This is a genomic window from Bradyrhizobium sp. B124 (assembly GCF_038967635.1).
Classification (GTDB): Bacteria; Pseudomonadota; Alphaproteobacteria; order Rhizobiales; family Xanthobacteraceae; genus Bradyrhizobium.
In genome coordinates, this window is sequence record NZ_CP152413.1 from 6680871 (window position 1) to 6736022 (window position 55152).

General features: G+C 65.3%; 57 protein-coding genes and 1 pseudogene (2 of these 58 running past the window's edge). 35 read left to right on the forward strand and 23 right to left on the reverse strand.

Annotated features, from left to right (window positions below):
• Nucleotides 1-274, reverse strand: the start of a protein-coding gene (gene cobT / locus AAFG13_RS31820; RefSeq protein WP_212313953.1) for a nicotinate-nucleotide--dimethylbenzimidazole phosphoribosyltransferase. 740 nt of this gene lie to the left of the window's left edge; the window shows 274 of its 1014 coding nt (coding positions 1-274); its start codon is at nt 272-274; its stop codon lies beyond the left edge, outside the window.
• A gap of 153 nt (nt 275-427) precedes the next feature.
• Here cobT and cobS point away from each other — a divergent pair, with 153 nt between their 5' ends.
• Nucleotides 428-1180 carry an adenosylcobinamide-GDP ribazoletransferase gene (gene cobS / locus AAFG13_RS31825; RefSeq protein WP_342709248.1) on the forward strand — a complete coding sequence of 251 codons (753 nt, stop codon included), beginning with the start codon at nt 428-430 and terminating at the stop codon, nt 1178-1180.
• Nucleotides 1181-1332: 152 nt separating this feature from the next.
• Here cobS and AAFG13_RS31830 read toward each other — a convergent pair whose 3' ends face one another.
• Nucleotides 1333-2202, reverse strand: a complete 870-nt coding sequence (locus AAFG13_RS31830; protein WP_342709249.1) for a hypothetical protein — start codon at nt 2200-2202, stop codon at nt 1333-1335.
• A 215-nt stretch (nt 2203-2417) separates the two neighbouring features.
• On the opposite strand from AAFG13_RS31830, the gene AAFG13_RS31835 reads away from it, so the two are divergent.
• Nucleotides 2418-3008, forward strand: coding sequence for a histidine phosphatase family protein (locus tag AAFG13_RS31835; protein WP_342709250.1), 591 nt, complete (start codon nt 2418-2420; stop codon nt 3006-3008).
• 129 nt (nt 3009-3137) lie between these two features.
• Here the strand turns inward: AAFG13_RS31835 and AAFG13_RS31840 are convergent, their stop codons facing one another.
• Entirely contained in the window at nt 3138-3926 is a 789-nt protein-coding gene (locus AAFG13_RS31840; protein WP_212313944.1) for an SDR family oxidoreductase, read from the reverse strand.
• A 309-nt stretch (nt 3927-4235) separates the two neighbouring features.
• Here AAFG13_RS31840 and AAFG13_RS31845 point away from each other — a divergent pair.
• Nucleotides 4236-4519, forward strand: a pseudogene (locus AAFG13_RS31845) (GIY-YIG nuclease family protein); the annotation flags it as partial.
• Nucleotides 4520-4675: 156 nt separating this feature from the next.
• On the opposite strand, the gene AAFG13_RS31850 reads toward AAFG13_RS31845, so the two are convergent.
• Nucleotides 4676-6346, reverse strand: coding sequence for a PAS domain-containing methyl-accepting chemotaxis protein (locus AAFG13_RS31850; protein WP_342709251.1), 1671 nt, complete (start codon nt 6344-6346; stop codon nt 4676-4678).
• Between the two features lie 485 nt (nt 6347-6831).
• On the opposite strand from AAFG13_RS31850, the gene AAFG13_RS31855 reads away from it, so the two are divergent.
• The 10 genes from AAFG13_RS31855 (at nt 6832) to AAFG13_RS31900 (ending at nt 13970) form a co-directional block, all read left to right on the forward strand.
• Complete coding sequence (locus tag AAFG13_RS31855) at nt 6832-7485, forward strand: glutathione S-transferase family protein (protein ID WP_342709252.1); 654 nt, start codon at nt 6832-6834, stop codon at nt 7483-7485.
• 162 nt (nt 7486-7647) lie between these two features.
• Nucleotides 7648-8019 carry a nuclear transport factor 2 family protein gene (locus AAFG13_RS31860; RefSeq protein WP_212313939.1) on the forward strand — a complete coding sequence of 124 codons (372 nt, stop codon included), beginning with the start codon at nt 7648-7650 and terminating at the stop codon, nt 8017-8019.
• Between the two features lie 70 nt (nt 8020-8089).
• Nucleotides 8090-9295: a serine hydrolase domain-containing protein gene (locus AAFG13_RS31865; RefSeq protein ID WP_212313937.1), complete on the forward strand. Its 1206-nt coding sequence runs from the start codon at nt 8090-8092 to the stop codon at nt 9293-9295.
• A 123-nt stretch (nt 9296-9418) separates the two neighbouring features.
• Complete coding sequence (locus tag AAFG13_RS31870; protein ID WP_212313935.1) at nt 9419-9835, forward strand: YciI family protein; 417 nt, start codon at nt 9419-9421, stop codon at nt 9833-9835.
• Nucleotides 9836-9993: 158 nt separating this feature from the next.
• Nucleotides 9994-10419 carry a YciI family protein gene (locus AAFG13_RS31875; RefSeq protein ID WP_207833036.1) on the forward strand — a complete coding sequence of 142 codons (426 nt, stop codon included), beginning with the start codon at nt 9994-9996 and terminating at the stop codon, nt 10417-10419.
• Nucleotides 10420-10498: 79 nt separating this feature from the next.
• Entirely contained in the window at nt 10499-10864 is a 366-nt protein-coding gene (locus AAFG13_RS31880; RefSeq protein ID WP_212313933.1) for a YciI family protein, read from the forward strand.
• A 190-nt stretch (nt 10865-11054) separates the two neighbouring features.
• A complete protein-coding gene (locus AAFG13_RS31885; RefSeq protein WP_342709253.1) occupies nt 11055-11585 on the forward strand; it encodes a dihydrofolate reductase family protein in 531 nt (176 codons plus the stop codon).
• Nucleotides 11586-11716: 131 nt separating this feature from the next.
• Nucleotides 11717-12430, forward strand: a complete 714-nt coding sequence (locus AAFG13_RS31890; protein WP_342709254.1) for a TetR/AcrR family transcriptional regulator — start codon at nt 11717-11719, stop codon at nt 12428-12430.
• Nucleotides 12431-12561: 131 nt separating this feature from the next.
• On the forward strand, nt 12562-13053 hold the full coding sequence (locus AAFG13_RS31895; protein ID WP_207833029.1) for a DUF2852 domain-containing protein: 492 nt from the start codon (nt 12562-12564) through the stop codon (nt 13051-13053).
• 149 nt (nt 13054-13202) lie between these two features.
• Nucleotides 13203-13970 carry a serine acetyltransferase gene (locus AAFG13_RS31900; RefSeq protein WP_342709255.1) on the forward strand — a complete coding sequence of 256 codons (768 nt, stop codon included), beginning with the start codon at nt 13203-13205 and terminating at the stop codon, nt 13968-13970.
• A 25-nt stretch (nt 13971-13995) separates the two neighbouring features.
• Here AAFG13_RS31900 and AAFG13_RS31905 read toward each other — a convergent pair whose 3' ends face one another.
• The 3 genes from AAFG13_RS31905 to AAFG13_RS31915 form a co-directional block, all read right to left on the reverse strand.
• Nucleotides 13996-14754, reverse strand: a complete 759-nt coding sequence (locus AAFG13_RS31905) for a haloacid dehalogenase type II (RefSeq protein WP_342709256.1) — start codon at nt 14752-14754, stop codon at nt 13996-13998.
• A gap of 329 nt (nt 14755-15083) precedes the next feature.
• The gene (locus AAFG13_RS31910; protein WP_342709257.1) at nt 15084-16157 is read right to left on the reverse strand and encodes a tartrate dehydrogenase; all 1074 of its coding nucleotides are present in this window, start codon (nt 16155-16157) and stop codon (nt 15084-15086) included.
• A gap of 21 nt (nt 16158-16178) precedes the next feature.
• Nucleotides 16179-17492 (reverse strand): MFS transporter, encoded by a 1314-nt coding sequence (locus AAFG13_RS31915; RefSeq protein WP_342709258.1) that lies wholly within the window; start codon nt 17490-17492, stop codon nt 16179-16181.
• A gap of 244 nt (nt 17493-17736) precedes the next feature.
• Between AAFG13_RS31915 and AAFG13_RS31920 the strand changes: the two genes are divergently transcribed.
• Nucleotides 17737-18654 (forward strand): LysR family transcriptional regulator, encoded by a 918-nt coding sequence (locus AAFG13_RS31920; protein ID WP_212313926.1) that lies wholly within the window; start codon nt 17737-17739, stop codon nt 18652-18654.
• Between the two features lie 237 nt (nt 18655-18891).
• Nucleotides 18892-19200: a hypothetical protein gene (locus tag AAFG13_RS31925; protein ID WP_212313925.1), complete on the forward strand. Its 309-nt coding sequence runs from the start codon at nt 18892-18894 to the stop codon at nt 19198-19200.
• A gap of 321 nt (nt 19201-19521) precedes the next feature.
• Here AAFG13_RS31925 and AAFG13_RS31930 read toward each other — a convergent pair whose 3' ends face one another.
• On the reverse strand, nt 19522-19824 hold the full coding sequence (locus AAFG13_RS31930) for a hypothetical protein (RefSeq protein ID WP_342709259.1): 303 nt from the start codon (nt 19822-19824) through the stop codon (nt 19522-19524).
• A gap of 50 nt (nt 19825-19874) precedes the next feature.
• On the opposite strand from AAFG13_RS31930, the gene AAFG13_RS31935 reads away from it, so the two are divergent.
• The 9 genes from AAFG13_RS31935 (at nt 19875) to AAFG13_RS31975 (ending at nt 26730) form a co-directional block, all read left to right on the forward strand.
• Nucleotides 19875-20072 (forward strand): hypothetical protein, encoded by a 198-nt coding sequence (locus tag AAFG13_RS31935; RefSeq protein WP_212313921.1) that lies wholly within the window; start codon nt 19875-19877, stop codon nt 20070-20072.
• Nucleotides 20073-20075: 3 nt separating this feature from the next.
• Nucleotides 20076-20834 (forward strand): ABC transporter ATP-binding protein, encoded by a 759-nt coding sequence (locus AAFG13_RS31940; RefSeq protein ID WP_342709260.1) that lies wholly within the window; start codon nt 20076-20078, stop codon nt 20832-20834.
• A 5-nt stretch (nt 20835-20839) separates the two neighbouring features.
• Nucleotides 20840-21709 carry a metal ABC transporter permease gene (locus AAFG13_RS31945; RefSeq protein ID WP_092123731.1) on the forward strand — a complete coding sequence of 290 codons (870 nt, stop codon included), beginning with the start codon at nt 20840-20842 and terminating at the stop codon, nt 21707-21709.
• Nucleotides 21710-21714: 5 nt separating this feature from the next.
• On the forward strand, nt 21715-22587 hold the full coding sequence (locus AAFG13_RS31950; RefSeq protein ID WP_342709261.1) for a metal ABC transporter substrate-binding protein: 873 nt from the start codon (nt 21715-21717) through the stop codon (nt 22585-22587).
• A gap of 51 nt (nt 22588-22638) precedes the next feature.
• The gene (locus AAFG13_RS31955; RefSeq protein WP_342709262.1) at nt 22639-23691 is read left to right on the forward strand and encodes a GTP-binding protein; all 1053 of its coding nucleotides are present in this window, start codon (nt 22639-22641) and stop codon (nt 23689-23691) included.
• Entirely contained in the window at nt 23691-24710 is a 1020-nt protein-coding gene (locus AAFG13_RS31960; protein ID WP_342709263.1) for a WD40 repeat domain-containing protein, read from the forward strand. Before AAFG13_RS31955 ends, AAFG13_RS31960 begins: the two co-directional genes overlap by 1 nt.
• Before the next feature lie 44 nt (nt 24711-24754).
• Nucleotides 24755-25471 (forward strand): MgtC/SapB family protein, encoded by a 717-nt coding sequence (locus tag AAFG13_RS31965; RefSeq protein WP_342709264.1) that lies wholly within the window; start codon nt 24755-24757, stop codon nt 25469-25471.
• A gap of 80 nt (nt 25472-25551) precedes the next feature.
• Entirely contained in the window at nt 25552-25857 is a 306-nt protein-coding gene (locus tag AAFG13_RS31970) for a hypothetical protein (protein WP_342709265.1), read from the forward strand.
• 132 nt (nt 25858-25989) lie between these two features.
• Nucleotides 25990-26730, forward strand: coding sequence for an acetoacetate decarboxylase (locus AAFG13_RS31975; protein ID WP_212313913.1), 741 nt, complete (start codon nt 25990-25992; stop codon nt 26728-26730).
• A 134-nt stretch (nt 26731-26864) separates the two neighbouring features.
• Here the strand turns inward: AAFG13_RS31975 and AAFG13_RS31980 are convergent, their stop codons facing one another.
• The 5 genes from AAFG13_RS31980 to AAFG13_RS32000 form a co-directional block, all read right to left on the reverse strand.
• Nucleotides 26865-28307 carry a homospermidine synthase gene (locus AAFG13_RS31980; RefSeq protein ID WP_342709266.1) on the reverse strand — a complete coding sequence of 481 codons (1443 nt, stop codon included), beginning with the start codon at nt 28305-28307 and terminating at the stop codon, nt 26865-26867.
• Nucleotides 28308-28347: 40 nt separating this feature from the next.
• A complete protein-coding gene (locus AAFG13_RS31985) occupies nt 28348-28737 on the reverse strand; it encodes a RidA family protein (RefSeq protein WP_212313911.1) in 390 nt (129 codons plus the stop codon).
• A 92-nt stretch (nt 28738-28829) separates the two neighbouring features.
• On the reverse strand, nt 28830-28997 hold the full coding sequence (locus AAFG13_RS31990) for a hypothetical protein (RefSeq protein ID WP_212313910.1): 168 nt from the start codon (nt 28995-28997) through the stop codon (nt 28830-28832).
• Nucleotides 28998-29007: 10 nt separating this feature from the next.
• Entirely contained in the window at nt 29008-29613 is a 606-nt protein-coding gene (locus tag AAFG13_RS31995) for an N-acetyltransferase (protein WP_342709267.1), read from the reverse strand.
• A 129-nt stretch (nt 29614-29742) separates the two neighbouring features.
• Entirely contained in the window at nt 29743-30885 is a 1143-nt protein-coding gene (locus AAFG13_RS32000) for a type III PLP-dependent enzyme (RefSeq protein ID WP_212313906.1), read from the reverse strand.
• Here AAFG13_RS32000 and AAFG13_RS32005 point away from each other — a divergent pair.
• Entirely contained in the window at nt 30884-31150 is a 267-nt protein-coding gene (locus AAFG13_RS32005; RefSeq protein WP_342709268.1) for a hypothetical protein, read from the forward strand. The two genes, AAFG13_RS32000 and AAFG13_RS32005, sit on opposite strands and share 2 nt — an antisense overlap.
• Nucleotides 31151-31548: 398 nt before the next feature.
• On the opposite strand, the gene AAFG13_RS32010 is transcribed toward AAFG13_RS32005, so the two are convergent.
• Nucleotides 31549-31803: a hypothetical protein gene (locus AAFG13_RS32010; RefSeq protein WP_092126687.1), complete on the reverse strand. Its 255-nt coding sequence runs from the start codon at nt 31801-31803 to the stop codon at nt 31549-31551.
• Nucleotides 31804-31939: 136 nt separating this feature from the next.
• On the opposite strand from AAFG13_RS32010, the gene AAFG13_RS32015 reads away from it, so the two are divergent.
• The 3 genes from AAFG13_RS32015 to AAFG13_RS32025 are packed head-to-tail and all read left to right on the forward strand — an operon-like array spanning nt 31940 to nt 35780.
• On the forward strand, nt 31940-34015 hold the full coding sequence (locus AAFG13_RS32015) for a M3 family metallopeptidase (RefSeq protein ID WP_212313904.1): 2076 nt from the start codon (nt 31940-31942) through the stop codon (nt 34013-34015).
• Between the two features lie 11 nt (nt 34016-34026).
• Nucleotides 34027-34662, forward strand: coding sequence for a DUF1007 family protein (locus AAFG13_RS32020; RefSeq protein WP_342713435.1), 636 nt, complete (start codon nt 34027-34029; stop codon nt 34660-34662).
• Complete coding sequence (locus AAFG13_RS32025) at nt 34659-35780, forward strand: nickel/cobalt transporter (RefSeq protein WP_342709269.1); 1122 nt, start codon at nt 34659-34661, stop codon at nt 35778-35780. The genes AAFG13_RS32020 and AAFG13_RS32025 overlap by 4 nt, the downstream gene beginning before the upstream one ends.
• A 192-nt stretch (nt 35781-35972) precedes the next feature.
• Here the strand turns inward: AAFG13_RS32025 and AAFG13_RS32030 are convergent, their stop codons facing one another.
• Entirely contained in the window at nt 35973-36371 is a 399-nt protein-coding gene (locus tag AAFG13_RS32030) for an MAPEG family protein (RefSeq protein ID WP_342709270.1), read from the reverse strand.
• Between the two features lie 116 nt (nt 36372-36487).
• Here AAFG13_RS32030 and hemH point away from each other — a divergent pair, with 116 nt between their 5' ends.
• The 3 genes from hemH (at nt 36488) to AAFG13_RS32045 (ending at nt 39444) form a co-directional block, all read left to right on the forward strand.
• Entirely contained in the window at nt 36488-37525 is a 1038-nt protein-coding gene (gene hemH / locus AAFG13_RS32035) for a ferrochelatase (RefSeq protein WP_342709271.1), read from the forward strand.
• A gap of 239 nt (nt 37526-37764) precedes the next feature.
• Nucleotides 37765-38766, forward strand: coding sequence for an SPFH domain-containing protein (locus tag AAFG13_RS32040; protein ID WP_092123761.1), 1002 nt, complete (start codon nt 37765-37767; stop codon nt 38764-38766).
• A gap of 231 nt (nt 38767-38997) precedes the next feature.
• Nucleotides 38998-39444, forward strand: a complete 447-nt coding sequence (locus AAFG13_RS32045) for an NfeD family protein (protein WP_212313898.1) — start codon at nt 38998-39000, stop codon at nt 39442-39444.
• A 166-nt stretch (nt 39445-39610) separates the two neighbouring features.
• Here the strand turns inward: AAFG13_RS32045 and AAFG13_RS32050 are convergent, their stop codons facing one another.
• Complete coding sequence (locus tag AAFG13_RS32050) at nt 39611-39937, reverse strand: helix-turn-helix domain-containing protein (RefSeq protein WP_212313897.1); 327 nt, start codon at nt 39935-39937, stop codon at nt 39611-39613.
• Nucleotides 39938-40026: 89 nt separating this feature from the next.
• Between AAFG13_RS32050 and AAFG13_RS32055 the strand changes: the two genes are divergently transcribed.
• Complete coding sequence (locus AAFG13_RS32055; protein ID WP_342709272.1) at nt 40027-40566, forward strand: carboxymuconolactone decarboxylase family protein; 540 nt, start codon at nt 40027-40029, stop codon at nt 40564-40566.
• Between the two features lie 102 nt (nt 40567-40668).
• On the opposite strand, the gene AAFG13_RS32060 is transcribed toward AAFG13_RS32055, so the two are convergent.
• Entirely contained in the window at nt 40669-41679 is a 1011-nt protein-coding gene (locus AAFG13_RS32060) for a KpsF/GutQ family sugar-phosphate isomerase (RefSeq protein WP_342709273.1), read from the reverse strand.
• A gap of 147 nt (nt 41680-41826) precedes the next feature.
• Here AAFG13_RS32060 and AAFG13_RS32065 point away from each other — a divergent pair, with 147 nt between their 5' ends.
• Nucleotides 41827-43614: an outer membrane beta-barrel protein gene (locus AAFG13_RS32065; RefSeq protein ID WP_342709275.1), complete on the forward strand. Its 1788-nt coding sequence runs from the start codon at nt 41827-41829 to the stop codon at nt 43612-43614.
• Between the two features lie 23 nt (nt 43615-43637).
• On the opposite strand, the gene AAFG13_RS32070 is transcribed toward AAFG13_RS32065, so the two are convergent.
• The 3 genes from AAFG13_RS32070 to gltB form a co-directional block, all read right to left on the reverse strand.
• Nucleotides 43638-44336, reverse strand: a complete 699-nt coding sequence (locus tag AAFG13_RS32070) for a haloacid dehalogenase type II (RefSeq protein WP_342709276.1) — start codon at nt 44334-44336, stop codon at nt 43638-43640.
• A gap of 194 nt (nt 44337-44530) precedes the next feature.
• Nucleotides 44531-45988 (reverse strand): glutamate synthase subunit beta, encoded by a 1458-nt coding sequence (locus AAFG13_RS32075; RefSeq protein ID WP_342709277.1) that lies wholly within the window; start codon nt 45986-45988, stop codon nt 44531-44533.
• A gap of 138 nt (nt 45989-46126) precedes the next feature.
• A complete protein-coding gene (gene gltB, locus AAFG13_RS32080; protein ID WP_342709278.1) occupies nt 46127-50890 on the reverse strand; it encodes a glutamate synthase large subunit in 4764 nt (1587 codons plus the stop codon).
• Between the two features lie 470 nt (nt 50891-51360).
• Here gltB and AAFG13_RS32085 point away from each other — a divergent pair, with 470 nt between their 5' ends.
• Nucleotides 51361-52176 (forward strand): hypothetical protein, encoded by an 816-nt coding sequence (locus AAFG13_RS32085; protein WP_342709280.1) that lies wholly within the window; start codon nt 51361-51363, stop codon nt 52174-52176.
• A 184-nt stretch (nt 52177-52360) separates the two neighbouring features.
• On the opposite strand, the gene AAFG13_RS32090 is transcribed toward AAFG13_RS32085, so the two are convergent.
• Nucleotides 52361-52837: an Hsp20 family protein gene (locus AAFG13_RS32090; protein WP_212313887.1), complete on the reverse strand. Its 477-nt coding sequence runs from the start codon at nt 52835-52837 to the stop codon at nt 52361-52363.
• 218 nt (nt 52838-53055) lie between these two features.
• On the opposite strand from AAFG13_RS32090, the gene AAFG13_RS32095 reads away from it, so the two are divergent.
• Complete coding sequence (locus AAFG13_RS32095; protein WP_342709281.1) at nt 53056-54003, forward strand: alpha/beta hydrolase; 948 nt, start codon at nt 53056-53058, stop codon at nt 54001-54003.
• A 63-nt stretch (nt 54004-54066) separates the two neighbouring features.
• On the opposite strand, the gene AAFG13_RS32100 is transcribed toward AAFG13_RS32095, so the two are convergent.
• Both AAFG13_RS32100 and AAFG13_RS32105 read right to left on the reverse strand, forming a co-directional pair.
• Nucleotides 54067-54726, reverse strand: coding sequence for a hypothetical protein (locus AAFG13_RS32100; protein WP_212313883.1), 660 nt, complete (start codon nt 54724-54726; stop codon nt 54067-54069).
• 60 nt (nt 54727-54786) lie between these two features.
• Nucleotides 54787-55152, reverse strand: partial view of a tetratricopeptide repeat protein gene (locus tag AAFG13_RS32105; protein ID WP_212313881.1) — the 3' portion only. Its footprint extends 1434 nt past the window's final position; only the last 366 of its 1800 coding nucleotides appear in the window; its start codon lies beyond the right edge, outside the window; it ends in the stop codon at nt 54787-54789.

A 55152-nucleotide genomic window follows, 5' to 3' on the forward strand; every position in this document is an offset into this window, starting at 1 on the left:
TCTGCGCGGTGACTTCAGAGGGAAAGGCAGAGACGCCGCGCTCGGCGATGCCGTGATTGCCGGCGAACACGGCGATCGTGACCTGGTCGAGCCGGGGGATCTCGCGCCGCTGCCAGCGCGCGAGCCAGATCGCGACCTCTTCCAGCCGGCCGAGGCTGCCCGGCGGCTTGGTCAGGTTCTGCTGGCGCAGGGTAGCCGCCGCGGCGCTCGCCGCGTCGCCTTCGGGCAGGTCGCGACAAAAGCTGCGGATGTCGTCTAGAGTACTGAACTGCATGCGATTCCCTCGTCGAGCGGGCCGCAAACTAAAGCATGATCCGGAAAAGTGTGAAGCGGTTTTCCGACAAGATCATGCTCAAACAAGAAGCTAAAGCGCGATGAGATTCAGCCCGATCTCATCGCGCTTTAGTTCAATTTTCAGGCCTCCACCATGAATCAATGGCTCGACGATCTCAGGACCGCCATCGCCTTTCTGACCCGGCTGCCGATGCCGCATCCGGACGGGGCGCGGCCGGAGGGCTTTGCCCGGGCGCAGCGGCTGTTCCCCCTGGTCGGGGCCGGCATCGGGGCCGCGATCGGCCTGTTCTGTCTGCTGCTGCGGACGATCGGCGTGCCGGACCTCGCCGCGGCGGCGCTGGCGCTCGGCGCCGGCGCGCTGTTGACCGGCGCACTGCATGAGGACGGGCTCGCCGATCTCGCCGACGGGTTCGGCGGCGGCCGCGATCCAGCGGCCAAGCTCGAGATCATGCGCGACAGCCGGCTCGGCACCTATGGCGCGCTGGCGCTGGTGGTGAGCTTTGCCACCAGGCTTGCGGCGCTGGCGGCACTTCCCAACGGCATGGTGGTGCAGTGCCTGATCGCCGCGCATGCGCTCGGCCGCGGCGTGTTGCCGTGGATCGCGATCAGCCTGCCCTACGCGCGCAAGGATGGGCTCGCTGCCAATGCCGGCCGGGTCGATGGCACGATTGCAGTGGTCGCAGCCGGCATCGCGCTGGTGATCGCACTCCTCGCTCTGCCCTTCGGCAGCGCGCTGCTGGCGGCGATCGCGGCCGGCGCGAGCGCGTTGATCATGGCGCTGCTGGCAACGCGGCAGATCGGCGGCCAGACCGGCGACGTGCTTGGCGGGGCAGAGCAGGTTGCGGAGACCGCGATCCTGGTGTTGCTCGCAGCGCGCTTCAGTTAGAACTTTTCGAGCGAAGCGGATACCGGTTCGCGTGAAGATGATGCGACCCCACGCAACAGCCGGCGCGAAATTCAGCTATGGGCCAGAACTGGAAGCCGCGCAGATCGAGGCGTTGTTGCGGGACAAGACATCGATGAGCATTGCATCGACCATCACCATTCGTCGTAGAGCCACTCCCTGGGGATTGGAGGCCGCGCTCTTGCATACGGGGGCTGAGACGTCCGCTCGGGCTTGCGCACGCCAGGAGTCGGCGGCGTCGGAAGCGGTAACGGCTTCGGCTCGGAGACCTTCGCTAGCGTCCGTTTCATTTCTTCCTGGCTCGCCTTGAGTTCCTCAATGGCTTTGGAGCTCGCGCGGGCCATCTGTTGCTGGTCCGCCTTGAGCTGCTCGATACTTCGCTCCACATTTTCGAGGTTGCGGGCGATCGTTTGCAGCAGCTGCGCCTGGTCGGGAAGAGCTGTATTGGCTGCCGGCGCGGCGTCCTGCGGCGGTGCGATCTGAACCGGGGGCGTCGCTTGGGGTGGAGCAGCGTCTGCCGCTGCGACCTGAACGGTGGGTGCAGCGGGCTGCGCCGCAAGCGGCGGATTATCCGGGGGCAATGATGGAGTTGAAGCGAGCTGAGGCACCCAACGGGCGACAACCTGCTTGGCTCCTCTACCATACGACGATTGCAAAGCCAGTGCAGCAACAACGATACATGCTGCCAGCGACAAGCCGGCGAGAGCAAGGAACCCCGGCATTCGGCGCGGCGATCGCGAGCGAGGTCCGGAAGAGGTAGGGCCAGGCTCGGAAGCGGCAGGGTTGGGTCCGACCGAAGGCGGGGCAGGTTGCGCCGGAGCTGGGGACGCGGCATCGCGCTCCATTCTTGCAAGCTGTTCACTCAAGCGCGCGAGCTCTTCATTGGCGCGCGTGATCTGCTTGTGGGTTTCTGCGAGTCTTTCGTCGGCGCGCGTGGCCAAGCCATCGTTCGATTCGACTGGGTTCGGGGTGGGGGTGGAGTTCACTGGCGCTTCCCTTTCCATCCAATGTCACCCAAGCGTGCCGACTCGGTTATCCGTTAGGGTCGATCAGCCCCCAGCACTCCCGTCAGTCTTGTCCAAAAAATGGCCGGATGATAGCGGGCTTGAGGTCTCGTGATAATGGAGGGGGACCAGCTCGTGCCGGGCACGCTAACGCATTTCCGCCTTGCCCGATAAATCAGGTATCAACTGGTCAGAATGGAAGGGCTCCTGCAGCGATGAACCGCGAAACGCATCTCTGGCTGATCCGCCACGCGCCGGTCGACGGTCCGCGCGGCGTGATCCATGCGCCGGATGCGCCCGCGGACCTCGGCGATGTCGCGGCCTTTGCAGCGTTGCAGGCGATGCTGCCGGTTGACGCTGTCGCGGTCTGCAGTCCGGCGCGGCGCACAAGTGAGACCGCAGCAAAACTGGGCCTTGCGGCAACGGAAGACGACGCCTTTCGCGAGCAGGATTTTGGCGACTGGACCGGCCGGCGCCACAGCGAGATCGAGGCCGAACTCGGTGCGGCGGCCTATCGCGCATTCTGGCAATCGCCGGGGACCAACCGGCCGCCCGGCGGCGAAAGTTTTGCCGATCAGATCGCGCGGGCGCGGGCAGGGCTGGCGCGCCTGCCGGCCGGCGACGTCGTGCTGGTCGTGCACTCCGGCACCATCCGCGCGATCCTCGCAATCGCGCTCGAGCTCGCGCCGGAGCTCGCGCTGCGCTTCGTGATCGATCCGCTGTCGCTGACCCGGATCGACCGGCTTGAGAATGCCTGGCGTGTTGTTGCAGTGAACCTGCCGCCGCTACCAACCCCGTCATCCTGAGGTGCGAGCTCTTGCGAGCCTCGAAGGATGCACGGCCACCAGCCGGGCCGTCGACCCTTCGAGGGCCGCTGAAGAAGCGGCCACCTCAGGGTGACGGTGAAAGAGCGAGGCTGCTTCTACAAAAGTGCCTCACCCATTCCGCCGCTGGCCGCGCAGGGTCGGCAGGCCGATGCCGGCGGCATCGAAGCCGCCGTCGACGGCGAGGATCTGGCCGGTGATGTAGCTGGCGCGATCCGAGCACAGGAAGAAGATCGCTTCCGCCAGCTCCTCTTCCAGCCCATAGCGGTTGAGCGGGATCGCGTCGTGGTAGTCGGCGCGGATCTCCGGCGTGTGCACGGCCTTGGCCATCGCGGTCTCGACCGGCCCGGGCGCGACGCCGTTGACGCGGATGCCGAGCGAGGCGAGCTCGACCGCGAGCTGCTTGGTGAGATGCGCGAGGCCGGCCTTGCTGGTGCCGTAGGCCGAGCGCAGCGTCGAGGCGCGCACCGCCGAGATCGAGGTGATGTTGACGATCGCGCCGCCGCCATGCTCGCGCATCACAGGCGCGGCCGCCTTGGTGCACAGGAACGGGCCGGTGAGGTTGACCGCCATGATCCGGTTCCAGTCGGCGTCGGAAGTCTCCAGTACCGGCGTGAACACGGCGATGCCGGCGTTGTTGACGAGCGCATCGAGCCGGCCGAAGCGGTCCGTGATCGCCGCGATCGCTTTGGTTACACCGGCGGCATCCGATACGTCGCAGGTCAGCGCCAGCGTGGTGTCGGGCTGCTTCAATGCCGCGACCGCGGCGCGCAGCAATTCACCCTCGATGTCGAGCAGCGCGACGCGCCAGCCGTTGGCGAGAAAGCGTTTCGCTGCGGCGAGCCCGATGCCGCGCGCGGCGCCGGTCACGAGTGCGACTTTGGGGGAAGCGGAATTCATCGGATGGTCCATCGGTTCGGGCAGCAAGTCCCGACCGTCTGCGACCTTTGTCCGGTGATGTCAACCGGACCTGTTTCCCGTCACCCTGAGGTGCGAGCGCAGCGAGCCTCGAAGGGTGCACGGCCACCGGCCGGGCCGTGCATCCTTCGAGGCTCGCCCAGCGCCGTAAGCGCGCCGCTGAGCTCGCACCTCATCAGGATGACGGGGACAAGTTTGAGTGGATCATGAGAGAACGGCTATTCCATTCTGCTCTTGACCACGATGTAGGTTGCTTCATCCTGCAGATGTGACAATGACGAGATCATCGCGATGGGCATCTACGTCTACATGCTTCGCTGTGCTGACAACTCGTTCTATGTCGGCAGTGCCACCGGCGATGATCTTGCGCCTCGGATCGATCAGCACAACGCCGGCGCTTATCCCGGCTACACATTCACCCGGCGACCAGTTGTGCTCGTCTGGTCGGAGCATTTCGATCGCATCACACGGACGGCATCGCGGCGGAGCGCCAGATCAAGGGTTGGGGCCGCGGGAAGAAGGAAGCTTTGCAGCGATCGGACTGGACGACCATCAGCCAGTTGTCGCGCCGACGTGGCGGCGCCGCGCGCGGTGATTCTCTCCCCGTCATCCTGAGGAGCCGCGAAGCGGCGTCTCGAAGGATGCACGGCCCCCAGCCCGGGCCGCGCACCCTTCGAGGCTCGCTCCGCTCGCACCTCAGGGTGACGGGGAGAAAGTCATCGCACCGCAACCTAAGCCGCGAGCTCGGCGGAGGCGCGCTGCATATTGGTCGACATGTCCTGCGTCACGATGCTCTGCTCCTCGACCGCGGCGGCGGTGGAGGTGATGTATTCGTTGACGCCGGCGATCGCCGCCTTGATCTCGGACAGCGAGGTGACCACTTCGGCGGCGATCGAGTTCAGCGCATCGATCTCCGAGGAGATCGTGTCGGTCGCCTGCTTGGCCTGGTTGGCGAGGCTCTTCACCTCCGAGGCCACCACCGCGAAGCCGCGGCCGGCTTCGCCCGCACGCGCCGATTCGATCGTGGCGTTGAGCGCGAGCAGGTTGATCTGCCCGGTGATGCTCGAGATCATCTCGACGATGCCGCTCATCGCCTGAGCCGCGGCGTTGAGCTTCTGCGCCTGTCCGTCGGCAGCCTCGACGCGGCCGCTGGCGACCGCGGCGTTCTGCTTCGACTTGGTCATGGTCTCCGAGATCTCGCGGATTGAAGCGCTCATCTCTTCGCTGCCGGCGGCAACCGCCTCGATCAGGCCGCGCGCGCTGTCGGCCTTCTTGCGGCCGATCGCCTGCGCGGTGATGTCGGTGGCGTATTTCACCACCTTGTAGGGCTTGCCGTTGAGATCGAGGATCGGGTTGTAGGAGGCCTGGATCCAGATCTCGCGGCCGCCCTTGGCGATGCGCCTGTATTCGGCGGCCTGGAACTCGCCGCGGTTCAGCGCCCCCCAGAACTCGCGGTAGCCCGACGAACTCGCCTCGACTGGCTCGACGAACATGCTGTGATGTTTGCCCTGAATCTCGGCGAGCAGATAGCCCATCGCGGCGAGGAAGTTCGGGTTCGCGGTGCGAATCGTGCCGTCCATGTTGAACTCGATCACGGCTTGCGACTTGCCGATGGCGTCGATCTGGCCGTCATTGTCGGCGGCCTTCAGCTTCTGCTGCGTGACGTCGGTTGCGAACTTGACGACCTTGAACGGTTTGCCGCGGTCGTCGAGGATCGGGTTGTAGCTGGCGAGAATCCAGATCTCCTTGCCACCCTTGGCGACCCGCTTGAACTCGCCGGTCTCGAACTCGCCGCGGTTCAGCCGTGCCCAGAAATCGCTATAGGCCGGGCTGTCGCGGTCGGCCGGCGGCATGAACATGCTGTGATGCTTGCCCTGAATCTCGGCGAGCGAGTAACCCATCGCGCCGAGGAAGTTCTCGTTGGCATTGACGATGGTGCCGTCCATGTTGAACTCGATCACCGCCTGCGCGCGGCCGATCGCGGCGATCTTGCCGGCGTCTTCCATGCTGTGGATCTTCTGCGCGGTGATGTCGGTGGCGAACTTGATGACGCCGACCGGCTTGCCGTTCTTGTCCGTGATCGGATTGTAGGAGGCCTGGATCCAGACCTCGCGGCCGCCCTTGGCAACGCGCTTGTACTGGGCGGCCTGGAATTCGCCGCGGTTGAGGCTCGCCCAGAACGCGCGATAGTCGTGGCTGTCGCGATACGCCGGCTCGACGAACATGCTGTGGTGCTTGCCCCTGATCTCGTCGAGCGAGTAGCCCATCGCGTTCAGGAAGTTTTCGTTGGCGGTGACGATGGTGCCGTCGAGCTTGAACTCGATCACCGCCTGCGATTTGCCGATCGCTGCGGCTTGCGCCAGCGCATTGTCGATGTTTGCCTTGTTGCTGAAACTGAACATCAGGGCTCCGTGAAGTTTCAAATGAAACGGGATGGGAAATTGGATCGACGCAACTCACGGAAAGGTTGCAGCGAGCCGTTTAGCATCGGTAAAGCCTGCGGCCTGGCACGGACTGCATAACGCAGCGCGGCGCGCGCGCATCTATCTCAGTTTGCGAAGCAATTTTTTGATCTGCACGCTATCATTCATAGTCGGGATGCGATGTTCACCGTAATCTTACGGATGAAAATTGGTGACAACTTTTGTCTGATGCAGATGATCGCAACGCGTCCACTTCAGCAACGCTGATAGACCTATTACGAGCGTTGATATTGCCGACTGCTTCACGGATCGATTCAGTACCGCGATTCGCGTGCTCAACGAATGCGAGTCGCGTCGATGCCCGCTCGCGGCGCCGGGCGACGGGCAAAATAATTTCCGCGCGAGATGTCGGCAGAGCGGTTTCCGGTTCGTCCTCCGGGTACTGGTTCCACGATGGAGTTCTAATGTCGCTCACACTGCATTACCACCCGCTGTCGTCGTTCTGCTGGAAGGCGCTGGTCGCACTTTACGAGAACGGCGCGCCGTTCACGCCGAACATGGTCAATCTCGGCGATCCCGCCGAGCGCGCGGCGCTGCTCGCGCTGTCGCCGATCGGCCGCTTTCCTGTCCTTCACGACGAGGCGCGCGGCGAGGCGGTGCCTGAATCGAGCATCGTTATCGAATATCTCGACCGGCACTATCCCGGCACCGTCGAGTTGATTCCTGACGACCCGGAGCTTGCGTTGCAGACCCGGCTGCGCGACCGCTTCCTCGATCTCTACGTCCATCTGCCGTTGCAGAAGATCGTCGGCGACCGGCTGCGTCCGGCGGACAGCAAGGATCCGCGTGGCGTCGCCGAAGCGCGGGCGCAGCTCCGCACCTCCTATGCGATCCTCGACCAGCAGCTCGCGCAAGGCGGCTGGATGATGGGTGAGCAGGTTTCGCTGGCCGACTGCGCCGCCGCGCCGGCGCTGTTCTACGGCAACAAGGTCGAGCCGATCGGGGAGGGCCACCCGCATCTGGCGGCCTATCTCGAGCGGCTGATGGCGCGGCCGTCCTTCGCGCGCGTCCTCAAGGAAGCCGAGCCCTATTTCGGCATGTTCCCCAAGGAAGACTGAAAAGGAAACCTGAAAAAGGGAACCTGAGGTCCGATCAGGACCCCGAAAATAAATGCGGCGCGATGTCGTTTTCGCGCCGCCCCGTTCGTCTTCTCCCTGAAGCCCGGGTTCTGGAGCGCCGGTCGCGCCGAGGGGCCCGGGCGACATCTGTGTGGAGACGACATGGCTGCAGCTGGCAACAGGGCCGAGATCATCCGCGGGATCTTCGCCGCCTATCTCGCCAATGACCGCGCGAGCGTCGAGGCCGCGTTCGCGGAGGATTTCCGCTTCTCGACGCCCTATGGCGAGAACATCGACAAGCCGCGCTATTTCGCCGAGTGCTGGCGCGACTCTGGCTGGATCGGCCGTCACGAGATCGAGCGCATCATGGTCGATGGCGTTGAGGCCTACGTCACCTATCGCTGCGTCGCCCGCGACGGCAAGAGCTTCCGCAACACCGAGTTCTTCGTGTTCGACGGCGACAAGGTGTCGCGCATTGACGTCTATTTCGGTCCGTCGCATCAGGACGGCGAACTGGTCAGGCAGGATCGATAAGGCAGCGCCGGTGATATCGCTCGCGCGATCGTCGCAGGCGAGCCCGAATTCTGCGAAGGAAACCTGGAAAATGTCCATTGCGAGTGAAAGCAGCGGCCTGTCGCAGGCACGGCTTGGACGCATGCGCGAAGTGCTGGCACGCCATGTCGATGGTGGCGACGTTCCAGGCCTCGTGGCGCTGGTCAGCCGCCGCGGCGAGATCCATGCAGATGTGCTTGGCCGCATGGCGATGGACGGGCCGCCGATGCAGCGCGACACCATCTTCCGCATCGCCTCGATGACCAAGCCGGTGACGGCGGTCGCCGCAATGATCCTGGTCGAGGAATGCCGGCTCAAGCTCGATGATCCCATCGATCGCTGGCTGCCCGAGCTCGCCGATCGCCGTGTGTTGCGCACTATCGAATCCGAGATCCACGACACGGTGCCGGCCAAGCGCGCGATCACGCTGCGCGACCTTCTCACCTTCCGTCTCGGGCTCGGCATGATCCCGGTGTTTCCGGCGCGCTATCCGATCCAGATGGCGATCGCGGATGCCGGCTTTGCGCCCGGGCCGGTGTTTCCGTCGTTTCCGCCGGACGAATTGCTGCGCCGCTACGGCACGCTGCCGCTGGCCTATCAGCCCGGTGAACGCTGGCTCTACGACGCGGGGAGCCAGATCCTCGGCGTCCTGATCGCGCGTGTCGCAGGAACCTCGTTCGCCGGCTTCCTGGAAGAGCGGATCTTCGGGCCGCTCGGCATGAACGATACGGCTTTCCATGTGCCGCAACATAAGTTGTCGCGATTTGCGACGTGCTATGGCGGCGATCCTGCGACCGGCACGCTGAAAGTGTTCGACCAACCTGCGACCGGCAAATTCGCGGCGCCGCCGGTGTTCGAGAACGGCAGCGCCGGGCTGGTGTCGACCGCGGATGATTTCAACGCCTTCGCGCAGATGTTGCTCAATGGCGGACGGCTCGGTACCGAGCGCATTCTGTCGCGTCCCTCAGTGGAGCTGATGACTTCGAACCAGATCACGCCGGAACAGAAACTTGGCTCCGAGTTCTTGCTCGGTCCGTGCGGCTGGGGCTTCGGGCTGTCGGTGTTCACCGCGCGCGACGATCTCTGCCATGTGCCGGGCCGCTACGGCTGGGACGGCGGCTATGGCACCTCCTGGTATTCCGACCCGCGCGAAACGATGACCGGAATCCTGCTGACCCAGCGCATGATGGATTCGCCGCAGCCGCCCGCGGTGTTCGCCGATTTCTGGACGCTCGCCTATCAGGCGATCGATGACTAGCCTGGAGTGCGCGTCAATGACCTCGAGAATAATTTCAAACGCCGTGTCGGAATCGCAGACTCAGCATCGTCGTTCAATCGAGCGCCGGTGCTGAGATCGGCTCAGAGACAACGGAGCAGGACGATGAAGTTCATGGTGATAGTGAAGGCGAACAAGGATACCGAGGCCGGCGTGATGCCGAGCACCGAGCTGCTCGCCGCGATGGGCAAGTTCAACGAGGAGATGGTCAAGGCCGGCGTGATGCAGGCCGGCGAGGGCCTGCATCCGACCAACAAGGGCGCGCGCGTCAAATATGCCGGCGGGCAGAGCACCGTGAGCCACGGACCGTTCAGCCCGACCGGCGATCTGGTCTGCGGCTTCTGGCTGATCGAGACCAGGTCGCTCGATGAAGCGATCGACTGGATGAAGCGCGCGCCGTTCGGCGGCGGCTCCGAGATCGAGATCCGCCAGGTGTTTGCCGCGGAGGATTTCGGCGAGGCGCTGACGCCCGAGTTGCGCGAGCAGGGAGAGCGCCTGCGTGCGCAGGCCGGAAGGAAGTAATGACTTCGTCATTCCAGGCTTGCGCGTCCAAATCGGCTGTTGCCGACTTGGACAAATACCAAGCGCCGAATTCGGGTAAACTCGAATTCGGACGGCGCATTCCTGAAATGACGGGGATGAGAACTCCACGTGATTCAACTAGCAAGAAAGTCCGACCAATGCGTTTCATGATGCTGATGATCCCGCTCGGCTACGAGTCCGCGCCGGCCAAGCTCGAGCTCGACCCGGAACGGGTCGCCGCGATGATGCGATACAATCAGGCGCTGAAGGACGCCGGCGTGCTGATCACGCTGGAAGGCCTGCATCCGCCGGCCTCAGGCGCGCGCGTCAAGTTCGACACCGGCCTGCCGGTGGTGATCGACGGTCCGTTCACCGAGGCCAAGGAAGTGATCGGAGGCTTCTGGATGATCGAGGTCGCCTCGCGCGCCGAAGCGATCGCATGGGCGAAGCAGTGCCCGGCCTCCGCCAACGAGATGATCGAGATCCGCCAGGTGCAGGAGATGGCGGATTTCTCCGAGGAAGTGCAGCAGGCGGCCGCGACCTTCGAACATCCGCAGGGCGGCTGGGGCAAGGCGCTGCGCTGAATTTCAAACGAAACGCGATGCCGCCGCAAAAGCGGCATCGCGTCCCCAACTGATTGTCAAACCACAACGGAGAAGCACGATGAGCAATGACACCTTCCTCGCGGTCTATCTCGGCGGCGGCAAATCCGGTTCGCGCATGGCAGCCTGGAACGCGCTGCCGGAGGCCGAACGGCGTGCCAAGGAGCAGCAGGGCATGGCCGCCTGGGGCGCCTGGGTCGAGAAGCACCACGACGTGATCGTCGAGATGGGCGGGCCGCTCGGCAAGACCAAGCATGTCGGCGCCGGCGGCACCGCCGACATCGCCAATCTGATGACCGGCTTCACCGTGGTGCGCGCGCCCACACATGAGGCGGCGGCAAAGCTGTTCGAGAACCACCCGCACTTTTCGATCTTCCCCGGCGAGGCCGTGGAGATCATGCCGGTGCTGCCGATCCCGGGGCGATAGCGCCCGGGGTGCTGGAGCCCCAAACTCACTGCACCTCTCCCGCTTGCCGCGGGAGGGGGCTCCGTTCTCGTAGATCGAACGTCTGCTTGTTCTATCTACCGACAAGCTGCGTGCATTGATCCGCCCGACCTCGCTCTCAGGTCATGCCGGCCCACGCAAATCTGGAAACCCCGGGTGGAGGTCGCGCGCCATGGCGAAGCTCGTCTTCGGATTGAACCAGTCGCTCGACGGCTATGTCGATCATCAGGCCATGCTGCCGGACACCGGGCTGTTTCGTCATTTCATCGAGCAGGTGCGCGGCGTGACCGGCATGCTGTACGGCCGCCGCATGTACGAGGTGATGCGCTATTGGGACGAAGACCTCCCTGACTGGGATGCGGAGGAGCGCGACTATGCGGCAGCGTGGCGGAGCCGGCCAAAGTGGGTCGTGTCGCGCTCGCTGAAGTTGGTCGGACCCAACGCGACGCTCGTCGAGGGGGACCTCGCGGCGGCGGTGCGCGGGCTGAAGGCCCGGCTCGACGGCGAGATCGAAGTCGCCGGACCGGAGCTGGCGGGGAACCTGACCGAGCTCGGCCTGATTGACGAGTATCGAATCTACCTCCGGCCCATCGTGCTTGGTCGCGGCAAGCCGTTCTTTGCCGGCCCACGCGCGCCGCTCCGCCTCGTGGCAAGCGATCGGCTGGGCGAGAACACGCTCAGGTTGATCTACGTCCCCGCCTAGACCCGCAATGCGCCTGACGGCTTGGCGAGGCAGTCCTCGACGCCGTTCGGCCAGCCGGTCCGTTAATCTTGATGAACCGCCGGCCTGGCCGCTAGTGACCTTTACCACCGGCTCATGTAAAAGCCGTTCACATGAGCTGGCGCAAGGACCAAGGCCGCGCCGAGCGCGGCTATCATCACGGCAATCTCAAAGAGGCGTTGCTGCAGGCAGCCCTCGACCTGATCTCGAAGAAGGGGCCGGCCGGCTTCACCTTCGCCGACGCCGCGCGCATGGCCGGCGTCAGCCCCGCTGCGCCCTACCGCCACTTCCGCGACCGTGACGAACTGATCGCCAGCATCGCACAGCGCGGCTTCGAGCAGTTCGAGGCGCTCTTGACGCAGGCCTGGGACGACGGTCGCCCCGACACCGTCTCGGCGTTCGAGCGGGTCGGCAAGGCCTATCTCGCCTTCGCGCGCGAGGAGCCCGCGTTCTACTCCGCGATGTTCGAATCCGGCCTGCCGGTCGATTCCAATCCGACCTTGATGGCGGCAAGCGAACGCGCGTTCGCGATCATCCGCGCCGCCGCCGAGCGGCTCGCGGCGCTGGCGCCGCCCGGCACACCGCGCCCGCCGGCGATGATGATGGCGCTGCATATCTGGTCGATGTCGCACGGCGTCGCCTCGCTGTTCGGCCGCGGCGATGCCGCGCGGCGCAAGCTGCCGATGTCGCCGGAGGATCTGCTCGAGGCCGAAGTGCTGATCTATCTGCGCGGCCTTGGCTTCCTCACCGATCGCAAGCCGGGAACCGCGGCAGCCGCCGAAGAGCCGGCCGGCGACAGATCCGGCCCGTGGGGCAAGCCGAAATAAGGTTCAACGTCGAAGTCAAAAATAATCCGAGGGGTGCGGCATCTGCTCTGCTTGACTTTCCCAAGGGCTCGGCTATCTATGTAAATGTTATTTACATTCACAACGGCGTGATTGCCGTGATGGAGAAGGAAATGGCCTACACCGCAGATGTCAATCGCTGGCGCGGCCCCGTCGAAGAGCCCTACCGTCCACACTTCTACGCGACGCCGTGGCATCCCCTGAAGATCGCCGGGATCATCCTCGGCTTCATGATCTGGTGGCCGATCGGCCTCGCCCTTCTCTTTTTCACACTCGGGAGCAGAAAAATGGCCTGTTGGAGTCACTACGATCAGGATCGCTGGGCGAACAAGATGGAGCGCATGCAGGACAAGATGGAGCGGATGAAGAGCCGCATGGAGCGCCGCGGCTTCCCGTTCGGCGGCTTCGGCCCGCCCACCAGCGGCAACCGCGCCTTCGACGAGTACCGCCAGGACACGCTGCGCCGGCTCGAGGAAGAGCAGGTCGAGTTCAAGAACTTCCTCGATCGCCTGCGCCACGCCAAGGACAAGGAAGAGTTCGACGCCTTCATGGCGCAGCACAAGACCCGTCCGACCCCGCCGAACGATCAGCCGCCGCAGAGCTGATCCCGCGAGGAAAGCACTGAGCCTTCAGGCGATGTGCCCCCATAGAACCTGATGGCCCGAGCCGCCCGTTTGCGACAAGCAAGCGGGCGGTTTGCATTTTGCGGTGGTCATGCCCACTCTATCGTCGAAATCCCGGCGATGAGGTGATCATGGCGGTGCAGGCGACGGCGAGTCCTCAAGATCTCTGGCTTGCGATCCGGCGCGAGGCGGAGGCTGCTGTTGTCGCCGATCGCTTTCTCGAGGCCTCGGCTGCCTTCATCCTCGATCAGGGCGATCTCGGCGGCGCGCTCGCCTTCCTGATCGGCCGGGCTATCTGCCGCGCGGAAGCCGATCGCGTGCAGTTCATGCGGACCGCCCGCGAAGCGTTCGCGGCCGAGCCTGCGCTGGTCGATGCCGCGGCCACCGATCTGGTGTCGATCGTGCGCCGCGACCCGGCGATCACGGGCTTGTTGCCGCCGTTCTTGAACTTCAAGGGCTACGTCGCGCTGCAAGCCTGGCGGGTGTCGAACTGGCTGTGGCGCCACGATCGCCCCGACCTTTCGCTGTTGATGCAGAGTGCGGCGGCGGACCAGTTGCAGATCAGCATTCACCCGTCGGCCCGGATCGGAACGGCGGTTTTCCTCGATCACGGCACCGGCATCATCATCGGCGCGTTGGCTTCCGTCGGCGACGAGGTCACGATCCTGCAGAACGTCACCATCGCGCGGCATCAGGATGACCCGCGCCACGCACCGACGATCGGCCGCGGCGTGCTGCTCAGCGCCGGCGCAACGGTGATCGGAAACCTTTCTGTCGGCGACTTCGCCAAGGTCGGCGCCGGTGCGCTGGTGACGTCGGATGTGCCGGCCGGCTGCACCGCCGTCGGCGTCCCCGCGCGGCTGACCAATTGCGCCGAGGCGGGTGCGCCTGGAGCATGATCCGGAAAAGTGGCCCCTCGCGTCGTCACGCCGGCACGAGCATATCGGCGAGTTGCGTAAAACTGTCCGCGTGGAGGTCGATCCAGGATTCCGGCGCGACGTCGACCTTCGCCGCCGGCCCGAACTCCAGCGGACGGGCGACGAACGCAGTGCGCATGCCGAAGGCGCCGGCCGCCTTCAGGTCGTATTTGTGGCAGGCGACCATCAGGATCTTGTCGGCGGGATAACCGAGGTAGTCGACGGCGAGCTGATACACCGCGGGTGATGGCTTGTAGCTGCGTGCAAGCTCCGCGGTCAGCACGGCGTCGAATGGCAGCTTGGCATGCTTGACCACCGCCACCACGGCGGCCATGCCGGCATTTGACAAGGTCGAGGTCACGAACCGGCTGCGCAGACGTGCAAGGCCTTCGACACTGTCGGGCCACGCGTCGAGCTTGCTCCACACCGTGTTCAGTTCGTCGCGCTCGTCGCTGGAGAAGGCCTCCGAGAGGCCGTGGCGATCGAGCAGCACATCCAGCGCCTCGCGATAGATGCGGTCGACCCGAATCCAAGGGCGCTTGCCGGCGATCACGTCGTCGAGCGCGGCACGATAAAGATCGCGCCATTCGCTCGAGAGTTTGGCCCAGTCGAGCGCAAGCCCCTTCGCGGCATTGACGGCCTGCCCCGCACGCAGGATCGGCTGATAGAAGTCGACGCATGTGCCCTGGACGTCGAAGGCGATGGCGCGGATCTCATCGCGCCATGGCGCGGCGCCCGCCGGCTGTATCCCCGTCATCGCGGCCATGATCGATAGTCCTCCAGCGGTCATGAAGTGTCGTCTGGTCAGATCAGGTAGCACGGTTCGTTCCCCGGTTGCGGTATCAGATAGAGGCGCACCTTCGTGAGCTGAGCACCCTGATCAGACTCCCTCCCCCCTGTGGGAGAGGGTGGGGTGAGGGGTGGCCCCGGGAGCGATCCGAGAAGTAAGCGAAGTTCAGTCAACATGCTCGCCGGATCGTATGCAGTCCTCGTCACTAATTATCAGCGGAGCAAGCGGTACCCCTCCCCCGCAAGGGGGAGGGAGCCCCACCAGCGTGCTCGCCTCACTGTGTGATGCGGCTCGCTAACGCCCCCTCACACATTCGATCCATGGATCGCGTCGATCACGGCGTCGGTCACTTCCTTGGTCGTCGCCTTGCCGCCGACATCGGGCGTCAGCACGCCGGCCGCGCACACCCTCTCGACCGCGGCCATCAGGCGCGCGGCGGCGTCCTTTTCGCCGAGATGCTCCAGCATCTGCGCGCCGGTCCAGAAGGTCGCGACCGGGTTGGCGATACCCTTGCCAGTGATGTCGAAGGCCGAGCCGTGGATCGGCTCGAACATCGAGGGGAAGCGGCGCTGCGGATCGATATTGCCGGTCGGCGCGACGCCGAGGCTGCCGGCCAGGGCACCTGCGAGATCAGACAGGATGTCGGCGTGCAAATTGGTTGCCACGATGGTGTCGAGGCTCTTCGGATGCAGCGTCATCCGCACCGTCATGGCGTCGACCAGCATCTTGTCCCAGGTCACGTCGGGGAATTCCTTGGCGACCTCGGCGGCGATCTCGTCCCACATCACCATGCCGTGGCGCTGCGCGTTCGACTTGGTCACCACGGTGAGAAATTTGCGCGGCCGCGACTGCGCAAGCTGGAACGCGTAGCGCATGATCCGCGTCACGCCGACCCGGGTGAAGACAGCCACTTCCGTGCCGACCTCTTCCGGCAGGCCGCGGTGCGCACGTCCGCCCATGCCGGCATATTCACCCTCGGAATTCTCGCGCACGATCACCCAGTCGAGATCGCCGACGCCGACATTGCGCAGCGGCGAGGCGACGCCGGGCAGGATCTTGGTCGGCCGCACATTGGCGTACTGGTCAAAGCCCTGGCAGATCGGCAACCGAAGGCCCCACAGCGTGATGTGATCGGGCACGTCGGGCGCGCCGACCGCACCGAAATAGATCGCGTCGAAATTCTTCAGGTCTTTGAGCCCGTCGGCCGGCATCATCACGCCGTGCTTCTTGTAATAGTCCGAGCCCCAGTCGAAGGTCTTGACGTTGAAGCTGATGTCGCCGCTGCGCTCGGCCAGTGCCTGAAGCACGCGGACACCCGCCGAGATCACTTCGGGGCCGATGCCGTCGGCGGGAATGGCGGCGATGGAATGGGTACGCATGGGTTGTCTCCGGATGAATGGTTAGCGGGTTCGCACGGGATTGGGTTGTGGTTCGGCCGGCGCGGGCGCGCTCTGCGCGCGCGACAGCAGCAGCGTGAGCACGGCTGACAGCACCAGCAGGCCAGCGACGAAATAGAGACCGCCCTCGAAACTGCCGGTGCGCTCCTTGATCCAGCCGATCATCGCGGGGCCGACGAAGCCGCCGAGATTGCCGATCGAGTTGATGGTGGCGATGCCGGCCGCGGCGGCCGAGCCCGACAGGAACATGGTCGGCATGCTCCACAGCGGCGGCTTCGACGAAGAGATGCCGATATTGACCAAGGTCAGCGCCGCGATCACGGCGGCGAGGCCGGTCCATAGCCCGGCAAGCGCGAGGCCCGCCGCCGCGATCAGGCAGGCGATCACGACGTGCCAAGTGCGTTCGCCGGTGCGGTCGGAATGCCGCGCCCACAGGATCATCGCGATCACGGCGATGGTTGCCGGCACCGCGTTGAGGGAGCCGACCTGCAGAGACGACAGGCCGAACGCCTTGATGATCTGCGGCGCCCAAACGCCAAGTGTGTAGAGCCCGGCCGAAGTGCCGAAATAGACCAGCGCCAGCGCCAGCACGCGCGGATCGGCGAGCCCGCGCCAGATGCTGTGGCTCGCGGTCGAAGCCTTGCCGTCGTTCTCCGCCTTCATGGTCTTGACCAGCCAGGCGCGTTCGTCGTCGGCAAGCCATCTGGCCTGCTCCGGCCGGTCGGTCAGGAAGCCGAGCACGACGAAGCCGAGCAGCACGGCAGGCACCGCCTCCAGCACGAACAGCCATTGCCAGCCCTTGAAGCCGAACAGGCCGTCCATCTCCAGCAACGCGCCCGACACCGGCGAGCCGAGCACGGTCGAGAGCGGCGCGGCGGCCATGAACAGCGCGGTGACGGCGGCGCGCTGCCGCGCCGGGAACCAGTAGGAGAGGTAGAGGATGATGCCGGGGAAGAAGCCGGCCTCCGCGGCGCCGAGCAGGAAGCGCAGCACGTAGAAGCTGGTCGCGCCCTGCACCAGCGCCATCGCCGCCGAGACCAGGCCCCAGGTGATCATCACCCGCGCGATCCAGATCCGCGCGCCGATCTTGTGCAGGATGATGTTGGAGGGCACCTCGAACAGGAAGTAGCCCCAGAAGAAGATACCGGCGCCGAAGCCATAGACCGTCGGCGACAGGCCGATGTCCTTGTTCATCGTGAGCGACGCGAAGCCGATATTGACGCGGTCGATGAAGGCCACGAAGTACAGCAGCATGATGAACGGCACGATGCGCAGTGAGATCTTGCGCAACACGCGCGTGCCAAGCTCGCTTTCCATGGGCTTCCTCAGGGTTCGTGTTGTTTGTTGGGACGGCGCATTTCGCCGCGCCATTGGGAAGCCTAGAGGCGCGCGCCCTTCCGATTCAATCCGCGCCGGTTTATACAAAAAAATGATATAATCGCTGCCGTCGCCCGTCATTGCGAGGAGCGAAGCGACGAAGCAATCCATCCTTCCACGCGTGCGGAGAGATGGATTGCTTCGCTTGCGCTCGCAATGACGGCGGGTGAGAAGGAAACCCATCTTGGAACTGCACCAGCTTCGCTGCTTCGTAGCGGCTGCCGAGGAACTGCATTTCGGCCGTGCCGCGCAGCGCCTGCAGATGATGCCGTCGGCGCTCGGCCGCCACATCAAGCTGCTGGAGGAGGATCTCGGGGTGCGGCTGTTCGCGCGCACCACGCGCGCGGTATCGTTGACCGAGGACGGCTCTGTGCTGCTGCGCGAGGGACGCGCGCTGCTCGGCCGCGCCGAGGCGATCGAGGACGGCTTTCGCCGCCGGCTGCGCAAGCCGCAGGCGCGGCGCTTCCGGATCGGCGCGATCGACAGCGCCGCGGCCGGCCTGCTGCCGCCGCTGCTGCGCGACCTCCGTGCCGCCCATCCGGAGGTTGCCGTGCAACTGCTTGAGGAGAAGACCATCCGGCTGCTGCCGAAGCTGTTGTCGGGCGCGCTCGATCTCGCTTTCGTGCGCCCGCCGGAGCGGCCCGACCGGCGCATCGAGTTTGTTCCGCTACTGCAGGAGACCGCCGTGGTGGCGCTGTCGCACAAGCATAAGCTGGCGCGGCGCAAGCAGATCGTGCTGCCTGATATCGCCGATCAGCCCTTGATCGTGCCGGAGCGCCGCTCGCGGCCGCACAGCCACGATCTCACGACAAAACTGTTCGACGAGGCCGGGCTGACGCCGCGCATCCAGGAGATCGCCGACGAGAAGCAGACCATCGTCAACATGGTTGCAGCAAGGCTCGGCGTCGCCATCGTGCCGCGCTGGACCGCGCGGATGGCGATCCCGGGCGTGCGCTTTGTGCCGCTGCGCCTAAAACGCGGCAGCAGCACCGGCCGCCTGCCGCTCGCTGCCGCCTGGCTGAAAGGCTCCCGCGATCCGGTCCGCGACCAGGTGCTCGCGGTGCTGGAGGCGAGGTTGAAGAGTTACGCGCGGGAGGCTTGACGACGCTTGGTAGCCGTGGCCCGCTTCGCTGCAACAACCATCACTTCTACGCAGGCGCAGCAGATGATACGATGGGCCAACGCGACCTCGGCTCAAGCCGAGAGCGTGTCTGTCCTTCGGAGAATTTGCAAAGCAACTGTCGTACTAGCCTGCTAGCGATTCCGTCGCGGCTACCAGTGCGCTTCCCGCGCCGGAAGTCGCCCGACGCTTCGCCGGCATTCCTTGACCGGAGGGATCATGCTCCGCATCGTCACGTGTCTGACGCTATTGATTTCCCTTCATGCGGCCGCGGCGCAAGACAGGGCGCCGGGCGGTTCATCGCAGCCCTATTTTGGGGGCTCCACAGCGCCGCCGACCGATCTGCCATCCGGGATCGGCAACTATTGCATCTACGAAAACCTCATCTTCTCGATTGGCTCGCCCATGTGCATTGGCAAGACGAGCTACGTATGTGCTCCCGCGATAAACGAAGCGGAGCTCAGTCAGCGGGCGTATTGGTCAGCAAGACCAGCTGACCCAAAACTGACCGCGCCGGTGTGCCAGTAGATTGGTTTCCCGTCTCCCTTGAATCGAGAACCATCCTCATCGTCGTCCCGGCCTAGTGCGCAATTGCGTACGGGGGCCGGGACGACAGCGGAATTTGAGACGTGCAGATGCCTAGCAACTTGCGCCACGCACTCGGTGTCGTCCTGGCGAAGGCCAGGACCCATTACCCCAGGTCTCGATTGTTGTGCGACGTTGGGGCCGCGAGCGTATTCATCACCGAATGCGGTGGTAATGGGTCCTGGCTTTCGCCAGGACGACGAACGGAGAGGCTCCCGCCGAGACGACGAACTTGAGACAGATCGCGCCGCGATGGCTCTTCGCCTAGCTCACATAGACGAGGCTATAAACATACGACTTCGTCCCCTTCCGGCTCACCCGGTCGCCTTCCGGTGGGTGATCGCCCTGATCGGCCGGCAACACGTTCCAGGGGCGGCCGGTGCAGGTTTGGCTCTGAGGGGCCCGGGCCAACCTGCTCCAGCCCGGCCGGTGCTCGATCCAGAAATCCCGATCCTGGTGCTGGTAGCCGACGGTTCCATCGGGGCGGGTGTTCCGGACAACGCTGTGGACGAGGACGTCATCCTGCCGGCGCAGCTCGAATCTCTCCCGGTTTTGCGGAGCGGCCATGAGTTCCTCGTTGGTAGACTCGCGTTATGTTATAATATAACAGTTTGGCCATGGCGCATACGCACTCCCACGACGACCACCACCATCACGGCCACAGCCATCCCCACGGGCACAGCCATGGCCCCTCGGCGCATCCGGCCCAGGCCGCGCCTTGGTCGATCCTGCGCATGCCCGTGCCGGCCCGGCTGGGCGCGGCGCTCGCGGTCTCGGCCTGCCTGTGGGCCGTCGTCTGGCTGGCGATGAGGTGAATGATGGGGTCTCCGCTTGTCACCTTCCGCGACGTCACGCTCGGCTATGACCGGCACCCGGCGGTGCATCATCTCAACGGCGCGGTCGAGGCGGGCGCGCTGCTCGCGGTGATCGGCCCGAACGGCGCCGGCAAGTCGACGCTGCTGCGCGGCATCGCCGGCGTGCTGAAGCCGCTGTCGGGCGTGATCGATCTCGACGGGCTCGACCACCGCGACATCGCCTATCTGCCGCAATCCGCCGACATCGACCGTACGTTTCCGATCTCGGTGTTCGATTTCGTCGGCACCGGGCTGTGGCGCGCGACCGGCTTCTTCGGCGGCATCGGCAACGCCGCGCGCGACAAGATTTTGGCGGCCCTCGCGGCCGTCGGCCTCAACGGCTTCGAGAACCGCCCGATCGGCACGCTGTCCGGCGGCCAGATGCAGCGCATGCTGTTCGCGCGTGTGCTGCTGCAGGACGCCCGCCTGATCGTGCTCGACGAACCGTTCAATGCCATCGATGCCAAGACCACCGCCGATCTCCTGACGCTGGTGAAACGCTGGAACGGCGAGGGGCGCACGGTGCTGGCGGCGCTGCACGACCTCGACATGGTGCGCAACAATTTCCCGGAAACGCTGCTGTTGGCGCGCGGCCCGGTGGAATGGGGCCCGACCGCGGAGACGCTGACCGCGGACAATCTGACGGTCGCGATGCGGATGTGCGAGGCGTTCGACGACAGTGCCGCGGCGTGCGCCGCCGATCCGCGCTCACGGGCCGCCTGACGCCGATGCTGACTGACGCGCTGATCACGCCCTTCACCGAATTCGAGTTCATGCGCCGCGCGCTCGCCGCGGTGATCGCGCTGTCGCTCGGCGGTGCGCCGATCGGCGTATTCCTGATGCTGCGGCGGATGAGCCTGGTCGGCGACGCCATGGCGCATGCGATCCTGCCGGGCGCTGCGATCGGTTTCCTGCTGTCCGGGCTCAATCTGTTCGCGATGACGACCGGCGGCCTGATTGCCGGCTTTGCGGTGGCGCTGCTCGCCGGCCTCGTCGCCCGCACCACGGAGCTGAAGGAAGACGCCTCACTTGCGACCTTCTATCTGGTCTCGCTCGCGCTCGGTGTCACCATCGTCTCCATCAAGGGCACCAATATCGACCTGCTGCACGTGCTGTTCGGCAATATCCTGGCGATGGACGACCAGACCCTGCTGGTGATCGCGTTCAACGCCACCATCACGCTGCTGGTGCTCGCGGTGATCTATCGTCCGCTGGTGATCGAATGCGTCGATCCGGTATTCCTGCGCACCGTGAGCCGGGCCGGCGCGCCGGCGCATCTCGCCTTCCTGGCGCTGGTCGTGGTCAACCTCGTCAACGGCTTCCACGCGCTCGGCACGCTGCTCGGCGTCGGGCTGATGATCCTGCCTGCCGGCATCGCGCGGTTCTGGTCGCGCGACATCACCACCATGATCTGCATCGCGGTCGCGAGCGCGATTGTTTCGGGCTATGCCGGGCTGGTGCTGTCGTACCAGACCCGGATTCCCTCCGGCCCCGCGATCATCCTGGTTGCGGCCGGGCTCTATATCGTGTCGCTGCTGTTCGGCAATGTCAGCGGCCTGGTGCGGCAGCTGTTCCCCGGCCGCCATCTCGAGGCGTGAGGACGATGCGGCGATTGTTCGGGTTGATCGGTCTGGCGCTGCTGCTGGCGAGCGGCGCGGCGCGCGCCGAAGAGCGCATCAACGTCGTTGCGAGCTTCTCGATCCTCGCCGACATGGTACGCAATGTCGGCGGCAACAGCGTCGACGTGGTGGCGCTGGTCGGACCCGACGGCGACGCGCATGTTTACGCGCCGACGCCGGCCGACGCCAAGAAGGTCGCCGACGCGAAGTTGCTGGCCATCAACGGCCTCGGCTTCGAGGGCTGGCTGCCGCGGCTGCTGCGGGCCTCCGGCAGCAAGGCGCCGGTCGCGGTGGCAACCAAGGGGATCATGCCACGGAAGATGGGCGGCCATGACGATCCGCATGCCTGGCAATCCGTCGCCAATGCGAAGATCTACGTCGTCAATATTCGCGACGGGCTGATTGCCGCGGCCCCCGACCAAGCCGGCGTCTTCAAGGCCAATGCCGACGCCTATCTGGCGAGGCTCGAGGCGCTCGACCGCGAGGTGCACGAGGCGGTGGCGAGAATACCGGACGCGCGGCGCAAGGTGATCTCGACCCACGACGCCTTCGGTTATTTCGCCGACGCCTACGGAATCACGTTTTTCTCGCCGCTCAGCGTCTCGACCGATTCCGAGCCCAGCGCACGCGATATCGCCGCCATCATCGCCCAGATCAAGGTCGCGAAAATTCCGGCAGTTTTTCTCGAAAACATCAGCGATCCGCGCCTGATCGAGCGGATCGCGGCCGAGACCGGGGCCAGGGTCGGCGGGACCCTGTATTCGGACAGTTTGACGGCCGAAAAGGGCCAAGCACCCACTTACATTGATATGGTCAGGCACAATATAAAGGCCCTGACCAGCGCGCTCGCCAACTAGGGGCAGGGGCCTCCCTGCCTGGATTGAGCGCGGCCCCAATTCGGAGTTGTTATGGCTGAAGCTTCGCAAAAAATTCCAGTGACCGTGCTGACGGGCTATCTCGGCGCCGGCAAGACCACGCTGCTGAACCGCATCCTGTCGGAAAACCACGGCAAGAAGTACGCCGTCATCGTCAACGAATTCGGCGAGATCGGCATCGACAACGACCTCATCATCGGCGCCGATGAGGAAGTGTTCGAGATGAACAATGGCTGCGTCTGCTGCACGGTGCGCGGCGACCTCGTCCGCATCATGGACGGGTTGATGAAGCGCAAGGGCAAGTTCGACGCCATCATCGTCGAGACCACCGGCCTTGCCGATCCGGCGCCGGTCGCGCAGACCTTCTTCGTCGACGAGGACGTGCAGAAGAACGCCCGGCTCGATGCGGTGGTGACCGTCGCTGATGCCAAGTGGCTGAGCGATCGCCTCAAGGACGCGCCGGAAGCCAAGAACCAGATCGCGTTCGCCGACGTCATCGTGCTGAACAAGACCGACCTGGTCTCGAAGGCGGAGCTCGCCGAAGTCGAGGCCCGCATCCGCGGCATCAATCCGTACGCAAAGCTGCATCGCACCGAGCGTTGCCAGGTCGGGATCGCCGACGTGCTGGAGCGCGGCGCATTCGACCTCGACCGCATCCTTGAGATCGAGCCCGATTTCCTCGAGGCCGGCGACGGTCACGACCATGATCATCACCACCACGACCACGGTCATGACCATAATCACCATCACCACGATCACGGCCATGGGCTGAAGCACTATCACGACGAGGAAATGCAATCGCTGTCGCTGCGCTCGGAGAAGCCGCTCGATCCGACCAAGTTCATGCCCTGGCTGCAGAACCTCGTCGCCACCGAAGGCCAGAAGATCCTGCGCTCGAAGGGCATCCTCGCCTTCACCGGCGATGACGACCGCTACGTGTTCCAGGGCGTCCACATGATGCTGGAGGGCGATCATCAGCGGAAGTGGAAGGACGGCGAGAAGCGTGAAAGCCGCGTCGTGTTCATCGGTCGCGAATTGCCGGAGCAGGCGATCCGCGACGGCTTCGAGCAGTGCATCACCACGTGATGAAAGAGTTCGATCCGGGCGAGGTCCCTTCTTCCATCGTTTCGATCACCGACCGCGTCAAGCCGCTTCCGCTCGGCGCGGCGGTCGGCTCAGTGCATTTTCTCGGCGACCGCGCGTTCTTCGTCGGCGCCGAGGAGAGCGTCGCGATCGCGACCGCCGACGGCGAGATCACGCGGACCGAGACTCATTTCGGCGCCATCCTGTGCGCGGCCTCCGACGGCAAGCGGCTCGTCACCGGCGGTGACGACGGCAAGCTGATCGCGATCGACGCCAAGGGCGAGACCTCTGTCATTGCGACCGACGCCAAGCGGCGCTGGATCGACAATGTCGCGCTGCACAGCGACGGCACCGTGGCGTGGTCGGCGGGCAAGACCGCGTTCGTGCGCAATCCCAAGGGCGAAGAGAAAACCTTCGAGGTGCCGTCGACCGTCGGCGGGCTGGCGTTCGCGCCGAAGGGCCTGCGACTTGCGATCGCGCACTACAACGGCGTGACCTTGTGGTTTCCCAACATGGCCGCCAATCCGGAATTCCTGGAATGGGCCGGCTCGCATCTCGCGGTCTCTTTCAGCCCGGACAACAAGTTTCTTGTCACGGCGATGCACGAGGCCGCGATGCATGGCTGGCGGCTCGCCGACAACCGGCACATGCGGATGAGCGGCTATCCCGGCCGCGTGCGCTCGATGTCATGGAGCGCCGGCGGCAAGGGGCTTGCGACCTCGGGCGCCGATACCGTGATCGTCTGGCCGTTCACGAGCAAGGACGGGCCGATGGGCAAGGAGCCGGCGATGCTGGCGCCGATGCCGGCGCGGGTCGCGGTGGTCGCCTGTCATCCGAAGAACGACATCATGGCGGTCGGCTATGCCGATGGCACCGTGCTGATGGTCCGGCTCGAGGACGGTGCCGAGATCCTGGTGCGTCGGAATGCCGGTACCGCGGTGTCCGCGCTGGGGTGGAATGCCAAGGGCACGCTGCTCGCCTACGGCACGGAAGATGGTGACGCGGGCATCCTGGAAATGTAAGAGATCGCTGCATCGTTCTCGGACGAGGAAGAATCGGCAGCGTCATGCGATTTCTCACCACATTCCAGCTCGCCGACTTCATCGACACGCTGGTCAGCCTGACGACAGCTTTCGTGCTCGGTACACTGATCGGGGCCGAACGGCAGTACCGGCAGCGCACCGCGGGGTTGCGCACCAATGTGCTGGTCGCGGTCGGTGCGGCCGCCTTCGTCGACCTCGCGATGCATCTGGCCGGCGCTGATGGCGCGGTGCGGGTGATCGCTTATGTGGTGTCGGGGATCGGCTTCCTCGGCGCCGGCGTCATCATGAAGCAGGGCATGGACGTGCGCGGGCTCAACACCGCGGCGACGCTGTGGGCCTCGGCCGCGGTCGGCTCCTGCGCCGGCGCGGACCTGGTGGCGCAGGCGGCGGCGTTGACCGTGTTCGTGATCGCCGGCAACACGCTGCTGCGTCCGCTGGTCAATGCCATCAACCGCATTCCGCTGAACGAGAAGGCCTCGGAGGCAACCTACTACTTCAAGCTCGTGGTGACCCCCGAGGCGCTGCCCGACATGCGCGACCGCCTGGTGGAGAAGCTCGAGGTCGCGAACTATCCGGTCGCCGATGTCAACGTGGTCGAGGCCGGCGACGACTTCCTCGAGATCGTGGCGGAGCTGGTCTCGACCGCGGTCGACCCCAACGAGCTGAATGCCGTTGTGGTCGACTTGCAGCATCAGCCCGGCGTGCGGCACGTAACCTGGGAAATCAGCACCACGGATTGAGGCGAGGTTCCCGCAGGCGCTGCTCGGGAACCATGCGGTGGCCGGATCGTTGACCTCGCTGACAATCGCGGGTGAACGACATGGCTGCGGATCGGACCAGGCTGCGGAACGACGTGCTGATCGCCGCCACACTGGTGGTGGCGGGCGTTGCGATCGCGGTGCTGTCGCTGCACGCGATCAACGCTGCCCCGCCGCAAGAGATGGCGCAGGCGACTCAGCCGCTACAGACGACGCCGCCCGCCGAGTCAAAACCCGGCGGCGAGCGGCCGACCACGCCGGCACCGGAGCCTGCGCGTCCCGACGCTGAGGCACAGAAGGCCGGCGCCAGGCCGGCGCTGCCGCCGGCGCCCGCCGAGAAGATCGCGCCGCCGATCGAGAAGAAATAGCAGAACCGCGAGCCTGCCGACGGGTCTGCATTGTGACGCGCATTTGACTGATGCTGCCGATTATACGGTCTCGCCTCCGCCCTCCGCGCCCGCCATAATCTGCCGGCACACCAACGACAGATGGGGCACTTCATGAAGATCGAGGACGTCCGGCGCACCGCCTATTCGATGCCGCTCACCAACCCGTCGTTTCCGCCGGGGCCATATCGGTTCTTCGACCGCGAATATTTCATCATCACCTACAAGACCGACCCCGAAGCGCTGGCGGCCGTGGTGCCGGAGCCGCTCGAGGTCGCCGAGCCTGTCGTGAAGTACGAATTCATCCGCATGCCGGACTCGACCGGCTTCGGCGACTACACCGAGACCGGGCAGGTGATCCCGGTCCGGTTCAAGGGCGAGCTCGGAGCCTATACCCACGCGATGTATCTCGACGACGAGGCCCCGATCGCCGGCGGCCGTGAGCTGTGGGGATTTCCGAAGAAGCTGGCGCGGCCCAAGATCGCGGTCGAGAGCGACGTGCTGGTCGGCTCGCTGCATTACGGCTCGGTGCTCTGCGCCTCCGCCACGATGGGCTACAAGTACCACAAGGTCGATCACGACACGGTCTTGAACGCGATGAAGGCGCCGAACTTCATCCTGAAGATCATTCCGCATGTCGACGGCACGCCGCGGATCTGCGAGCTGGTGCGCTTCCATCTCGACGACATCACCTTGAAGGAGGCCTGGACCGGCCCCGCCGCGCTCGGCCTGTTTCCGCACGCGCTGTGCGACGTCGCCCGCCTGCCGGTGCGCGAAGTGGTCTCGGCGCTGCACTACAAGGCGGATTTGACGCTGGGCCTCGGCTCGGTCGCGTTCGACTACATGGCGAAGTGAGCCGCTGTCATTCCCGGTGCGCAATTGCGCACCGGTGGGCTTGGCCCTTCGGGCCAGCCCGGAATGACGAGAGCCAGCCGATCTCGCCGGCTACTGTGCATGGGGTTGTTTTCGAGATTTGGCCGGAAGGCCTCTCAGCGCACCAGGACGTTCTTGAACTGCCAGGGATCGCTGGTGTCGATATCTTCCGGGAACAGTCCCGGACGATCCGTCAGCGGGGTCCAGTCGGTGTAGAAACCCTTCACCGGGCCGAGATACGGCAGCTGGATTTCCAGCAGGCGGTCGAAATCCATCTCGTCGGCTTCGACGATGCCCTCGTTCGGGTTCTCCAGCGCCCACACCATGCCGCCGAGCACGGCCGACGTCACCTGCAGGCCGGTCGCGTTCTGATAGGGCGCGAGCTTGCGGGTCTCCTCGATCGAGAGCTGCGAGCCGTACCAGTAGGCATTGTTGTCGTGGCCGAACAGCAGCACGCCGAGTTCGTCGATGCCGTCGACGATTTCGTTCTCGTCGAGGATGTGGTGCTTCTCCTGCATCTTCGCGGCGCGGCCGAACATTTCATGCAGCGACAGCACGGCATCGTCGGCCGGATGATAGGCATAGTGGCAGGTCGGCCGATAGATCGCCTTGCCCGATGCGTCATGCACCGTGAAGTAATCGGCGATCGAGATCGACTCGTTGTGGGTGACGAGGAAGCCATACTGTGCGCCGCGGGTCGGGCACCAGGTCCGCACGCGCGTGTTGGCGCCGGGCTGCATCAGATAGATTGCGGCGCCGCAGCCGGCTTCGTGGGTATGCGCATTCTCGGGCATCCATTTTTCATGGGTGCCCCATCCGAGTTCGGACGGCTGCACGCCTTCGGACAGGAAACCTTCCACCGACCAGGTGTTGACGAAGACATCCGGCTCCTTCGGCGACTTGGAGCGCTGGGTGTCGCGTTCGGCGATGTGGATACCCTTGATGCCGGCCTGCCGCATCAAGTCCGCCCATTCAGCCTTGGTCTTCGGCTTGGGGGCATTGAGCTTCAGATCAGCGGCGACGTTGAGCAGCGCCTGCTTGACGAAGAAGGAGACCATGCCGGGATTGGCGCCACAGCAGGAGACCGCCGTCGTCGAGCCCGCCGGGCGCGCCTTCTTGGCGGCCAGCGTCACTTCACGAAGCGCGTAGTTGGAGCGCGCTTCCGGGCCCTTCGAAGTATCGAAATAGAAGCCGAGCCAAGGCTCGTTGACGGTGTCGATATAGAGAGCACCGAGCTCGTTGCAGAGCTCCATGATGTCGGTCGAGCCGGTATCGACCGAGAGATTGACGCAGAAGCCCTGGCCGCCGCCTTCAGTGAGCAGCGGGGTCAGCAAGTCGCGATAATTGTCTTTGGTCACGGCCTGCTGGATGAATTTGACATTCTGCTTCTCGCAATGGGCCTTGCGGCCTTCATCCTTGGGATCGATCACGGTGATGCGCGACTTGTCGTAATCGAGATGCCGCTCGATCATCGGCAGCGTGCCTTTGCCGATCGAGCCGAAGCCGATCATGACAATGGGGCCGGTGATTTTCGCGTAGATCTGCGAGGAGGGGCTCATCATTTTCTCCAGGAGAGCGCCGAGCGGCGGGTAGAGTGGATCAGGGGTTGCGTCGCTTTGCGGTGACTTCGATCTCGACCTTCATCTCGGGCCTGTAGAGCCCCGCGACGATCAGCAGCGTCGCGGCGGGTCGGATCTCGCCGAGCACCTCGCCGCAGACCGCGAAATGGGTATCCGCGTCACTGACGTCAGTGAGGTAGTAGGTCGCGCGGACGATGTCGGCCATCGCGAAGCCACCCTCCTTGAGGGCAGCCTCGATGGTCTTGAAGCAGTTCCGTGACTGGCTCGTGACATCATCAGGCATGGTCATGGTGGTGTAGTCGTAGCCGGTGGTTCCGGCGACGAAGGCGAAATCGCCGTCGATCACGGCACGGCTGTAGCCCGCGGTCTTCTCGAACGGCGAGCCGGTGGAAATCAGGCGGCGGGACATGTCGGACCTCGGCTGAGAATGGCTTTGCGCGGGGTTTACGGGCATTTTTGGCGCCCGCGCAACCCCTTCTATTCTGGGCCTTGCGGCCGGCGCTAGTGGGACTGCTGCGTGGTGTCCGGCGGCGACGGCGGCGCGCCGGTCCAGCGCCGGATCAGGATGTCCCGGACGATCATGACCGAGATCAGGACCAGCATGACCGTGGTGACGAGGCCGCGCCAACGCGGGCGTGCGCCATCGATTGCGGGAAGGTTCTCTGCCATGGCGCCCGCCTTACGCCGCGTGCGGCACGGCGAGCGGTGCCTTCCGTTTGCGGGTTGCCTTGCTCTTGGGCAGCGGTGCGCCGGTCGGCGTGATCATGCCCCAGGCGCCGTCCAGCGCGCCCTCGACCAGCTCGAGGCCGAGCAGCCGCTCGCGCTCGAATGCGCCGGGCAAGGACAATTCGCCGGTCCTGGCAGCGGTGAAGCCATAGCGGGCGTAATAGGGCGCATCGCCAAGCAGGATGACGGCGCCGTGGCCACGGGCCTTCGCCACGGCCAGCGCGCGCTGCATCAGCGCGGCGCCGACGCCGAGGCCGCGGCAGTCGTCGTCGACAGCCAGCGGCCCCAGCATCAGCGCGCTGCGGCCCCCCGCGCTGACGTGCCACAGCCGCACGGTTCCAACCAGCCGGCCGTCCTGGCGCACGGCCGCAAGGCTCAGGCCTTGGGCGGGCGCGCGTCCGTCGCGCAGGCGCTGGCAGGTGCGGGCATGGCGGTTCTCGCCAAAGCAGGCATCCAGCAGCGCTTCGCGCGCGACGACGTCCGAAGCCCGCTCCGCACGGATCGCGAACGGAGCGGCATTTCGGATGAGGGCAACGGGGGTGTTCCGTTTCGCAGTCATGGCACGTCAGTCCCCGCTTGCAACGGCATGTCGCACGCCGCGCAAGCGTCGTTCAGAAAAATCAAAAATGATCGGGAAGGAGCCGGCGGGGCCGGCTCCCGGTTTATCAGGCCTCGAAAAGGAGGCGGCTTAGATGTGGTAGGTCTTCAGCGGCGGAATGCCGTTGAACGCCACCGACGAGTAGGTCGACGTATAGGCGCCGGTGCCTTCGATCAGCAGTTTGTCGCCGATCTCGAGCGTTACCGGGAGCGGATACGGCAGCTTCTCGTACAGCACGTCGGCGCTATCGCAGGTCGGGCCCGCGAGCACGCACGGCGTCATGTCCGCGCCGTCATGCGGGGTGCGGATTGCGTAGCGGATCGACTCGTCCATCGTCTCGGCGAGACCGCCGAACTTGCCGATGTCGAGATAGACCCAGCGCACCTCGTCCTCGTCGCTCTTCTTCGAGATCAGAACGACTTCGGTCTCGATGATGCCCGCATTGCCGACCATGCCGCGGCCCGGCTCGATGATCGTCTCCGGGATCTGGTTGCCGAAATGCTTGCGCAGCGCGCGGAAGATCGACCGGCCATACTGCAGGACCGGCGGAACGTCCTTGAGGTACTTGGTCGGGAAGCCACCGCCCATGTTGACCATGGTGAGGTTGATGCCGCGCTCGGCGCAGTCACGGAACACGGTCGAGGCCATCGCGAGCGCGCGGTCCCACGCCTTCACCTTGCGCTGCTGCGAGCCGACATGGAACGAGATGCCGCACGGCTCCAGCCCGAGGCGCTTGGCGTGGTCGAGCACGTCGACCGCCATCTCCGGATCGCAGCCGAACTTGCGCGACAGCGGCCACTCGGCGCCGGCGCAATCATAGAGGATGCGGCAGAACACCTTCGCGCCGGGAGCGGCGCGGGAGATCTTCTCGACCTCGGCGGCGCAGTCGACGGCGAACAGGCGAATGCCGAGCGCGAAGGCACGCGCGATGTCGCGCTCCTTCTTGATCGTGTTGCCATAGGAGATGCGGTCCGGCGTCGCACCGGCAGCCAGCGCCATCTCGATTTCCGCAACGGTCGCGGTGTCGAAGCAGGAGCCGAGCGAGGCGAGCAGCGACAGCACTTCGGGCGCCGGGTTGGCCTTGACAGCGTAGAACACGCGGCTGTCCGGCAGCACCTTCGCGAAGGTCTGGTAATTGTCGCGCACGACCTCGAGGTCGACGACGAGGCACGGCTCGGTGTCGAGACCTTCGCTGCGGCGGTGACGCAGGAATTCCTGGATACGTTCGGTCATGGCACTCTCCAACGGCCCCAGCGACGGGATCCGCTTCAACGTGACGTCGGATAAGAGTGCTCTGGCTGCATTGCGCGATGGAGGCGCAACGAAAGCCAAAAGACTCAAACCAGACTGTGCTGCCGTGGATTGGTTGGGAGAGTTTCCCGCCCGCACACCTGGCAATGAAGGACAAGCCTTTTCAGTAGCCCGCGCCGGCGTTGGACTGCCGGTAGAGACCAAAAAAGCCCGATCCGTCGTTGCTTTAAGTCGCGTCCCCCGTTGAGAGCGGGGTGCGCCGGTTCGCCTCCGGCTGCCAGTCACGGTTGCAAAGAGTGGTGAGACCTTCAACGGCATCCCTGGAGAGGGAGGCTGGCCGCTTCGTGTCCTGACGGACGTAAGCGACCCTCGGTTCTTCCACCCCTTGGCGGCTGTCCGGCCTCTTGTCCGGATACCTACCGACTGACACACGACCACAGGCACGTGCGAAATTGGGCAAGGCAGGAAATAAGTCTTTTGAATTCGCTTCGCAAGAATTTTTTTGCGATAGCGACAAATTTCCCTAACGCGTGCTTGCGATCTCGCGCGCAGCAGGCGTTGAAGATGAACGGCTGTTAAGAATGACTAACGAAGCGTGTGTGCGTTTAAGCCCTGTGCCGCAGCGCTTTCTCGAATCGCTTCAGCTCACGCGCGACGCGTGAACGGCTCGACGCGTTGAGCTGCGCGGATGAAGGCGATCATGATCAGGACGCCGATGCCGAACAGCACGGCCTGCAGGATGTGCGCGCCGAAATCACCGAGCCCGAGCGCGATCGCGAGCGCCCAGCCGCCGGCGAAGGCCGCGCCGAACACTTCCGCGCCGATCAGGATCGCCGCCGAAATCACGGTGATGACGCTCGGCCAGAGGATCCGGCTGGTGCCTGCGGTGGAGGGCTGCATGGTCATGGAATAGGTCCTGTTCAGGGGGCGCAATCTCTCCGAAAAGTGCCCATGTATCAAGCGCAAAAGGCCCAAAAATGCCGTATCGCGTGATATAGATTGGGCCGCATTTTCAAGGCGGAAAACGGGATATTCGATGTCAGAAACCAGCGCAGACGCTCACGCCAACCCCCTCTTGAAGGCATGGCAGACGCCGCTCGAGACGCCGCCCTTCGCCGAGATCAAGCCGGAGCATTTCCTCCCTGCCTTCGAGCAGGCCTTCGCCGACCATTCGGCCGAAGTGGCTGCGATTACCCATGATCCGGCGCTGCCGGACTTCGACAACACCATCACGGCGCTGGAGCGCTCCGGCAAGCTGCTGTCGAAGGTCTCGGCGGTGTTCTACGACTTGGTCTCGGCCCATTCGAGCCCTGCGATCCTGGAGATCGACAAGGAGGTGTCGCCCCGAATGGCGCGGCACTGGAATCCGATCATGATGAACGCTGTGCTGTTTGGCCGCATCGCCATGCTGCACGAGAAGCGCGCCTCGCTCGGCCTGACCGGCGAGCAGATGCGGCTCCTGGAGCGCACCTACACCCGCTTCCACCGCTCGGGCGCCGGGCTCGACGACGCCGCCAAGGCCCGCATGGCCGAGATCAACGAGCGCCTCGCCCAGCTCGGCACCTCGTTCAGCCATCATCTGCTCGGCGACGAGCAGGAGTGGTTCATGGAGCTCGGCGAGGGCGACCGCGCCGGCCTCTCCGACACATATGTGGCGGCCGCCAAGGCTGCGGCGGAAGAGCGCGGCAAGCCCGGCAAGGCGATCGTGACGCTGTCGCGCTCCTCGGTCGAACCGTTCCTGCAGAGCTCGTCGCGGCGCGACCTGCGCGAGAAGGTCTACAAGGCCTTCACCGCCCGCGGCGACAATGGCAACGCCAACGACAACAACGCGACCATCGTGGAGATCCTCAGCCTCCGTGAGGAGACGGCGAAGATCCTGGGCTTCCCGACCTACGCCGCCTACCGCCTCGAGGATTCCATGGCGAAGACGCCGGAGGCGGTGCGCGGCCTGCTGGAGCGGGTCTGGAAGCCGGCGCGGGCGCGGGCACTCGCCGACCGCGATGCGCTGCAGGCGCTGATCACTGAAGAGGGCGGCAATTTCACCCTGGCGGCCTGGGACTGGCGCTACTACGCCGAGAAGCTGCGCCAGGCCAAAGCCAATTTCGACGATTCCGCGATCAAGCCTTATCTGGTGCTCGACCACATGATCGAGGCCGCCTTCGACTGCGCCACCCGCCTGTTCGGCGTCACCTTCGCCGAGCGCAAGGACGTGCCGGTCTGGCACCCGGACGTCCGGGTGTGGGAGGTCAAGGGCCGCGACGGTCAGCACAAGGCGCTGTTCTATGGCGACTACTTCGCGCGGCCTTCGAAGCGCTCCGGCGCCTGGATGACCTCGCTGCGCGACCAGCAGAAGCTCGACGGCGACGTCGCGCCGCTGGTCATCAACGTCTGCAACTTCGCCAAGGGCGCCGACGGCGCGCCGTCGCTGCTGTCGCCGGACGACGCGCGGACCCTGTTCCACGAGTTCGGCCATGGCCTGCACGGCATGCTCTCGGACGTGACCTATCCGTCGCTGTCGGGGACGTCCGTTTTCACCGACTTCGTCGAGCTGCCCTCGCAGCTCTACGAGCACTGGCAGGAGCGGCCGGAGGTGCTGCAGCGCTTCGCCCGCCACTACCAGACCGGGGAGGCGCTGCCGGACGACCTGCTCAAGCGCTTCCTCGCCGCGCGCAAGTTCAACCAGGGCTTTGCCACCGTGGAGTTCGTCTCCTCGGCGCTGGTCGATCTCGAATTCCACACCCAGCCGGCGGCGGCGAGCCGCGACGTCCGCGCCTTCGAGCAGAAGGAGTTGGAGAAGATCGGCATGCCCGCCGAAATCTCGCTGCGGCACCGGCCGACCCAGTTCGGCCACATCTTCTCCGGCGATCACTATGCGTCCGGCTACTACAGCTACATGTGGTCGGAGGTGATGGACGCCGACGCGTTCGGCGCCTTCGAGGAGGCCGGCGACATCTTCGATCCGGCGACCGCCAAGCGGCTGCATGACGACATCTATTCGTCGGGCGGCTCGCGCGATCCGGAGGAGGCCTATGTCGCCTTCCGCGGCCGCGAGCCCGAGCCGGACGCGCTGCTGCGCCGTCGCGGCCTGCTCGAGACGCCTGAGGCGGCCTGAAGGTGCCGTCTCTGAACCGCCTGATCGCCGGGCTCGCGGTTGCGGTGTCCGTCGTGCTCGGCACGGCGGCCGCCGAGGCCCACCCGCATGTCTGGATCGTGGCCAAGAGCGAGCTGATCTACGCGCCTGACGGCACCATCACGGGGGTCCGCCACGCCTGGACCTTCGACGACATGTTCTCGACCTATGCGCTACAGGGCATCGAGACCAAGGTGAAGGGCGCCTACAGCCGCGAGGAACTGGCGCCGCTGGCGCAGACCAATGTCGAGTCGCTGAAGGAATACGCCTACTTCACCTTCGCCAAGGGTGACGGCAAGAAGCAGAAGTTCACCGAGCCGGTCGACTACTTCCTCGAATACAAGGATTCGGCGCTGACGCTGCACTTCACCCTGCCGGTGAAGACGCCGTTCAAGGCCAGGCAGCTGTCGCTCGAAGTGTTCGACCCGACCTACTTCATCGACTTCCAGTTCGCTGAGAAGGAGCCGATCAAGCTGGTCGGCGCCGCTGTAGACTGCAAGATGCAGTTCGAACGGCCGAACGATGGCACCGCCGCCGCGCAGAAGCTCGGCGAGCAGAACTTTCTCGACGGGAGTGCCGGCAATTTCGCGATGATGTTCGCCAACAAAATCTCGGTGGATTGCCCATGACGCCAATCGCCTCCCGCGTGATGCGTGGCTTGGCCGTGTCCGCTGCCGTGCTGGCGACGTTCGCGGTGCTGGATGGCGCGGTTCATGCGCTGCTGGCGCAAAATCCGTTCGGCGCGCCGCGCGCGGCGGAGCCGCAGGGCGGGATCGTGGGCTGGCTCTTGGCAAAACAGTCGGAGTTCTACCGCGAGATCTCGGCGACGATCCGCGCCGCGAAATCCGATGGCTCGGCGGTCTGGACGCTGCTTGCGATCTCCTTTGCCTACGGGATCTTCCATGCCGCCGGCCCCGGCCACGGCAAGGCGGTGATCTCGTCCTACATGGTCGCCAATCGCGAGACCGCGCGGCGCGGCATCGTGCTGTCGTTCGCCTCGGCGCTGATGCAGTCGCTGGTCGCGGTCGCCATCGTCGGAATTTGCGCCTGGCTGCTCAACGCGACGGCGAAGACCATGTGCGGGGCGGAGAAGGCGATCGAGATCGCGAGCTACGCGCTGATCGCGGCGTTCGGCGCCCGGCTCGTCTGGGTCAAGGGCGGCGGCTTCCTCCGCGCGCTCAAGCTGCCGCGCCCGGCGCTGGCGCTGGCCGGCGCGCATCGGCACGATCACGACCACCATGAACACGATCACCACGACCATGGCCATGAGCATCATCATCGTCACGCGCATGACGATCATGGCCATCATCATGATCACGGCCACGATCACGGGCATGACGCGCAGCACGTCCATGACGAGCATTGCGGCCATTCGCACGGACCGACGCCGGCCGAACTCGCCGGTCCCGGCGGCTGGCGGCGCGGCTTAGGTGCGATCCTCACGGTCGGGATCCGGCCGTGCTCGGGCGCGATCCTGGTGCTGGTGTTCGCGCTGGCGCAGGGCCTGTTCTGGGCCGGCATTGCCGCGACCTTCGTGATGGGGCTCGGCACCGCCATCACGGTGGCGGCGATCGCGCTGGTCGCGGTGTCGGCGCGCGGCGTGGCCGAGCGGCTGAGCGCGGCGCGCGACGGCGGCGGCATGGTGATCATGCGCGGCCTGGAATTTGCTGCCGCTGCGCTCGTGCTGCTGCTCGGGCTCGGGCTGCTGTTCGGCTATGTCGCGGCCGAGCGGGCGACGTGTTTGTGAGGTGACTTGTCTTACCCTCCCCTGGAGGGGGAGGGTCGCTACGCATGAAGCGCAGCGAAATGCGTAGCGGGGTGGGGTGACGGTCTTCCCGCGCCCGACAGCGTCCGAGTGGAGAGATCACCCCACCCCGGTTCGCCCCTCGCTTGGCTCGATGCGAACCGACCCTCCCCCTCCAGGGGAGGGTGAGCGAGCTCAACTCGTCAGGTACCCCTTGATCGCCGGCAGGAGGAAGATCGCGATGTTGATCGCAAAGCCGATGCTCCAGAGGATCGAGCGCAGCGTCGGGCGGTTGCCGATATAGGTGAAGACGTAGGCGATCCGTACGATCAGGAACAGCACCGCGAGCTCGTCGATCAGCCGCAGCGGCCCGACGCGGAATTCGGCGAGCAGCACGGCGAAGGCGAAGAACGGGAAGGCCTCGATGCCGTTCTGGTGGGCGCCGAGCGCGCGCGAGCGGATCGGGTCGTCGTAGAAATCCGGATCGCGCGGTTTCGAATTGTCGAAGCCGCGGATGCCGGCCCATTTCACCGATACGATCGTCAGCAGCGAGAGCAGCAGCGTCCCGAAGACGCACCATTCGGCGATCGTCATGGTTCCTCCCCATTCACGGGACGGGAACGTAACCAACCGGCAGTCGGCTTGACAAGGTCGGAGCAACGCGCGAAGCCCAAAGCCCCCAAGCGAAGGACTTGAGACGCAACGCCATCATGAGCACGGTCATCCCCTTCGAGAGCGCGAAGCCTGCCGCGGTGCCGAAGCCGGAGCGCGTCGGCGTGCTCCTGGTCAATCTCGGCACGCCGGATACGGCCGATGCCGCGGGCGTGCGGGTCTATCTGAGGGAATTCCTGTCCGATCCGCGGGTGATCGAGAACCAGGGCCTGCTCTGGAAGCTGATCCTCAACGGCATCATCCTGCGCGTCCGCCCGGCCCGCAAGGCGCGCGACTATCTGAAGATCTGGAACACCGCGAAGAACGAGTCGCCGCTGAAGACCATCACGCGCTCGCAGGCCGAAAAGCTCGCGGAGGCGATCGCCGATCACGATCACGTCGTGGTCGACTGGGCGATGCGCTATGGCAATCCGTCGATCAAGGAGCGCATCGAGGCGCTGGCGGCGCAAGGCTGCAACCGGCTGCTGCTGGTGCCGCTCTATCCGCAATATTCCGCGGCGACGTCGGCAACCGTCTGCGACGAGGCGTTTCGCGTGCTGGCCGGCATGCGCGCGCAGCCGATCCTGCGGGTGACGCCGCCCTACTACGACGACCCTGACTACATCGAGGCGCTCGCGGTCTCGATCAACGACCATCTCGCGACGCTGCCGTTCCAGCCCGAGATCATCCTCGCGTCGTTCCACGGCATGCCGAAGGCATATGTCGACAAGGGCGATCCCTATCAGGCGCAGTGCATCGCCACGACCAACGCGCTGCGCAAGCGGCTCGGGCTCGATGCCAACAGGCTGATCCTCACCTTCCAGTCGCGCTTCGGCAATGCCGAGTGGCTGCAGCCCTATACCGACAAGACGGTCGAGAAGCTGGCCAGGGACGGCGTGCGGCGAATTGCCGTGGTGACGCCCGGCTTCTCCGCCGATTGCCTGGAGACGCTGGAGGAGATCGCGCAGGAGAACGCCGAGATCTTCCGGCACAATGGCGGCGAGCAGTTCGCGGCCATCCCCTGCCTCAACGACAGCGAAGGCGGCATGGACGTGATCCGCCAGCTCGTGCTTCGCGAGCTTCAGGGCTGGATCTAGCAAGGCTTGATCCGAGCACGCTGGATCTGATTGTTAACGATCTGTGACAGCGGACACAGTGGTTCGTTCAGCCTTGCTGCATCTGGCGTTCAGCTTGCGTGCATCTGGCAGTCCGACAGCCGCTTCCTATGTGCTAGAGAGAACAACAGCCGGCTGAACCGGCGGAGCGGTCCTGCCGACCAATGCACGACCGCGCCTGGCGACGGTCTCGCGGGCCTCGCGGTGCCTTGGAGGACTTTATGACTGGCTTCGACATTTTCGCGATCGCGCTTGTTCTTCTCGTCATCGTCACGTTGTTCGCCGGGATCAAGACCGTCCCGCAGGGCTATGACTGGACCATCGAGCGGTTCGGCAAATACACCCGCACGCTGTCGCCCGGCCTCAATCTGATCGTGCCGTATTTCGATCGCATCGGGCGCAAGATGAACATGATGGAGCAGGTGATCAACATCCCCGAGCAGGAGGTGATCACCAAGGACAACGCCACCGTGACGGTGGACGGCGTCGCGTTCTTCCAGGTGTTCGATGCAGCGAAGGCGAGCTACGAGGTCGCCAATCTCAACCAGGCGATCATCGTGCTGACCATGACCAATATCCGCTCGGTGATGGGCTCGATGGATCTCGACCAGGTGCTTTCGCATCGCGACGAGATCAACGAGCGGCTGCTGCGTGTGGTCGACGCCGCGGTGTCGCCCTGGGGCCTCAAGGTCAATCGAATCGAGATCAAGGACATCGTGCCGCCGGCCGACCTCGTCGAGGCGATGGGCCGGCAGATGAAGGCCGAGCGCGTCAAGCGCGCCGACATTTTGCAGGCCGAAGGCCAGCGGCAATCCGAGATCCTGCGCGCCGAGGGCGCCAAGCAGGGCCAGATCCTGCAGGCCGAAGGCCGCAAGGAGGCTGCATTCCGCGACGCCGAGGCGCGCGAGCGCTCCGCCGAAGCCGAGGCGAGAGCCACCCAGATGGTCAGCGATGCCATCGCCAAGGGCGACGTCGCCGCGCTGAACTATTTCATCGCCGATAAATACATCAAGGCGTTCGGGCAATTGGCCGATTCGCCGAACCAGAAAGTGCTGATGCTGCCGATCGAGGCGACCAGCATCCTGGGCTCGCTCGCCGGCATCGGCGAGATCGCCAAGGCCACCTTCGGCGAGAGTGCCGCATCCGCCGCGGCCGCCGCACGGCGCGGCTCGGTGCCGTCGGCCGGTCCGACGCCGCCCCCGCCGGTGCCGCCGCAGCGGTAAGGGCGTGACAATGATTGCTTCGGCGCATTCCGTTCACCTCTCCCCTTGTGGGAGAGGCAAAGGCCGCCTTTGGCGGCCGTACTTGAGAACGCCGAAGCGAAACTTCGGCTACGTTGCATCGCTAGATGCAATCCGGGTGAGGGGTCTCTCTCCGCGGAGAGATTGTCACCCCTCACCCCAACCCCTCTCCCACAAGGGGAGAGGGGCTTCAGACCGTTGAGAGGTCACGTCATGGCCGAGATGTTTTCGTCATTGGGTACCTGGAACTGGCTGATCTTCGGCTTCATCCTTATGGCGCTGGAGCTCGCGGCGCCCGGCGTCTTCCTGTTCTGGCTCGGGCTCGCGGCGCTGCTGGTCGGGCTGCTGTCGTTCGTCTTCACGCCGTCCTGGCAGACGCAGCTCCTGATGTTCGCGGTGTTCGCCGCGCTGGCAGTGCCGGCGTGGCGGCATTTTGCCAAAGGCGCGACCGAGGCGAGCAAGACCAATCCGTTCCTCAACCGCCGCAACGAAGCCCTGGTCGGCCGCGAATTCACCCTGGAGAAGCCGATCATCGATGGCGCTGGCACTGTGCGGATCGACGACACGGTCTGGCGCGTCGCCGGCCCCGATGCGCCGGCCGGCAGCCGGGTGAAGGTGGTCCGCGCCGACGGCGCGAGCCTGACGGTGGCGGCGGTCTAGCTTTGTCGGGTGACGCTCTTGTTTGTCACCTCTCCCCGCTTGCGGGGAGAGGTCGACGCGCTCTTGCGCGGCGGGTGAGGGGGTACAGGTCTCAACTATCGGCTCGCTCGCGGAGGGAGCCCCTCACCCCAACCCTCTCCCCGTAACAACGGGGAGAGGGAGAGAATTAGCGCTTGCTCCAGCGCTCGGCGAAGCGACTGAGCGGCGTGAAGGTTTGGAACAGCTCCCGGCCGAGCGCAGTGAGGCCGTAACCATCATCCGTCAGCTCGACGAAGCCGGCCTCGCGCAGCTCGGTCAACCGCGTCTGCAGGATCGTCGGTGACGCCTCGTCGCAGGCGGTGCGCAGCGCGCGCGAGGTCAGTGCGCCTTCCCGCAGCTCCCAGACGATGCGCAAGGTCCAGCGCCGCCCCAACAGATCGAGCAGCGCCATGATCGGGCGGCCGGTCCGCGAGCCGCGGACGCCGGATTTCGTGGCTGGAACCTGCTTCGCCATGTCGCGAACCTCTCCTGAATCTCGCTTGCGTTGTTCGCTACAGATATTGTAGCGTGATGCTACAGTAAATGTAGCAATGAGATCGGCCCATGTCACGCATCGCACCGCTCGATCCGCCCTATGCGGCGGATGTTCAACAGCATTTCGATCGCATCATGCGCGGCAAGCCGCCGCTGGTGCTGTTCCGCATGATGGCGGGGCACCCGCGCGCCTGGGAGAAGTTTCGCGGCGGCAGCCTGCTCGACCGCGGGCCGCTGCCGTTGCGGGAGCGCGAGATCGTGATCGACCGCACCTGCGCGCTCAATGCCTGCGAATATGAATGGGGCGTGCATGTCACCGCGTTCGGCGCCGCCGCCGGGCTGTCGGAGCAGCAGGTCCACGCCACCGTGCACGGTGCGGCCGATGCCGGCTGCTGGTCCCCGGCCGAACAGGCGTTGATCGCCGCGGTCGACGCGCTGCATGCGCGGGCAACGTTGAGCGACGCGGAATTCGCCGCGCTGTCGGCGCATTATGATGACGATCAGGTGCTGGAGATCATCCTGCTGTGCGGCTTCTACCGCACGGTCTCCTACCTCGCCAACGCGCTGGCGCTGCCGCTGGAGGCGACCGCGGCGCGGTTTCCAAAGTGAGATGCGTAGGGTGGGTTAGCGAAGCGTAACCCATCATTTGCGCGGCGGTGGGAGAAGAGGTGGGTTACGCCTTCGGCTAACCCACCCTACGGACCGTGACTCTTACGCCACGCCGGCGCGCAGCAGATCGTGCAGATGGATGATGCCGACCGGCTTCTTTGCATCGGTCACGATCAGCGTCGTGATCTTCGAGGCGTTGAGCAGCTCCAGCGCCTCGCCGGCCAGCGTGTCGCGGCTGATCGTCTTCGGGGTCTTGGTCATGACCTCGTCGACCGATAGCGTCAAAAGCTCGGGGCGCGTCAGCTGCCGGCGCAGATCGCCGTCGGTGACGATGCCGGCGAGATGGCCGTGGCGGTCGACGATGCCGACGCAGCCAAAGCCCTTCGAGGTCATCTCGACCAGCGCGTCCGACATCCTGGTGCCGAGCGGCTTCAGCGGCAGCGCGTCGCCGCTATGCATCAGGTCGCGGGCATATTTCAGCAGCGCGCCGAGCTTGCCGCCCGGATGCAGCACGCTGAAATCGGTCGAGGTGAAGCCGCGGCCTTCGAGCAGCGCGATCGCCAGCGCATCGCCGAGCGCCAGCATCATCAGCGAGGACGTGGTCGGCGCGAGATTGTGCGGGCAGGCCTCGCGGGCTTTGGGCATGGTGAGCTGCACGTCGGCCGCCTTGCTCAGCGTCGAATCCTTGTCGGCGGTCATCGCAATCAGCGGAATGCCGAAGCGCGCGGCATAGGCGATCAGATTGCGCATCTCCGGCTGCTCGCCGGACCATGACAGCGCCAGGATCGCGTCGTCAGCGGTGATCATGCCGAGATCGCCGTGGCTGGCTTCGGCGGTGTGCACGAAGAACGCCGGCGTGCCGGTGGAGGCGAAGGTCGCGGCGATCTTGCGGCCGATATGGCCCGACTTGCCGAGCCCGGTCACGATCAGCCGCCCCTTGGCCTTGCGGATCAGCTCGGCAGCCGCCGTGAACGCCGTGCCGAGGTCGGACTTGAGTGCCGCAGAGAGCGCAGCGACGCCGCTTGCTTCGGCATCGAGGGTGCGGAGCGCCGACTGAATGGCGCCGTCATCGGGGCCGGATGATTTGGTCATCAGCGGTTTCGGTTTGGCCATTTCGTATTCCAGGGGAGGGGTTTTGCACCCGGGCGTCTCCCTTAGCACGTTCGATTCCGCGATGCGACGCGCGGCGCCGGATCCTCAACGGCTCATTAACCATAATTGTTTTAACTCCATTAACGACGTTTTTCGCCGCCAGGCGGGATGCGTACGTCAAGTGCATGGATTCGTTGGAGTATTTCCATCGTGTGGCGGCGGCCAGCAAGCGGCCCAAATCGGCGTGGACACTTCGTTCGCGTGGTTTTGCCATGCCTTTTGCTGACTTCTGCGCTGACTGCGACCACCGGGCTTGCCAACGCCCAGACCGTGACGCCGGATCTGTTCAGCCCGAACCGGCAGAGCCAGGTGATCACCCAGGATTCGCCGCTGCGCAGGACCACGGCCGATGCCACGGATCCGCTCAACGGCTTGCGGCTGCCCGACGCCGATCCCGGCCGGCGTGCTTCGTCGTCGACATCAACCTCGGACCGTGTCGGACAGGTCCCGACCTACGGTCTTCCTGCCGCCAATGGCGCCGCGACATCGGGCTATGACTCGCTCAATCGGAAGCGCCTGAAGCCGAAATATTATCCGGGCCAGGCCAAGCCGAAGCCGCCGCCTGGACCCGGCTCGCCGGTGCCGACGCCTCAGCCGTTGACCGCGGCCGGGCAGTTGCGGCTGTCGATCCCGCCGTCGGAGACCGCCAGCAAGCCGCCGCTGCCGCCGGCGATGGCCGGCACCATCGTCGGCCAGCCGGCGCGCAGGCGGCTCAAGCTCGACGACGATCCGTTCGGCGCGGTCGGCGACTACGCCGGCTCGTTCATGGTCAAGACCGCGGTCGAGGTGATGGCCGGCTACGACACCAATCCGGGCCGTTTGAATTCGCCGCAGGGCAAGGCGTTCTACATGGTCGCGCCGGAATTCGTCGCGATGTCGGACTGGGAGCGCCACGCCGTCGTCGCCGATTTGCGCGGCTCGTTCACCGGCTACGGCTCCCAGCTCACGCCGATTGACGGCACGCCGCTGTCGGCGCCGCTCGACGTCGACCGTCCGAGCTTCACCGGCCATATCGACGGCCGTCTCGATGTGTCGAGGGACACGCACCTGACGGCGCAGGCCCGCATGCTGGTCTCGACCGACAATCCCGGCAGCCCGAACGTGCAGGCCGGCCTCGCCAAATATCCGCTCTACTCTACGGTCGGCGGCACCTTCGGCATCGACCAGCATTTCAACCGCATGCAGGTCTCGCTCGGCGCCACCGTCGACCGCACCGATTACCAATGGTCGAAGCTGACCGACGGCACCTCGTCGTCGAACGACGACCGCAACTTCTCCCAATATGGCGGCATCGGCCGCGTCAGCTATGAGCTCAATCCGGCGGTGAAGCCCTTCATCGAGGTGCAGGGCGACAGCCGCGTCCACGATCTCTTCCTCGACCGCGCCGGTTACGCGCGCGATTCATCGGGCGGCTATGCCAAGGCCGGCACTTCGTTCGAGTTCACGCGGCTGTTGTTCGGCGAAGTCTCGATCGGCTACGCGATGCGCGACTACGCCGACACGCGGCTCAACCGGCTCGAAGGGCTGCTGACCACGGCGTCGCTGACCTGGACCGCGACGCCGCTGACCACGGCGAAATTCTATTCCGACACCCAGCTCGGCGAGACCACGCTGCCCGGCACCTCCGGCGTGCTGTCGCGCACCTACACCGTCGAGGTCGATCACGACTTCCGCCGCTGGCTGACCGCGATCGGCAAGTTCACCTACGGCACGCTCGAGTACAAGGGCGACAACCGCAACGACACCATCTACTCGGTGTCCGCCGACCTGATCTACAAGATGACCCGCAGCCTCTGGATAAAGGGCACGGTACGCCGCGACTGGCTGGATTCGAACCTCGCGGGACAGAACTCGGCATCGACGGTGGTGATGCTGGGCGTGCGGGTGCAGAACTAGCTGATTTCGCTTCCGGTGCAGTGTCACATCCAGCCGGCAGCGCGCAGCAGCTCGGGCACGTTATCGAGCGCGCTGGCCGTTGCGTTCGGCACATAGTCCGGCAGGGGCTGGCGCCCCGTGCCACGATCGATCCAGATGGTCCGAAAGCCGAGTTCGCGAGCTGCCGCGAGGTCGAGATGCGGGCTGGCGCAGATATGCAGGAGCCTGTCCTTGCCGACACCGATGGCGTTCCAGGCGTGTTGGAAGATCCGCGCGGACGGCTTGTAGGCTTCGGCCTGCTCGGCGGTGATGACGCGATCGATATGGCCGCCGAGTTGCGCGACGTTGCCGGCGATGATCGCATCATCGGTGTTGGAGATGATCGCAAGCTTCAAGCCCGCTGCCTTGAGGCGGCCCAGCGTCTCGACCACCTCTGGGAAAGGAGGCATCGCGCTGATCGACGATGTCAAAATCTCCGCGTGACTCGCTTCGAAGGGCAGCGCCAGCTCCGCCATCGTCAGGCGCAACGCTTCGGCACTGACGTCCTTGAAAGACATATGCGGGCGCTGCTGCTCCAGCCGATGCTCATGGCGGTCGTGGATCGCGATCAGCTCATTCGGATCGACCGATCCTCCGCTGCGGGAAAGGATGCTGCGAACCGCAGCAGCCAGGCCTTCGTCCCATTGGATCAGCGTCCCGTAGCAATCGAAGCTCAGCCATTCCGGCCGCGGTCCTGCCAGCATCGTCCCAATTCCTCGCCATGCGTGGCGATCCTGACAGGTGGGACGGGCATGGTGAAATTAATTCAACCAATGATCTAGATTAGGAATGCAAATGGCATATCCAGCAGACGTCTCTGGAATACTGGATCGCCCGCTCTCGCGGGCGATGACAGCTGAATTTGGTGAGATGCAGTCCGGCGTGACGGCCGAAACGCTTACCCCGGCAGGTCGGTCTTGCCCATCAGGAAGCTGTCGATCGAGCGCGCGCACTGGCGGCCTTCACGGATTGCCCAGACCACGAGCGACTGGCCGCGGCGCATGTCGCCGGCGGAGAAGATTTTCGCGCGCGAGGTTTTATAGTCCTGCAGGGAGGCGCGGACGTTGCCGCGCTGGTCGAGCTCGATGCCGAGCGTCTTGAGCAGGCCCTCGTGCACCGGATGGACGAAGCCCATCGCCAGCAGCACCAGCTCGGCGTCGAGCGTGAACTCGGTGCCGGGTAGCGGCTTGAACTTGTCGTCGACCTTGACGCAATGCAGCTTGGTGACCTTGCCGTCCTTGCCCTCGAACTTCATGGTCAGCACGGCGTATTCGCGCACTGCGCCTTCGGCCTGGCTCGACGAGGTCCGCATCTTCAGCGGCCAGTTCGGCCAGGTCACGCCCTTGTTCTCGTGCTCGGGCGGCGCCGGCATGATCTCGAGCTGGGTCACGGACTTCGCGCCTTGCCGGAACGAGGTGCCGATGCAGTCCGAACCGGTGTCGCCGCCGCCGATCACGACGACATGCTTGCCGCCGGCCAGGATGTCGGCGGTGCCGTTCAGCGGCTCGCCGGAAACGCGGCGGTTCTGCTGCGGCAGGAAGTCCATCGCGAAGTGGATGCCGGCGAGGTCGCGGCCGGGGATCGGCAGGTCGCGCGGGGCTTCCGCGCCGCCGGTCAGCGCCACCGCGTCATACTGCTTGGCGAGATCCTGCGGATCGATCGCACCGGGCGTCGAGCCGCCCACCGCCTTGCCGTAGTGGAAGGTGACGCCCTCGGCTTCCATCTGCGCCACGCGGCGGTCGATGATGTTCTTCTCCATCTTGAAGTCGGGAATGCCGTAGCGCAGCAGGCCGCCGGCCTTGGCGAACTTCTCGTAGACATGCACCTCGTGGCCGGCGCGCGCGAGCTGCTGCGCGGCGGCCATGCCGGCGGGGCCCGAGCCGATCACGGCGACCTTCTTGCCGGTCTTCTGCGCAGCTATCTCCGGCTTCAGCCAGCCATTGTCCCAGGCGCGGTCGACGATCGCGCATTCGATGGTCTTGATGGTGACCGGGTTGTCGTCGATGTTGAGCGTGCAGGACGCCTCGCACGGCGCCGGGCAGATGCGGCCGGTGAACTCGGGGAAATTGTTGGTCGAGTGCAGGTTGCGCGAGGCCTCTTCCCAGTTGCCCTGATAGACGAGGTCGTTGAAATCGGGGATCTGGTTGTTGACCGGGCAGCCCGGCGTGCCCGGCGCGGTCGAGCCGGTACCGTGGCAATAGGGGATGCCGCAATTCATGCAGCGCGCGGCCTGGTCGCGCGTGTCCTTCTCGCTCAGCGGAATGACGAACTCGTTGAAGTTCTTGAGCCGCTCGGCGACCGGCTCGTACTTGCGGTCATGCCGCTCGATCTCGAGAAAACCTGTAATCTTACCCATTGAAACCCGATGCCCCTGCATCTCAGTTGTCCGTCATTCCGGGCTGCGCCGCGAGACGCAGACCCGGAGGTCTCGAAGTGGTTTGGCGAGATTCCGGGCTCGCGCCAATGGCGCGCTCCGGAATGACGCCCGGTGATACTACGCGCCGATCGCGATCTTCGGCTCGGCGTCGGCGTTGGCCTTCATTTCCTTCAGCGCGCGGCGGTACTCCACCGGCATCACCTTGCGGAATTTCGGCAGCCAGCTCTTCCAGTCGGCGAGGATCTCGGCCGCTTTCTTCGAAGAGGTCAGCTTGGCGTGACGCGTGATCAGGACGTGCAGTCGCTCCACGTCGGAGTCGAGCAGGTTCTGGAACACGTCGACCCGGCCATGCGCCTCGAGATCGCCGGAGTGGTGGTAGGTGTCGGCGTTGATCATCTCCTCCGACAGCACCGGCTCCAGCTCGACCATCGAAAGATTGCAGAGCTTGTTGAAGTCGCCGCTCTCGTCCAGCACATAGGCGATGCCGCCGGACATGCCGGCCGCGAAGTTGCGCCCGGTCTTGCCGAGCACCACCACGATGCCGCCGGTCATGTATTCGCAGCAGTGATCGCCGGCGCCTTCGACGACCGCGACCGCGCCGGAGTTACGCACCGCGAAGCGCTCGCCGGCGATGCCGCGGAAGTAGCACTCGCCCGCGATCGCGCCGTACATCACGGTGTTGCCGACGATGATCGATTCCTCCGGCACGATGCCGGAGTTCTTCGGCGGCTTGACGATGATGCAGCCGCCCGAGAGGCCCTTGCCGACATAGTCGTTGCCTTCACCCTCGAGCTCGAAGGTGACGCCCTTGGCGAGCCAGGCGCCGAACGCCTGTCCAGCCGTGCCCTTCAGGCCGACATGGATGGTGTCGAGCGGCAGGCCGGCATGGCCGTAGATCTTGGCCACCGCGCCAGACAGCATCGCGCCGGCGGAGCGGTCGGTGTTGTTGATCTCTTCCTCGATCTTGACCGGCGCGCCGCGATCGAGCGCGGCCTGCGCCTGCTCGATCAGCCGGCGGTCGAGCACGGCTTCCAGATGGTGGTTCTGGCTTTCCGAGTGATAGATCGTCTGGCCCTTCTCCTCCTTCTGCCGCACGAACAGCTTGGAGAAATCGAGACCCTTGGCCTTCCAGTGCGAGACCAGCGCGGTCTGGTCCAGCATCTGGACCTGGCCGACCATCTCGTCGAACGTCTTGTAGCCGAGCTGCGCCATGATCTCGCGCACTTCCTCGGCGACGAAGAAGAAGTAGTTGATGACGTGCTCGGGTTGGCCGGTGAAGCGCTTGCGAAGCACCGGATCCTGGGTCGCAACCCCGACCGGGCAGGTGTTGAGATGGCACTTGCGCATCATGATGCAGCCCGCCGCGATCAACGGCGCGGTGGCGAAGCCGAACTCGTCGGCCCCGAGCAGCGCGCCGATCACGACGTCACGGCCGGTGCGGAAACCGCCGTCGACCTGGACCGCGATACGGCTGCGCAGGCGCTGGCGCACCAGCGTCTGATGGGTTTCGGCAAGGCCGATCTCCCAGGGCGAGCCGGCATGCTTGATCGAGGTCAGGGGTGAGGCACCGGTGCCGCCCTCGAAGCCCGCGATGGTCACATGGTCGGCGCGCGCCTTGGCGACGCCGGCGGCAACCGTGCCGACACCGACCTCGGACACCAGCTTCACCGAGACATGGCCGTCGGGATTGACGTTCTTGAGATCGTAGATCAGCTGGGCGAGATCTTCGATCGAGTAGATGTCGTGGTGCGGCGGCGGCGAGATCAGGCCGACGCCCGGCGTCGAATGCCGCACGCGGGCGATCGTCGCGTCGACCTTGTGGCCGGGCAACTGGCCGCCTTCGCCGGGCTTGGCACCCTGCGCCATCTTGATCTGCATCATGTCGGAGTTGACGAGGTATTCCGTCGTCACGCCGAACCGGCCCGAGGCGACCTGCTTGATCGCCGAGCGCATTGAATCGCCATTGGGCAGCGGCTTGAAGCGGTCGGACTCCTCGCCGCCTTCGCCGGTGTTCGACTTGCCGCCGATCCGGTTCATCGCGATCGCCAGCGTGGTGTGCGCCTCGCGCGAGATCGAGCCGAACGACATCGCGCCGGTCGAGAACCGCTTGACGATGTCCTTGGCGGGCTCGACGTCCTCGAGCTTGATCGGCTTGCGCTTGTCGTCCTCGGCGCTCTTGATCCGGAACAGGCCGCGCAGCGTCAACAGACGCTCCGACTGCTCGTTGAGGATCTTGGCGAACGCCCGGTAGCGCTCCAGCGAGTTGCCGCGCACGGCATGCTGCAGCGTCGAGACCGATTCAGCGGTCCAGGCATGGTCCTCGCCGCGGGTGCGGTAGGCATACTCGCCGCCGACGTCGAGCGCGCTCTTGTAGATCTGGCCGTCACCGAACGCATCGGTGTGGCGCCGCACGGTCTCCTCGGCGATCTCGCCGAGGCCGACGCCCTCGATCCTTGTGTGCGTGCCGGCGAAATACTTGGCGACGAAGTCCGCCTTCAGGCCGACCGCGTCGAAGATCTGCGCGCCGCAATAGGACTGATAGGTCGAGATGCCCATCTTGGACATCACCTTGAGCAGGCCCTTGCCGATCGACTTGATGTAGCGCTTGACGATCTCGTAGTCGTCGAGCGCGCCGGGCAGCCGGTCCTTCATCGCGAGGATGGTTTCGAACGCGAGATAGGGGTTGATCGCTTCGGCGCCATAGCCGGCGAGGCAGGCGAAGTGATGCACTTCGCGCGGCTCACCGGATTCCACGACGAGGCCGACCGAGGTGCGCAGGCCGGTGCGGATCAGATGATGATGCACGGCTGCGCAGGCCAAGAGCGACGGGATCGGAATCCGGTCGGTGCCGGTCATGCGGTCCGACAGGATGATGATGTTGATGCCCTCGCGCACCGCGCCCTCGGCGCGGGCGCAGAGCTCGTCGAGCACCTGCTCCATGCCCGCCGCGCCGAAGCCGGCGTGGAAGGTGGTGTCGAGCGTGCGCGACTTGAAGTGGGTCTCGGGAACGTCGGAGATCGAGCGGATCTTCTCGAGATCGGCATCGGTCAGGATCGGCTGCCGCACTTCGAGGCGCTGGGTCGAGGCGACGCCCTGGAGGTCGAACAGGTTCGGCCGCGGCCCGATGATCGAGACGAGGCTCATCACGATCTCTTCGCGGATCGGGTCGATCGGCGGGTTGGTGACCTGCGCGAAGTTCTGCTTGAAGTAGGTGAACAGCTGCTTCGGCTTGTCCGACAGCGCCGAAATCGGCGTGTCGTTGCCCATCGAGCCGGCTGCCTCCTCACCGGTGGCCGCCATCGGCGTCATCAGGATCGTGATGTCTTCCTGGCTGTAGCCGAACGCCTGCTGGCGATCGAGCAGCGGCAGGTTGGAGCGCACGCCCTTGGCCGGCGCATCCGGCAGCTCCTCGAGCTGGATCTGGGTGCGGTGCAGCCAGTCATTGTAGGGATGGCTCTTGGCGAGGTCGGCCTTGATCTCGTCGTCGGGAATCAGGCGGCCCTGCTCGAGGTCGACGAGCAGCATCTTGCCGGGCTGCAGCCGCCACTTGGTGACGATCTGGTCCTCCGGAATCTTCAGCACGCCCATTTCGGACGCCATCACGATGCGGTCGTCCTTGGTGACGAGGTAGCGCGCCGGGCGCAGGCCGTTGCGGTCGAGCGTGGCGCCGATCTTGCGGCCGTCGGTGAAGGCGATCGCGGCCGGGCCGTCCCACGGCTCCATCAGCGCGGCATGATATTCGTAGAAGGCGCGGCGCTGCTCATCCATCAGGGGATTGCCGGCCCACGCTTCCGGAATCATCATCATCACGGCGTGCGGCAGCGAGTAACCGCCCTGCACCAGGAATTCGAGCGCGTTGTCGAAGCAGGCAGTGTCGCTCTGGCCTTCATAGGAGATCGGCCACAGGCGGCTGATGTCCTTGCCGTAGAGCTCCGAATGCACGGAGGCCTGACGCGCCGCCATCCAGTTGACGTTGCCGCGCAGCGTGTTGATTTCGCCGTTATGGGCGATCATCCGGTAGGGATGCGCCAGCGACCAGGTCGGGAAGGTGTTGGTCGAGAAGCGCTGATGCACCAGCGCCAGCGCGCTGTCGAAATCCGCTTCATGCAGGTCGGGATAGTACTTGCCGAGCTGGTCGGCGAGGAACATGCCCTTGTAGATCACGGTGCGGCACGACAGCGAGCACGGATAATAGCCCGCCATGCCGCGGTCGCGGCGCTGATAGATCGCCTGCGAGATCGACTTGCGCAGGATGTAGAGCCGGCGCTCGAAATCGTCCTCGGTCTTGACCGCATTGTTGCGGCCGATGAAGACCTGCATGTGATAGGGCTCGGTCGGCTTCACCGTGACGCCGAGCGACGAGTTGTCCGACGGCACGTCGCGCCAGCCGAGCAGCTTGAAGCCCTCGTTCTTGATCTCGTCGGCGATGATGCTCTTGATCACGTTCCGCCACGCGGCATCGCGCGGCATGAACAGCGCGCCGATGGCGTATTCGCCGGGCTTCGGCAGCTTGAAGCCGAGCTCGGAGGTCTTGCGCGCGAAGAAGGCGTGCGGGATCTGCACCAGGATGCCGGCGCCGTCACCGGCGCGCGGGTCGGCGCCGACGGCGCCGCGATGCTCGAGGTTGCACAGAATGCTCAGCGCATCGGAGACGATCTGATGCGACTTCTGGCCCTTGATGTTGGCGATGAAGCCGACGCCGCAGGAGTCCTTTTCCAGGCTCAGGTCGTACAGGCCTTCGGCCTGCGGGCGCCAGGTGTGAAGCTCGGGGGTGTGCGGCCCATAGGACGCATCATGCGCGGCATCGGCGGCTTTCGAGTCCGCGGTCGCCGACAGCATGCCTGTCACGATGGTTTCGCGCTCGAATTCCGACCCGCTCATGTGTCCTCTCCCTTTCGTAAGGGGCCTCACCGTATTTGGCGCACCTTGGACGTTGCGGCACCCACCGGGCCACCGCTCGTCCGCCGCGAGCCGCATTTTCCTAAATTCAGGCGACGGGCGTTTCAACGTCCCCTAGAGGACGGCCCTGCCTGCAGCATTCTCGGAGCCCGGGGCGCCGAGGTTTCGTTGCAATCCCTATGCCGGAATGGCCTCGAAATTGAGACAGCTTTGCTGTCCTAACCTCGACCTTGCCAAATTTTTGTCTATCACACAAGCGCGAGGAAGTCCTCGCCCGCATGCTTGGATCGGAGAGCTCGGTGGGCCCGCCGCGCCCCTGATTCGAAGCAAACACGCCGTGATCTGGCCCAAGGAGGGACCAAGGACCGCCGGAATTCAAACCGAAATTTTGCCCGGCAAGCCGGCAAGAGAGCGGGAAGCTCCTCAAGGCGGGCCAGACAGGAGTTACGGCGATGAAGTTGTTCACAGGTTCGATTGCAGCCGCCGCGCTCGCATTCAGCGCAGCCTCGGCCCAGGCGCAGCTGGTGACGTCCGTCCGGATTGGCAGCCCGTCTTTCGTCAGGGTATCCGACATGGGCGGTCCCTACGCCGCCATGCCCGAGGTTCCGCCGCCGCCGCGCTTCGGCCGCGTCCCGAGCCTGCTGCCGCCGGTCGAAGTCTACACCGTGCTGCGCGAAAACGGCTACCTGCCGCTCGGCGCGCCCCAGCAGCGCGGCTTCGTCTACACGATCTCGGTGATCGACCAGGGCGGCGACGACGGCCGGCTGGTGATCGACGCCCGCGACGGGCACATCGTCCGCTTCACCCCGGCCTACCGGCTCGGCGACAACTTCGAGGAGGAGATGAGCGAGACCTACGGCCCGGTCGGCCCGATGCCGCGGCCAATCCAGGCCCGGGTGCCGCGGCCACCGCTCCCGATCCCGCATGTCGCCAGCCGTGTGCCGGTGCCGAAGCGGAGCCCGCTCGCGGCCAGGTCAGCGCCAGGTCCGGCGCCGGCTTCTGTCCCGGCGGCGGCCCAGGCTCCCGCGCCGTCGGCTCAGGCGGCCGTCGCCCCGACCACTGCGTCGCAGCCTGCGCCGGCCCAGGCCACCGCACCCGCGCCAGCCGAGCCGGCCGCGGCGGCGCCCCAGCCGGCCGAAGCCCAGGCGGCCGCACCGCAGGCCGTTCAGCAAGCCGAAGCTCCGACCGTCGGTCAGGCCGCTCCACCGCCGCCGGCGCCCGCGATCCTGCCGACCCAGGCGATGCCGAAGGTGCAGGGTCTGGAGTGACGGCGTAGCCCGGATGGAGCGCAGCGTAATCCGGGAAGGTCCCGCCGCGGCGAACAACCCCGGATTTCGCTGCGCTTCATCCGGGCTACGGCTTATCCGGGTTACGGCACCGACAGAAAAAACGCCCCGGTTTCCCGGGGCGTTTTCGCGTTCAGCCAATATCTGCCGACGCGGGATCTGTCGCTTAGGCCGCGACCTTGCTGGCCGAGCCGTCAACCACCTGCGGGGCCTTCTCGCTGCCGCCGATCGGAATGCTGCGGGGCTTCTTGGCCTCGGGAATCTCGCGGACGAGATCGACGTGGAGCAGGCCGTTCTCGAGCGAAGCGTTCTTCACCTGCACGAAGTCGGCAAGCTGGAAGACGCGCTCGAAGGCGCGGGAGGCGATGCCGCGATAGAGCACTTCGGCGCTGTTGCCGGAATTCTCGTTGGCGGATTTTTCGCCCTTGATCGTCAGCGTGTTTTCCTTCGCGACGATCGAAAGCTCGGCCTGCGAGAAGCCGGAGACCGCAACGCTGATCCGGTAAGCATTCTCGCCGGTGCGCTCGATGTTGTAGGGGGGATAGCCGGGGCTGCCGTCCGAGGTCACCTGATCGAGCAGGCTGAAGAGGCGGTCGAAGCCGACGGTGGAACGATAGAACGGAGTGAGGTCGTAGCTACGCATAGGGTAGTCCTCCAATGAGCGACTGTTTCAGTTACCCGCCCGCCATCGGGCCGGGCTTAGATGTGTGCAGCCTGATGTTCCGGTTCCGAAACACTGGTAGCGGCCTGCACTGAGGTGATATGGGAGGGGTCACGTCGCGTTCAAGAGGCGGAAACCGCGTCGCTTTTCGGCGCTGGCGTCCTTGATCTCCACCCTGTCCCTCCACTCCGGTCTCCTGCATGACGCTCGTCTCGATCCCCGCCAATCCGGTTCCGGACGACGTTGTCAGTGGCACCATCAAGACACCTGACGGGGCCGAGCTGCGCTTTGCGCGCTGGGCGCCGCCGCCCGGCCGCAAGGGCACGGTCTGCGTGTTCGGCGGGCGCGGCGAGATGATCGAGAAATACTTCGAGACCGTGCGCGACCTGCGCGACCGCGGCTTTGCGGTGGCGATGATCGACTGGCGCGGGCAAGGGCATTCGTCGCGGCGGCTGCGTGATCCGCGCAAGGGTTACGTGCGCGACTTCGCCGACTACGAGGTCGACGTCGAGACCTTCGTGCAGCAGGTGGTGCTGCCGGATTGCCCGCCGCCCTATTTCGCGCTGGCGCATTCGATGGGCGGCGCGGTCATGCTGCGGGTCGCGCATGCCGGCAAGCGCTGGTTCGACCGCATGGTGCTGTCGGCGCCGATGATCGACCTGCCGCGCCGGCGCGTGTCGTTGTTTCCGAGCGCCCTGCTCCGGATCATGCGGCTGGCTGGGCAGGGCGGCCGCTACATTCCGGGCGGGAGCGACGAACTGGTCGGCCTCGCGCCCTTCATTGGTAATCCCGTCACCAGCGACCCGGTGCGCCATGCCCGCAACGCGGCGATCCTGGAAGAAGACCCGACGCTCGGCATCGCGGCACCGACGATCGCCTGGGCCGACACTGCGTTCACCGCGATGCGCACCTTCCGCGGCATGTCGTACCCGACCGAAATCCGCCAGCCGATCCTGATGCTGGCGGCGAGCAATGACGAGGTGGTGTCGACGGCGGCGATCGAGGAGTTCGCCTACCATCTGCGCGCCGGCTCGCATCTCGTGATCGCCGGCTCCAAGCACGAGATCCTGCAGGAGCAGGATCGCTACCGCGGGCAATTCTGGGCGGCGTTCGACGCTTTCGTGCCCGGCACGCCGCTGTTCAAGTGAACCATAGCGTTTTCGAGCGAAGTGGATACCGGTTCGCGTGAAGAAAACGCGTCAAAAAGAAATCTAGCCCTGCAGCAGCGCGACGATCCGGTCGGGAAAGCGCTTTTCCACGAACAAGGTCCTGACCTCGGCGACGCTGAGATAGCGGTCCTTGCCTTCGCCCTTGCCCATGATGTCGAGCAGCACCGGCCACTCGCCGAGCATCAGCAGCGGATAGTAGCAGTGCAGGATCGCGTAGGACGGCGGATGCTCGTCCTTGGCGCGCTGGAAGTTTGCCGCCATGAAGGTCTTGATCTCGGAGGCCGACAGCCCGCGTTCGACGCTGCCGTCGGGGGCCTTGTGGTCCGTGCCGAAGGTGGCGAGCCGCGCGATCTCGTCCTCATGCACGACGGCATGCTGGTCGAGGATGCGCGAGCCGGCGCCGTGCTTGTCGAGCGGGCCATTGCGCAATTCGTCGAGGATGGCGCCCTGCAGCAGGCTGCGAATCTGGCTGAAGGGGCCGATGCCGTTGGCCATCTGCGCGACCATGAAGATCTTGGCGCCGGCGCTGAGCGCCGGAAGGCCGGTCTTGCCGGTGGCGCGGTCGATGGTTTCGGTCAGCTTCGGCAGCGGCACGATATGGCCGCCGACATAGTCGCCGGCGACCAGCGCACGCAGGAACGGGCAGGGATTGTCAGGAGAAACCTGCGGGGCGGGTGCCGCGCTTGCAGCCGTATCGGACATCAAACCACATCCTGAAAAGATTCAGCTTAAAAAGCATCCATTACCGGTGGATGAATTCGCTCAGGAATCAGCGGCGAATTTCGAATTGGATGCAACCAGAGCGAGTTTGCCGAACGGGAGCCCGGCTTTCAAGAGCCCATCGCGATAGAGCGCGATGTCGGCCGGGTTCTTCCAGTGGAAATTGCGCAAATGACGTTCGACCGTGAGATCGGGATGGCTGGCGAGCAGCGCCTCGGCCGCCTGCGCGGCTTCGTCGGCGCGGCCGAGCTGGGCGAGCGCGGCGCTGCGTACCGCGAGGCACTGCAGATGGTTCGGGTTGAGATACAGCCCTTCGCGCGACCATGACAGCGAGGCGTCATATTGCCCGAGCAGATAATGACTGAACGCGTTCAGCGCGGCCCATTGGTAGCGCGGGTCGCTGTTGCC

Bases quoted from the DNA above. Each gene is read 5' to 3' on its own strand.
- cobS (WP_342709248.1), top strand. From the start codon at position 428: ATGAATCAATGGCTCGACGATCTCAGGACCGCCATCGCCTTTCTGACC.
- AAFG13_RS31830 (WP_342709249.1), bottom strand. From the start codon at position 2,202: ATGGAAAGGGAAGCGCCAGTGAACTCCACCCCCACCCCGAACCCAGTC.
- AAFG13_RS31835 (WP_342709250.1), top strand. From the start codon at position 2,418: ATGAACCGCGAAACGCATCTCTGGCTGATCCGCCACGCGCCGGTCGAC.
- AAFG13_RS31840 (WP_212313944.1), bottom strand. From the start codon at position 3,926: ATGAATTCCGCTTCCCCCAAAGTCGCACTCGTGACCGGCGCCGCGCGC.
- AAFG13_RS31850 (WP_342709251.1), bottom strand. From the start codon at position 6,346: ATGTTCAGTTTCAGCAACAAGGCAAACATCGACAATGCGCTGGCGCAA.
- AAFG13_RS31855 (WP_342709252.1), top strand. From the start codon at position 6,832: ATGTCGCTCACACTGCATTACCACCCGCTGTCGTCGTTCTGCTGGAAG.
- AAFG13_RS31860 (WP_212313939.1), top strand. From the start codon at position 7,648: ATGGCTGCAGCTGGCAACAGGGCCGAGATCATCCGCGGGATCTTCGCC.
- AAFG13_RS31865 (WP_212313937.1), top strand. From the start codon at position 8,090: ATGTCCATTGCGAGTGAAAGCAGCGGCCTGTCGCAGGCACGGCTTGGA.
- AAFG13_RS31870 (WP_212313935.1), top strand. From the start codon at position 9,419: ATGAAGTTCATGGTGATAGTGAAGGCGAACAAGGATACCGAGGCCGGC.
- AAFG13_RS31875 (WP_207833036.1), top strand. From the start codon at position 9,994: ATGCGTTTCATGATGCTGATGATCCCGCTCGGCTACGAGTCCGCGCCG.
- AAFG13_RS31880 (WP_212313933.1), top strand. From the start codon at position 10,499: ATGAGCAATGACACCTTCCTCGCGGTCTATCTCGGCGGCGGCAAATCC.
- AAFG13_RS31885 (WP_342709253.1), top strand. From the start codon at position 11,055: ATGGCGAAGCTCGTCTTCGGATTGAACCAGTCGCTCGACGGCTATGTC.
- AAFG13_RS31890 (WP_342709254.1), top strand. From the start codon at position 11,717: ATGAGCTGGCGCAAGGACCAAGGCCGCGCCGAGCGCGGCTATCATCAC.
- AAFG13_RS31895 (WP_207833029.1), top strand. From the start codon at position 12,562: ATGGCCTACACCGCAGATGTCAATCGCTGGCGCGGCCCCGTCGAAGAG.
- AAFG13_RS31900 (WP_342709255.1), top strand. From the start codon at position 13,203: ATGGCGGTGCAGGCGACGGCGAGTCCTCAAGATCTCTGGCTTGCGATC.
- AAFG13_RS31905 (WP_342709256.1), bottom strand. From the start codon at position 14,754: ATGGCCGCGATGACGGGGATACAGCCGGCGGGCGCCGCGCCATGGCGC.
- AAFG13_RS31910 (WP_342709257.1), bottom strand. From the start codon at position 16,157: ATGCGTACCCATTCCATCGCCGCCATTCCCGCCGACGGCATCGGCCCC.
- AAFG13_RS31915 (WP_342709258.1), bottom strand. From the start codon at position 17,492: ATGGAAAGCGAGCTTGGCACGCGCGTGTTGCGCAAGATCTCACTGCGC.
- AAFG13_RS31925 (WP_212313925.1), top strand. From the start codon at position 18,892: ATGCTCCGCATCGTCACGTGTCTGACGCTATTGATTTCCCTTCATGCG.
- AAFG13_RS31930 (WP_342709259.1), bottom strand. From the start codon at position 19,824: ATGGCCGCTCCGCAAAACCGGGAGAGATTCGAGCTGCGCCGGCAGGAT.
- AAFG13_RS31935 (WP_212313921.1), top strand. From the start codon at position 19,875: ATGGCGCATACGCACTCCCACGACGACCACCACCATCACGGCCACAGC.
- AAFG13_RS31940 (WP_342709260.1), top strand. From the start codon at position 20,076: ATGGGGTCTCCGCTTGTCACCTTCCGCGACGTCACGCTCGGCTATGAC.
- AAFG13_RS31945 (WP_092123731.1), top strand. From the start codon at position 20,840: ATGCTGACTGACGCGCTGATCACGCCCTTCACCGAATTCGAGTTCATG.
- AAFG13_RS31950 (WP_342709261.1), top strand. From the start codon at position 21,715: ATGCGGCGATTGTTCGGGTTGATCGGTCTGGCGCTGCTGCTGGCGAGC.
- AAFG13_RS31955 (WP_342709262.1), top strand. From the start codon at position 22,639: ATGGCTGAAGCTTCGCAAAAAATTCCAGTGACCGTGCTGACGGGCTAT.
- AAFG13_RS31960 (WP_342709263.1), top strand. From the start codon at position 23,691: ATGAAAGAGTTCGATCCGGGCGAGGTCCCTTCTTCCATCGTTTCGATC.
- AAFG13_RS31965 (WP_342709264.1), top strand. From the start codon at position 24,755: ATGCGATTTCTCACCACATTCCAGCTCGCCGACTTCATCGACACGCTG.
- AAFG13_RS31970 (WP_342709265.1), top strand. From the start codon at position 25,552: ATGGCTGCGGATCGGACCAGGCTGCGGAACGACGTGCTGATCGCCGCC.
- AAFG13_RS31975 (WP_212313913.1), top strand. From the start codon at position 25,990: ATGAAGATCGAGGACGTCCGGCGCACCGCCTATTCGATGCCGCTCACC.
- AAFG13_RS31980 (WP_342709266.1), bottom strand. From the start codon at position 28,307: ATGAGCCCCTCCTCGCAGATCTACGCGAAAATCACCGGCCCCATTGTC.
- AAFG13_RS31985 (WP_212313911.1), bottom strand. From the start codon at position 28,737: ATGTCCCGCCGCCTGATTTCCACCGGCTCGCCGTTCGAGAAGACCGCG.
- AAFG13_RS31990 (WP_212313910.1), bottom strand. From the start codon at position 28,997: ATGGCAGAGAACCTTCCCGCAATCGATGGCGCACGCCCGCGTTGGCGC.
- AAFG13_RS31995 (WP_342709267.1), bottom strand. From the start codon at position 29,613: ATGACTGCGAAACGGAACACCCCCGTTGCCCTCATCCGAAATGCCGCT.
- AAFG13_RS32005 (WP_342709268.1), top strand. From the start codon at position 30,884: ATGGCACTCTCCAACGGCCCCAGCGACGGGATCCGCTTCAACGTGACG.
- AAFG13_RS32000 (WP_212313906.1), bottom strand. From the start codon at position 30,885: ATGACCGAACGTATCCAGGAATTCCTGCGTCACCGCCGCAGCGAAGGT.
- AAFG13_RS32010 (WP_092126687.1), bottom strand. From the start codon at position 31,803: ATGCAGCCCTCCACCGCAGGCACCAGCCGGATCCTCTGGCCGAGCGTC.
- AAFG13_RS32015 (WP_212313904.1), top strand. From the start codon at position 31,940: ATGTCAGAAACCAGCGCAGACGCTCACGCCAACCCCCTCTTGAAGGCA.
- AAFG13_RS32025 (WP_342709269.1), top strand. From the start codon at position 34,659: ATGACGCCAATCGCCTCCCGCGTGATGCGTGGCTTGGCCGTGTCCGCT.
- AAFG13_RS32030 (WP_342709270.1), bottom strand. From the start codon at position 36,371: ATGACGATCGCCGAATGGTGCGTCTTCGGGACGCTGCTGCTCTCGCTG.
- hemH (WP_342709271.1), top strand. From the start codon at position 36,488: ATGAGCACGGTCATCCCCTTCGAGAGCGCGAAGCCTGCCGCGGTGCCG.
- AAFG13_RS32040 (WP_092123761.1), top strand. From the start codon at position 37,765: ATGACTGGCTTCGACATTTTCGCGATCGCGCTTGTTCTTCTCGTCATC.
- AAFG13_RS32045 (WP_212313898.1), top strand. From the start codon at position 38,998: ATGGCCGAGATGTTTTCGTCATTGGGTACCTGGAACTGGCTGATCTTC.
- AAFG13_RS32050 (WP_212313897.1), bottom strand. From the start codon at position 39,937: ATGGCGAAGCAGGTTCCAGCCACGAAATCCGGCGTCCGCGGCTCGCGG.
- AAFG13_RS32055 (WP_342709272.1), top strand. From the start codon at position 40,027: ATGTCACGCATCGCACCGCTCGATCCGCCCTATGCGGCGGATGTTCAA.
- AAFG13_RS32060 (WP_342709273.1), bottom strand. From the start codon at position 41,679: ATGGCCAAACCGAAACCGCTGATGACCAAATCATCCGGCCCCGATGAC.
- AAFG13_RS32065 (WP_342709275.1), top strand. From the start codon at position 41,827: ATGCGTACGTCAAGTGCATGGATTCGTTGGAGTATTTCCATCGTGTGG.
- AAFG13_RS32070 (WP_342709276.1), bottom strand. From the start codon at position 44,336: ATGCTGGCAGGACCGCGGCCGGAATGGCTGAGCTTCGATTGCTACGGG.
- AAFG13_RS32075 (WP_342709277.1), bottom strand. From the start codon at position 45,988: ATGGGTAAGATTACAGGTTTTCTCGAGATCGAGCGGCATGACCGCAAG.
- gltB (WP_342709278.1), bottom strand. From the start codon at position 50,890: ATGAGCGGGTCGGAATTCGAGCGCGAAACCATCGTGACAGGCATGCTG.
- AAFG13_RS32085 (WP_342709280.1), top strand. From the start codon at position 51,361: ATGAAGTTGTTCACAGGTTCGATTGCAGCCGCCGCGCTCGCATTCAGC.
- AAFG13_RS32090 (WP_212313887.1), bottom strand. From the start codon at position 52,837: ATGCGTAGCTACGACCTCACTCCGTTCTATCGTTCCACCGTCGGCTTC.
- AAFG13_RS32095 (WP_342709281.1), top strand. From the start codon at position 53,056: ATGACGCTCGTCTCGATCCCCGCCAATCCGGTTCCGGACGACGTTGTC.
- AAFG13_RS32100 (WP_212313883.1), bottom strand. From the start codon at position 54,726: ATGTCCGATACGGCTGCAAGCGCGGCACCCGCCCCGCAGGTTTCTCCT.